Origin of the sequence: Methanofollis sp. UBA420 (assembly GCF_002498315.1) — an archaeon.
Lineage (GTDB): Archaea > Halobacteriota > Methanomicrobia > Methanomicrobiales > Methanofollaceae > Methanofollis.
In genome coordinates, this window is record NZ_DAGX01000002.1 from 285539 (window position 1) to 340480 (window position 54942).

General features: G+C 61.1%; 63 protein-coding genes and 1 tRNA gene (1 of these 64 running past the window's edge). 25 read left to right on the top strand and 39 right to left on the bottom strand.

What is annotated here, in order from left to right:
• From BP869_RS01440 to BP869_RS01480, 9 genes are all read right to left on the bottom strand, one after another.
• Positions 1-273, bottom strand: the 5' portion of a protein-coding gene (locus BP869_RS01440) for a hypothetical protein (protein ID WP_067050487.1). 177 nt of this gene lie to the left of the window's left edge; 273 of the gene's 450 nt are visible here — the first part of the coding sequence; its start codon is at positions 271-273; the stop codon falls past the left edge of the window.
• A gap of 64 nt (positions 274-337) precedes the next feature.
• On the bottom strand, positions 338-616 hold the full coding sequence (albA, locus tag BP869_RS01445; protein WP_067050484.1) for a DNA-binding protein Alba: 279 nt from the start codon (positions 614-616) through the stop codon (positions 338-340).
• A gap of 23 nt (positions 617-639) precedes the next feature.
• Positions 640-1656 (bottom strand): aspartate-semialdehyde dehydrogenase, encoded by a 1017-nt coding sequence (asd, locus tag BP869_RS01450; protein WP_342676218.1) that lies wholly within the window; start codon positions 1654-1656, stop codon positions 640-642.
• A gap of 220 nt (positions 1657-1876) precedes the next feature.
• Entirely contained in the window at positions 1877-2050 is a 174-nt protein-coding gene (locus BP869_RS01455; protein WP_067050478.1) for a 4Fe-4S binding protein, read from the bottom strand.
• Positions 2051-2111: 61 nt separating this feature from the next.
• A complete protein-coding gene (gene dapB, locus BP869_RS01460; protein WP_342676220.1) occupies positions 2112-2876 on the bottom strand; it encodes a 4-hydroxy-tetrahydrodipicolinate reductase in 765 nt (254 codons plus the stop codon).
• Positions 2869-3744 (bottom strand): 4-hydroxy-tetrahydrodipicolinate synthase, encoded by an 876-nt coding sequence (gene dapA, locus BP869_RS01465; protein WP_342676221.1) that lies wholly within the window; start codon positions 3742-3744, stop codon positions 2869-2871. The genes dapB and dapA overlap by 8 nt, the downstream gene beginning before the upstream one ends.
• A gap of 10 nt (positions 3745-3754) precedes the next feature.
• Positions 3755-3949 carry a 30S ribosomal protein S17e gene (locus tag BP869_RS01470; RefSeq protein WP_342676223.1) on the bottom strand — a complete coding sequence of 65 codons (195 nt, stop codon included), beginning with the start codon at positions 3947-3949 and terminating at the stop codon, positions 3755-3757.
• Positions 3940-4512 carry a thiamine-phosphate synthase family protein gene (locus BP869_RS01475; RefSeq protein WP_342676224.1) on the bottom strand — a complete coding sequence of 191 codons (573 nt, stop codon included), beginning with the start codon at positions 4510-4512 and terminating at the stop codon, positions 3940-3942. The genes BP869_RS01470 and BP869_RS01475 overlap by 10 nt, the downstream gene beginning before the upstream one ends.
• A gap of 32 nt (positions 4513-4544) precedes the next feature.
• Positions 4545-5093 (bottom strand): HDIG domain-containing metalloprotein, encoded by a 549-nt coding sequence (locus BP869_RS01480; RefSeq protein WP_342676226.1) that lies wholly within the window; start codon positions 5091-5093, stop codon positions 4545-4547.
• A gap of 79 nt (positions 5094-5172) precedes the next feature.
• On the opposite strand from BP869_RS01480, the gene BP869_RS01485 reads away from it, so the two are divergent.
• The gene (locus BP869_RS01485; protein WP_067050461.1) at positions 5173-5376 is read left to right on the top strand and encodes a hypothetical protein; all 204 of its coding nucleotides are present in this window, start codon (positions 5173-5175) and stop codon (positions 5374-5376) included.
• On the opposite strand, the gene BP869_RS01490 is transcribed toward BP869_RS01485, so the two are convergent.
• Together BP869_RS01490 and BP869_RS01495 are read right to left on the bottom strand one after the other, a co-directional pair.
• Positions 5357-6364 (bottom strand): DNA primase large subunit PriL, encoded by a 1008-nt coding sequence (locus BP869_RS01490; RefSeq protein WP_342676229.1) that lies wholly within the window; start codon positions 6362-6364, stop codon positions 5357-5359. The genes BP869_RS01485 and BP869_RS01490 overlap by 20 nt on opposite strands.
• A gap of 2 nt (positions 6365-6366) precedes the next feature.
• The gene (locus BP869_RS01495) at positions 6367-7110 is read right to left on the bottom strand and encodes a DNA polymerase sliding clamp (RefSeq protein ID WP_342676231.1); all 744 of its coding nucleotides are present in this window, start codon (positions 7108-7110) and stop codon (positions 6367-6369) included.
• A gap of 99 nt (positions 7111-7209) precedes the next feature.
• Between BP869_RS01495 and BP869_RS01500 the strand changes: the two genes are divergently transcribed.
• The 7 genes from BP869_RS01500 to BP869_RS01530 all read left to right on the top strand — a co-directional run bounded on the left by BP869_RS01500 (position 7210) and on the right by BP869_RS01530 (position 13583).
• Entirely contained in the window at positions 7210-7815 is a 606-nt protein-coding gene (locus tag BP869_RS01500) for an RlmE family RNA methyltransferase (protein ID WP_342676233.1), read from the top strand.
• Positions 7799-8677 (top strand): GTP 3',8-cyclase MoaA, encoded by an 879-nt coding sequence (gene moaA, locus BP869_RS01505; protein ID WP_342676235.1) that lies wholly within the window; start codon positions 7799-7801, stop codon positions 8675-8677. The genes BP869_RS01500 and moaA overlap by 17 nt, the downstream gene beginning before the upstream one ends.
• A gap of 232 nt (positions 8678-8909) precedes the next feature.
• Positions 8910-9428 carry a hypothetical protein gene (locus BP869_RS01510; protein ID WP_342676237.1) on the top strand — a complete coding sequence of 173 codons (519 nt, stop codon included), beginning with the start codon at positions 8910-8912 and terminating at the stop codon, positions 9426-9428.
• A gap of 4 nt (positions 9429-9432) precedes the next feature.
• Positions 9433-10599 carry a M20/M25/M40 family metallo-hydrolase gene (locus BP869_RS01515; RefSeq protein ID WP_342676239.1) on the top strand — a complete coding sequence of 389 codons (1167 nt, stop codon included), beginning with the start codon at positions 9433-9435 and terminating at the stop codon, positions 10597-10599.
• A gap of 127 nt (positions 10600-10726) precedes the next feature.
• A complete protein-coding gene (locus BP869_RS01520) occupies positions 10727-11383 on the top strand; it encodes a hypothetical protein (RefSeq protein ID WP_342676241.1) in 657 nt (218 codons plus the stop codon).
• 71 nt (positions 11384-11454) lie between these two features.
• A tRNA-Arg gene (locus BP869_RS01525) sits at positions 11455-11526 on the top strand.
• A 347-nt stretch (positions 11527-11873) separates the two neighbouring features.
• Positions 11874-13583, top strand: a complete 1710-nt coding sequence (locus BP869_RS01530; protein WP_342676243.1) for a CHASE4 domain-containing protein — start codon at positions 11874-11876, stop codon at positions 13581-13583.
• 386 nt (positions 13584-13969) lie between these two features.
• Here the strand turns inward: BP869_RS01530 and BP869_RS01535 are convergent, their stop codons facing one another.
• Positions 13970-15586 (bottom strand): putative manganese-dependent inorganic diphosphatase, encoded by a 1617-nt coding sequence (locus BP869_RS01535; RefSeq protein WP_342676245.1) that lies wholly within the window; start codon positions 15584-15586, stop codon positions 13970-13972.
• Between the two features lie 336 nt (positions 15587-15922).
• Positions 15923-16495, bottom strand: a complete 573-nt coding sequence (locus BP869_RS01540; protein WP_342676247.1) for a flavin reductase family protein — start codon at positions 16493-16495, stop codon at positions 15923-15925.
• 210 nt (positions 16496-16705) lie between these two features.
• Here BP869_RS01540 and BP869_RS01545 point away from each other — a divergent pair, with 210 nt between their 5' ends.
• Positions 16706-17734 (top strand): HEAT repeat domain-containing protein, encoded by a 1029-nt coding sequence (locus BP869_RS01545; RefSeq protein WP_342676248.1) that lies wholly within the window; start codon positions 16706-16708, stop codon positions 17732-17734.
• Here the strand turns inward: BP869_RS01545 and BP869_RS01550 are convergent.
• The 5 genes from BP869_RS01550 to BP869_RS01570 form a co-directional block, all read right to left on the bottom strand.
• Positions 17721-18170 (bottom strand): universal stress protein, encoded by a 450-nt coding sequence (locus BP869_RS01550; protein ID WP_342676250.1) that lies wholly within the window; start codon positions 18168-18170, stop codon positions 17721-17723. The genes BP869_RS01545 and BP869_RS01550 overlap by 14 nt on opposite strands.
• Before the next feature lie 4 nt (positions 18171-18174).
• Positions 18175-19449 carry an ArsB/NhaD family transporter gene (locus BP869_RS01555; protein WP_342676252.1) on the bottom strand — a complete coding sequence of 425 codons (1275 nt, stop codon included), beginning with the start codon at positions 19447-19449 and terminating at the stop codon, positions 18175-18177.
• Between the two features lie 124 nt (positions 19450-19573).
• Positions 19574-20845, bottom strand: a complete 1272-nt coding sequence (locus BP869_RS01560) for an ArsB/NhaD family transporter (protein WP_342676254.1) — start codon at positions 20843-20845, stop codon at positions 19574-19576.
• An 8-nt stretch (positions 20846-20853) separates the two neighbouring features.
• A complete protein-coding gene (locus BP869_RS01565) occupies positions 20854-21399 on the bottom strand; it encodes a universal stress protein (RefSeq protein ID WP_342676256.1) in 546 nt (181 codons plus the stop codon).
• Between the two features lie 61 nt (positions 21400-21460).
• Complete coding sequence (locus BP869_RS01570; RefSeq protein ID WP_342676258.1) at positions 21461-21997, bottom strand: archaemetzincin family Zn-dependent metalloprotease; 537 nt, start codon at positions 21995-21997, stop codon at positions 21461-21463.
• 15 nt (positions 21998-22012) lie between these two features.
• On the opposite strand from BP869_RS01570, the gene BP869_RS01575 reads away from it, so the two are divergent.
• On the top strand, positions 22013-22414 hold the full coding sequence (locus BP869_RS01575; RefSeq protein WP_342676260.1) for a UPF0146 family protein: 402 nt from the start codon (positions 22013-22015) through the stop codon (positions 22412-22414).
• Positions 22415-22778: 364 nt separating this feature from the next.
• On the opposite strand, the gene BP869_RS01580 is transcribed toward BP869_RS01575, so the two are convergent.
• Positions 22779-24137 (bottom strand): replication factor C large subunit, encoded by a 1359-nt coding sequence (locus BP869_RS01580; RefSeq protein ID WP_394339016.1) that lies wholly within the window; start codon positions 24135-24137, stop codon positions 22779-22781.
• A 146-nt stretch (positions 24138-24283) separates the two neighbouring features.
• Between BP869_RS01580 and BP869_RS01585 the strand changes: the two genes are divergently transcribed.
• From BP869_RS01585 to BP869_RS01595, 3 genes are all read left to right on the top strand, one after another.
• The gene (locus BP869_RS01585; RefSeq protein WP_342676263.1) at positions 24284-25291 is read left to right on the top strand and encodes a methanogenesis marker 2 protein; all 1008 of its coding nucleotides are present in this window, start codon (positions 24284-24286) and stop codon (positions 25289-25291) included.
• The gene (gene mtxX / locus BP869_RS01590) at positions 25288-26043 is read left to right on the top strand and encodes a methanogenesis marker protein Mmp4/MtxX (protein WP_342676266.1); all 756 of its coding nucleotides are present in this window, start codon (positions 25288-25290) and stop codon (positions 26041-26043) included. The genes BP869_RS01585 and mtxX overlap by 4 nt, the downstream gene beginning before the upstream one ends.
• A 179-nt stretch (positions 26044-26222) precedes the next feature.
• Positions 26223-26429 (top strand): histone family protein, encoded by a 207-nt coding sequence (locus BP869_RS01595; protein WP_067051357.1) that lies wholly within the window; start codon positions 26223-26225, stop codon positions 26427-26429.
• 769 nt (positions 26430-27198) lie between these two features.
• Here BP869_RS01595 and hisB read toward each other — a convergent pair.
• The 7 genes from hisB to BP869_RS01630 form a co-directional block, all read right to left on the bottom strand.
• Positions 27199-27783 carry an imidazoleglycerol-phosphate dehydratase HisB gene (hisB, locus tag BP869_RS01600; protein WP_342676269.1) on the bottom strand — a complete coding sequence of 195 codons (585 nt, stop codon included), beginning with the start codon at positions 27781-27783 and terminating at the stop codon, positions 27199-27201.
• A complete protein-coding gene (gene hisA / locus BP869_RS01605; protein WP_342676271.1) occupies positions 27780-28490 on the bottom strand; it encodes a 1-(5-phosphoribosyl)-5-[(5-phosphoribosylamino)methylideneamino]imidazole-4-carboxamide isomerase in 711 nt (236 codons plus the stop codon). The genes hisB and hisA overlap by 4 nt, the downstream gene beginning before the upstream one ends.
• A 6-nt stretch (positions 28491-28496) precedes the next feature.
• Positions 28497-29369, bottom strand: a complete 873-nt coding sequence (gene hisG, locus BP869_RS01610; protein ID WP_342676273.1) for an ATP phosphoribosyltransferase — start codon at positions 29367-29369, stop codon at positions 28497-28499.
• A gap of 50 nt (positions 29370-29419) precedes the next feature.
• A complete protein-coding gene (locus tag BP869_RS01615) occupies positions 29420-30625 on the bottom strand; it encodes a methionine adenosyltransferase (protein ID WP_342676275.1) in 1206 nt (401 codons plus the stop codon).
• A gap of 289 nt (positions 30626-30914) precedes the next feature.
• Entirely contained in the window at positions 30915-31457 is a 543-nt protein-coding gene (locus BP869_RS01620) for a DUF6653 family protein (protein ID WP_342676277.1), read from the bottom strand.
• Positions 31458-31493: 36 nt separating this feature from the next.
• Positions 31494-32270 carry a DUF169 domain-containing protein gene (locus BP869_RS01625; RefSeq protein ID WP_342676279.1) on the bottom strand — a complete coding sequence of 259 codons (777 nt, stop codon included), beginning with the start codon at positions 32268-32270 and terminating at the stop codon, positions 31494-31496.
• A gap of 109 nt (positions 32271-32379) precedes the next feature.
• On the bottom strand, positions 32380-32907 hold the full coding sequence (locus tag BP869_RS01630; RefSeq protein WP_342676281.1) for a zinc ribbon domain-containing protein: 528 nt from the start codon (positions 32905-32907) through the stop codon (positions 32380-32382).
• A gap of 151 nt (positions 32908-33058) precedes the next feature.
• Here BP869_RS01630 and BP869_RS01635 point away from each other — a divergent pair, with 151 nt between their 5' ends.
• Positions 33059-33487: a PKD domain-containing protein gene (locus BP869_RS01635; RefSeq protein ID WP_342677385.1), complete on the top strand. Its 429-nt coding sequence runs from the start codon at positions 33059-33061 to the stop codon at positions 33485-33487.
• A gap of 80 nt (positions 33488-33567) precedes the next feature.
• On the opposite strand, the gene BP869_RS01640 is transcribed toward BP869_RS01635, so the two are convergent.
• The 13 genes from BP869_RS01640 to BP869_RS01700 form a co-directional block, all read right to left on the bottom strand.
• Positions 33568-34365 (bottom strand): DNA integrity scanning protein DisA nucleotide-binding domain protein, encoded by a 798-nt coding sequence (locus BP869_RS01640; RefSeq protein ID WP_342676283.1) that lies wholly within the window; start codon positions 34363-34365, stop codon positions 33568-33570.
• Positions 34362-35228 (bottom strand): succinate--CoA ligase subunit alpha, encoded by an 867-nt coding sequence (gene sucD, locus BP869_RS01645; protein ID WP_342676285.1) that lies wholly within the window; start codon positions 35226-35228, stop codon positions 34362-34364. Before sucD ends, BP869_RS01640 begins: the two co-directional genes overlap by 4 nt.
• Entirely contained in the window at positions 35225-36310 is a 1086-nt protein-coding gene (locus BP869_RS01650; RefSeq protein ID WP_342676287.1) for a succinate--CoA ligase subunit beta, read from the bottom strand. The genes sucD and BP869_RS01650 overlap by 4 nt, the downstream gene beginning before the upstream one ends.
• Positions 36297-36845, bottom strand: a complete 549-nt coding sequence (locus BP869_RS01655) for a 2-oxoacid:acceptor oxidoreductase family protein (protein WP_342676289.1) — start codon at positions 36843-36845, stop codon at positions 36297-36299. Before BP869_RS01655 ends, BP869_RS01650 begins: the two co-directional genes overlap by 14 nt.
• Positions 36842-37630 (bottom strand): thiamine pyrophosphate-dependent enzyme, encoded by a 789-nt coding sequence (locus BP869_RS01660; RefSeq protein WP_342676291.1) that lies wholly within the window; start codon positions 37628-37630, stop codon positions 36842-36844. Before BP869_RS01660 ends, BP869_RS01655 begins: the two co-directional genes overlap by 4 nt.
• Complete coding sequence (locus tag BP869_RS01665) at positions 37627-38727, bottom strand: 2-oxoacid:acceptor oxidoreductase subunit alpha (RefSeq protein ID WP_342676292.1); 1101 nt, start codon at positions 38725-38727, stop codon at positions 37627-37629. The genes BP869_RS01660 and BP869_RS01665 overlap by 4 nt, the downstream gene beginning before the upstream one ends.
• Positions 38724-38996, bottom strand: a complete 273-nt coding sequence (locus tag BP869_RS01670; RefSeq protein ID WP_342676294.1) for a ferredoxin family protein — start codon at positions 38994-38996, stop codon at positions 38724-38726. Before BP869_RS01670 ends, BP869_RS01665 begins: the two co-directional genes overlap by 4 nt.
• A 14-nt stretch (positions 38997-39010) precedes the next feature.
• The gene (locus BP869_RS01675; protein ID WP_342676296.1) at positions 39011-39553 is read right to left on the bottom strand and encodes a FumA C-terminus/TtdB family hydratase beta subunit; all 543 of its coding nucleotides are present in this window, start codon (positions 39551-39553) and stop codon (positions 39011-39013) included.
• Positions 39550-40392 carry a fumarate hydratase gene (locus tag BP869_RS01680; protein WP_342676298.1) on the bottom strand — a complete coding sequence of 281 codons (843 nt, stop codon included), beginning with the start codon at positions 40390-40392 and terminating at the stop codon, positions 39550-39552. The genes BP869_RS01675 and BP869_RS01680 overlap by 4 nt, the downstream gene beginning before the upstream one ends.
• Before the next feature lie 92 nt (positions 40393-40484).
• Positions 40485-40985 (bottom strand): 50S ribosomal protein L16, encoded by a 501-nt coding sequence (locus BP869_RS01685; RefSeq protein WP_342676300.1) that lies wholly within the window; start codon positions 40983-40985, stop codon positions 40485-40487.
• Positions 40986-41046: 61 nt separating this feature from the next.
• Positions 41047-41808, bottom strand: coding sequence for an ABC transporter ATP-binding protein (locus BP869_RS01690; protein ID WP_342676302.1), 762 nt, complete (start codon positions 41806-41808; stop codon positions 41047-41049).
• On the bottom strand, positions 41805-42617 hold the full coding sequence (locus BP869_RS01695; protein ID WP_342676304.1) for an ABC transporter permease: 813 nt from the start codon (positions 42615-42617) through the stop codon (positions 41805-41807). The genes BP869_RS01690 and BP869_RS01695 overlap by 4 nt, the downstream gene beginning before the upstream one ends.
• Positions 42617-43831, bottom strand: coding sequence for an ABC transporter substrate-binding protein (locus tag BP869_RS01700; RefSeq protein WP_342676306.1), 1215 nt, complete (start codon positions 43829-43831; stop codon positions 42617-42619). Before BP869_RS01700 ends, BP869_RS01695 begins: the two co-directional genes overlap by 1 nt.
• Positions 43832-44019: 188 nt before the next feature.
• On the opposite strand from BP869_RS01700, the gene BP869_RS01705 reads away from it, so the two are divergent.
• From BP869_RS01705 to BP869_RS01755, 11 genes are all read left to right on the top strand, one after another.
• Complete coding sequence (locus BP869_RS01705) at positions 44020-44553, top strand: helix-turn-helix domain-containing protein (RefSeq protein WP_342676307.1); 534 nt, start codon at positions 44020-44022, stop codon at positions 44551-44553.
• A gap of 517 nt (positions 44554-45070) precedes the next feature.
• Positions 45071-46555, top strand: coding sequence for an argininosuccinate lyase (gene argH / locus BP869_RS01710; RefSeq protein ID WP_342676309.1), 1485 nt, complete (start codon positions 45071-45073; stop codon positions 46553-46555).
• Positions 46548-47789, top strand: coding sequence for a Glu-tRNA(Gln) amidotransferase subunit GatD (gene gatD / locus BP869_RS01715; protein WP_342676311.1), 1242 nt, complete (start codon positions 46548-46550; stop codon positions 47787-47789). Before argH ends, gatD begins: the two co-directional genes overlap by 8 nt.
• Complete coding sequence (gene gatE / locus BP869_RS01720; protein ID WP_342676313.1) at positions 47779-49608, top strand: Glu-tRNA(Gln) amidotransferase subunit GatE; 1830 nt, start codon at positions 47779-47781, stop codon at positions 49606-49608. Before gatD ends, gatE begins: the two co-directional genes overlap by 11 nt.
• Positions 49609-49656: 48 nt before the next feature.
• Complete coding sequence (locus BP869_RS01725) at positions 49657-49959, top strand: DUF5350 family protein (protein ID WP_342676315.1); 303 nt, start codon at positions 49657-49659, stop codon at positions 49957-49959.
• Positions 49960-50142: 183 nt separating this feature from the next.
• Positions 50143-50370 carry a hypothetical protein gene (locus BP869_RS01730; RefSeq protein WP_342676317.1) on the top strand — a complete coding sequence of 76 codons (228 nt, stop codon included), beginning with the start codon at positions 50143-50145 and terminating at the stop codon, positions 50368-50370.
• Positions 50357-50884, top strand: coding sequence for a nitroreductase family protein (locus BP869_RS01735; protein ID WP_342676319.1), 528 nt, complete (start codon positions 50357-50359; stop codon positions 50882-50884). The genes BP869_RS01730 and BP869_RS01735 overlap by 14 nt, the downstream gene beginning before the upstream one ends.
• Before the next feature lie 4 nt (positions 50885-50888).
• Positions 50889-51227 carry a DUF555 domain-containing protein gene (locus BP869_RS01740; protein WP_342676321.1) on the top strand — a complete coding sequence of 113 codons (339 nt, stop codon included), beginning with the start codon at positions 50889-50891 and terminating at the stop codon, positions 51225-51227.
• Positions 51224-52111 (top strand): carbohydrate kinase family protein, encoded by an 888-nt coding sequence (locus BP869_RS01745; RefSeq protein WP_342676322.1) that lies wholly within the window; start codon positions 51224-51226, stop codon positions 52109-52111. The genes BP869_RS01740 and BP869_RS01745 overlap by 4 nt, the downstream gene beginning before the upstream one ends.
• 1 nt (position 52112) lies before the next feature.
• Entirely contained in the window at positions 52113-52769 is a 657-nt protein-coding gene (locus tag BP869_RS01750; RefSeq protein ID WP_342676324.1) for a diphthine--ammonia ligase, read from the top strand.
• Positions 52766-54514 carry a DUF2070 family protein gene (locus tag BP869_RS01755; RefSeq protein ID WP_342676326.1) on the top strand — a complete coding sequence of 583 codons (1749 nt, stop codon included), beginning with the start codon at positions 52766-52768 and terminating at the stop codon, positions 54512-54514. The genes BP869_RS01750 and BP869_RS01755 overlap by 4 nt, the downstream gene beginning before the upstream one ends.
• Positions 54515-54942: the final 428 nt, after the last annotated feature.

Genomic DNA, 54942 nt, shown 5'->3' on the forward strand with positions numbered 1-54942 from the left:
ATCCATCGTAATCTCCTCAATGGTCGCTCCCTCGAAATTCACGACTTCAAGCACCTTCTCGCGAAGGTCGCTCATGCCAAGGAGGTGGACGAGGATCTGGACGCCGTCGTCGACAGTATAGGTGACATTGACCTTCGCATCATGGTTATCAAGCTGGATCTCAACGCTCTGAACCGTGAGATAACTGTACTTGGTATCGTCCGCCGCCGCGACAGGCACGACGATGACGAAGAGCAGGAAAAGCATCGCAAGGCCGTGCGCCAGGAATTTCATACTTAGGATCTTGAAACGGGATCATATATGCTTTCTGGTCGGGGAAAAAAGAGTATAATTTCTTTCATTTTGGATTTTGCGAGAGAATAATCTCGATACTGGACACATTCGTCTTGCCCGTGTCCGTATCGATCATCTCCGTCGAGGTGAGGATCTCCTTTTTGTTTACGCCTTCCAGGAACCGGTTGATCGCGATCTCGGCGGTGTCGACAGCCCGGGAGATCGCCTTCCCCCGCGCCTTGATGGCCACTTCATCCGCGCCATTGTTGAACTGGGTCACAACTGCAAGTACATAGTTCATGACCGGTTTGTTTCCGACGAATACTGTGTTGTCCTTTAACATAGTCCACCTCTGTTCGTGGTCTATCAGAGATACTTCTCCTTATAGATTAACTCAGCGTTTAGTACCGATGCCCCGGCAGCCCCGCGAATGGTGTTGTGGCCCATAGCGGCAAAACGGAGGCCTTCCCGGAGCCTTCCCACCGAAACAGTCATGCCATTGCCACGGTTGCGGTCGAGCCTCACCTGCGGGCGGTCGGGCTGATCGAGGTACTCGATCGACCGTGCCGGTTGAGTCGGGAGACCGGAGAAAGGTGCCCGGTATTCCTGGTATGCCTTCCGGACCTCGTCAAGCGGACGGTCGACATCTACCCAGACCGAGAGGGTGTGGCCGTCGATGACAGGCACACGGTTGCAGCAGGCACTCACCAAGAAGGTGGCCGGCTCCACTTCGGAACCATTGAAGGTGCCCATGATCTTCCTCGGTTCGCTGGCCATCTTCTCCTCCTCCCCCTTGATATAGGGGATGACGTTATCGTAGATCGCCATGCCGGCCACGCCCTCGAAACCGGCGCCCGAGATCGCCTGCATCGTCGCCACGAAGACCTTCGAAAAGTTGAACTGCCGCAGGGGCTCAAGGGCGAGGGTGAGCATGATCGTCGAGCAGTTCGGGTTGGTCACGATAAAACCGTCCCGCCCATGATCGTGCTGGAGATCGATCATGCCCAGATGGTCGGGGTTCACTTCGGCGATGACCAGGGGGACGTCGGGGTCCATCCGGTGCGAACTGGCGTTGGAACAGACGCCGACACCGACCGCCGCAACCTCCTCTTCGATACCCTTCGCAATATCGGCCGGCAGGGCTGAAAAAACGATATCACAGTCGCGAACCGCCTCGACAGTGGTCGGACTGACGATAACATCGGCAGCCGAATCAGGGAAAGGCACATCCAGCCGCCAGTTGACCGCGTCGCCGTACCGCTTTCCGGCACTGCGCTCTGAAGCCGTCAGGGTCTGGAGGTTGAACCAGGGATGATCAGAGAGCAACTGTACAAACCTCTGGCCGACAGCCCCGGTAGCACCGAGAACTCCAACATTTATCATAGGTAACTCTACCTATATGCAACAGTTTATTAAAAGATTCCTTTTCCTCCTCTAGCCGGCTCTATTTCCAGTATCAGGAGAGTAGAGAGCAAAAAATACAGTATAAAGGAGCGGGAGAAAGACTTCCGGACACGAGAGGCATGCACGTAGACTCCGGAAAATACAGCGAGCAGAGACACTATCTCTGAACAGAAAGGAGAAAGAGAATAATGGGGGATATTTATTCCATGTGGATGGCGCCCGCAGGGCAGACGTCAACACATGTGCCGCAATCGGTGCAGGCGTCCTTGTTCACGACGGCGATACCGTCTTCCATCGAGATCGCCTCTGACGGGCATTCATCCACACAGGTCTCACAACCGACGCAGAGATCAGGGTCAACAACTGCAACCATAGTAATTACTCCTCTTTACTATTCTGTAAAAATAGAGAAATATCTTTCGATAGCGCCCCTCTCAGGGCAGCCCGAGGACGTCTGCCATCGAATAGATGCCCGGGGCCTTTCCCTTCACCCATGAGGCCGCCCTGATAGCGCCGCTCGCAAAGACCGCACGGTCGTAGGCGCGATGAGAGAGTTCGATCACCTCATAGTTCCCGGCAAAGAGGACCGCATGGTCGCCGACGATGTCGCCGCCCCGGATCACGTGGACGCCGATCTCGTCTTTCCGTTCGGTCATGCCCTCGCGGCCATACTGGTGGGGGCGGCTGCCGAGTTCCTCGTCGAGGATTCCGAGGATCGTCTTCGCGGTCCCGCTCGGGGCGTCTTTCTTGTAGCGGTGATGGGCCTCTGTCACCTCGACATCATATCCTTCGTTGAGGAGACGGGCAGCCTCCCTGATCAGGCGCCAGAAGATGTTCACCCCGACAGAGAAGTTGCTCGATATCACCGCGGGCACATGCCCCTCGACTGCCATCCTGATCTCCTCCTGCTGTTCTGGCGTGAAACCGGTCGTGCCGACGATGAGCGCAACGCCGTTGTCGGCGGCGGCCGTGATGTTCCCAACAGCCGCGTGCGCCACGGTGAAATCAATAAGGACGTCGGGCTTTGTCGCCTTCAGAAATGAGTCGATATTTTTCGCTTCGACAACAGGCGCACCATAGAAGGTCCCGGCATGGACGTCGATGCCACCGACCAGTTCGAGGTCAGGCGCCTCGGAGACGAGACGGCCGAGGATCGTGCCCATCCGCCCGAGGGCCCCTGATATGACAACTCTAATCATAGTGCCCGAGCACCTCCGCGAGTTTTTCTGTCTTTGCAGGGTCGAGTTCGTCGAGAGGGAGTCTGACCGGCCCGGCGGCCATGCCGCGGAGTTCAGCGGCCTTTTTCACCGGGATCGGATTTGTATCGATGAACATCGCCCTGAAGAGAGGGGACAGGCGGTAATGGATACGCCGCGCTTCTTCCAGGTCGCCCTTTTTCACAGCCTCGTACATCCCGACCATCAGTGCCGGTTCGATATTCGCGGCCACAGAGATCACGCCGCTCCCGCCAAGGGTGAGGATGGGCAGAGTCAGGGCGTCGTCACCGGAGAGCACCTCGAAGTCCCGGTCCTGCGTATCCTCGATGATCCGCGAGACCTGTTCCAGGTTCCCGCTCGCCTCCTTGATCCCGACGATGTTCGGGTTGTCGGCGAGTTCGACGACAAGGTCGGGCAGGATATTCTGTCCGGTCCTGCCGGGAACATTATAGAGAACGACCGGGAGATCGAGATCGGCAAGGGCGGAAAAATGTTTCACAAGACCAGAACGGTTTGGCTTGTTGTAGTACGGGCTGATGACCAGTGCGCCATCGGCACCGATGTCCCGCGCCGCCTTCGTAAACCTGATGGCCTCGGCGGTGTTGTTTGACCCGGTCCCTGCAAGCACCGGCACCCGGCCGTTCACCGTATCGACCGTCGCCCCGATCACCTGCTCGTGCTCTTCAAACGTGAGTGTTGCAGATTCGCCCGTAGATCCACATGGAACAATTCCATGGACACCCCGGGCGATCAAAAACTCAATATTCGATCGGAGCCCCTCAAGATCAAGGCGGTGATCCGGGGTCCGCCTAAAAGGGGTAATGACTGCTGGAAACACTCCCTCAAACATGAGGTAGTGTTTACGCAGATACTCTTTTAGTATTTTGCTTTCTCGTGATGTAACCGCTGACCCTGTTCCGCACGCGCTTCGATTCGATGACCGAAACTTCGGCAACGATCTGCTTGTTTTCCGCGAAGTCGCCGGTAAAGCGGCCGGGGTTTTTGTTTCTGATATCGTTACCAAGGCTCTTAATATACGTCGGCTTTATTCCCATTCGCACCTATCCCTGAGATTTGTATTTTTAATGCGTCTTGACAGTTTAAGAATATTATGTGCGACCTCGTCCGGATCCTCGCCGAGGATCCGGATCATCGGTTCCTTGCCTGAGGCGCCGCGGTCATAGATCACGTCCGGAACGCCGGTCTTGCAGCACGAGGCGACGCCCCAGTCCATCGTCTTGATGCCAGGTGGTTCCTGGTCGCGGTCGAAGTACCTGATGTCGAGCATCATCTCCTCAAGTTCGTGGAGGATGGGCTCGGCAAACCTGATGTTTGCGGCCGCACGCACCCGCGGGTCGTAGCGCATCGCGGTCAGAACGATCCGCGCCACATGGTCGCTTGCGCCGAAGGCGACCTCCCCGACAGGGTGGACTGCCTCGCCGAGGCGGACGATCCGGCCCCTCACTGCTACGACATCCCCGGGTTCGCGCGCCTTCTCCAGGGCATACGTGATATTCGTGCCGACTTCTGGGACGAGGCAGGGGTCCATCCCCTCGCGCAGCAGGTCGACGGCCGCAGAGAGGGCCCTGAGAACCTGGTCCCGTTCTTCATGGCTCATGGCAGATCCTCTCGCATCGCGGGGAGATAATCCTAACGCAGGCCGAGTTCGTCCTTCCGTGCTGCAAGAGAGGCGATGGCGATGCGATAGAACTCCTCAGGCTCGACGAGACCGTTCACCGCGGCGATCCTCTCCCTTTCGCACCCGGCGGCAAAGGCCTTCTCCTTCAGTTTCTTCTTCACGGTCTTCGGGGTGACATCGGTGATCGCCCCCCCTTTGACGCGGGCGCAGGCAATGAGAAAGCCACTGATGCTGTCTGCGGACTGGAGGGCGAGGTCGAGCCTTTCTGTGTACGGGCCGTAGAGGATATGGTTGTGCCGTTCGACTGCCAGACAGATCACCTCGGGTAGGCCCTCCTGCCTGAGGAGAGCGGCACCCTCGATACCGTGCCTGTTCATGTCGCCGCCGATGGTCTCGTAGTCGATGTCATGGAGGATACCGATCACCTCCCAGAGGTCCGCGTCCTCTCCGAAGGTTTCGGCAAGGCCGAGGAGGACTGCCGCCGTGGCGATGCAGTGCATGCGAAGCGAGTCAGATGCCACATGCCGATTGAGGAGGGTCAGTGCTTCGTCCCTGTCCATGCGGAGAGGTAGGGCCCTGGCCGGAAAAAGATGGCGGAGAAGAAGAGATATAGAGGTAGGGAAAGAACAGGTGAGTATTATGGACGCACGTATACTGGATGTGCTGACCGGAGCCGCGAGCCTGCTCGTCTTCATCGTCCTTCTCATCGCCCTGCCAGGAATGTTTCAGGGCATCGATCCGGGGAACAACAACCTGATCGGACTCGCCTATATCGTTGCCCTCGTGCTCTTCCTCATCACGATGAGCGGCGCAGGCTATGTCATCAACGAGAAGATTTCCTGACCTTATACAGATTCTGCTTCTTTTTCCATTTGTAGTATGAGAGGGGGTGGCTCACCTTCTCGCAGGCCTCGTCGCGGCGAACGCAGAGGCCGTGTGTCCGCATCGTCGCACACGACGGGGCGGTGTACTCGGTCCCGGCCCGGCCGGAGATGTGCTCCACCTGGTACATCGTCATCGAGAGGTCGAAGTCTGGCGCCCTCTGGAAGACCGCGACGATCTGTGTCGTCGACAGCCCGATGTTGTGGAGGAAGGCAGTGAGGGCGAACCTGCCGACATGGGGGAGGTTGGTCCCGGCGGTGACCGCCTTGATGAGGGCCGCAATGCAGGGCGGGAAAGATGACTCGTCCACCTCACCGAACTCCTCGAGGGCGCGCTGCTGGAGAGCGGCGGCGATCTCATCGGTATAGGGCCGTAAAATTCTGCAGACTTCCTCGGGGACGGTGAGCGGAAGCCTTTCTCTGATGATCGCCCGGATCCGCTCCTCGACCAGTTCCTGCATCTCCTCGGGCAGGAGAGAAACATGACCGTTTTCGACTCGTCGGTTGACGAGCCGCCAGCGCTCGTCATTGAGCGGGCCGATCAGCCCGACATAGGCAACCACCGGCAGGGTAGGCCGCTCAAGGTCGATCCCGACCCTTTCGGCGATACGGACCATCCGCTCCCTGTCCTCCCGCACGAACCAGGAGTATGCGCGCCGCGCCTCGAACTGCGAGAGCCGCTCTATGAGCATCCGGTCGTTGATGCAGGAGACGAGCATCCGTGCAAGGACATAGGTGAAGATGTCTTCCTTTGCGTCCCTGCCATAGACCCCGCACTCTGCGGGATTTTTCTGGGCAAGCGTGTCCCTGACCCGCCGGGAGGCGTGTTCAAGGAGGGACTTGCCCAGTTCAGACCTGAGGATCAGGTTGAGGGTGCCGGACTCGTTCCTGACGTAGTCCTGTGCCTCCTCTAAAAAGGGATATCTGGCCAGGTCCTGGACATCAACCATGTTCAGTCAGCTTCGATGCGCGGCGCGAGCAGGTACTCGACATGCCCCTTCCCGCCGGCGAGGTCAAAGGCTACCTTCACCGGGTGGTCAATGCCCAGGGCAACGCAGACCTTCTCTGAGCGGCCCATGACCTTGCCCATATCCTTGAGATAGTCGAGGGAGAAGAGCGAGCGCGCCTCGGCAGGCTGGAGAGAGATGAGCTGATCGCGCCCGAGCTCGAGCTTGATATGGTCGGTGTCGCCTTCAGCCATCATGTAAAATATCTCGGCCTTCGGGTCGATGCCAAGGGCGATCTTGTCTGAAATGACGTCCGCGGCCTTGATCGCAGTGGAGAGCGCGCTGCCGGGGAGCTCGACCTTGCCGGGGAGTTCGATGGCAGGGGGGTTCGGGTCTTTCCTGATCGTATTGATGTCAAGGAGCGTGACAGAATACTGGTAACTCCCGAACGCGAGTTCCAGCCGGCGGCTGCCCTCAGGGAGGTTCAGAGATAAAATATCGCCTTTCCCCATCATCCCGAGGATATTTTTCATCTTTGCAATATCGATCCCGAGTTCATCGGGAGTCGCTTCGTAGGTCTCGAAGGCGTCCTTGCCGAGGTCCAGAGAGACCATGGCAACATTCGCGGTGTCGACGGCGCAGGTTTTCACCCCGCTTCCATCGACGTGGAGCCGGCATTCGGTCACCAGCGCGGCCAGGGCGTCGATCGACTCCCGGAAGGTATCTGCATCAATCGTTGCTTTTAACATTACAAACCCCTTATATGACTCTATTATACATTATATCATGATATTTTTTATTCTATCCGGTATCCCAACAGAGCCCTGAGGAGACGAGGCAAAAAAATCATGACATCACAATGGACACGGGACAAATACTATACCCGGGCAATGAGGGAGGGTTTCCGGGCACGGGCCGCCTACAAATTGCTGGAGATCCAGAAGAGGCACACGGTGATCAGGGACGACGACAATGTCGTCGACCTCGGCGCCGCGCCGGGCAGCTGGCTGCAGGTCCTCAAGACCTTCACCAGGGGGACGATCATCGGCGTCGACCTCAACTCGATCGCCCCGGTGGAGGGCGTGAAGACGATTGTCGGGGACTTCACGACGCCTGAGGTGCAGGAAGAGGTGCGCAGACTTGCCGGAGGAGTCGTATCGGTCGTGACCTGCGATGCCTCTCCGAAGCTCTCCGGGGCGACGAGTTACGACCAGGCGCGGGCAATCGCCCTCGGCGAGGATGCCCTCGCCTTTGCGGTCACGATCCTGAAGGACGGGGGAAACTTTGTCTGCAAGTCCTTCCAGGGAGAGGACTTCCCCGAACTCTATGCTGAGGTGAAGAAGCACTTCCTGTCTGTACGCACTTTCAGGCCGCAGGCATCCCGGCGCGGGAGCAAGGAGATCTACATCGTCGCCAAGAACTTCCGGAGGCAGAAGGATGGTGCTGAAGGATAACTCCGGTCGCCCGGTAACAAACCTGCGGATCAGTCTCACGCCGCGCTGCAACCTCGACTGCATTTACTGTCATGCAGAGGGGGAGGTGAAGCCGCGCGAAGAGCTCAGCCTTGAGGAGATCAGGGAGATCCTCCGTGTCGGTGCAAAGATCGGGATCAAAAGCGTGAAGTTCACGGGGGGCGAGCCACTCCTCAGGAAGGATATTCTCGATATCGTCAGGGCTGTGCCGCGCGGGATCGAGTCGTCGATGACCACGAACGGCACCCTCCTCCCGGGCCTTGCCCATGACCTGAAGGAGGCGGGGCTCGCACGGGTGAACGTGAGTCTCGACACCCTCAGGCACGACAGGTACCGCCAGATCACGAAAAAAGACCTCCTCGACCATGTGCTCGACGGGATCCGCGAGGCCGTCGACGCCGGCCTGACGCCGGTGAAGTTGAACACCGTCATCCTGAAGGGGTTGAACGAGGACGAGATCCCGGACTTCCTCGCCTTCGTCAGGGACAGCGACGCCCTCATCCTCCAGATCATCGAGTTGATGGAGTTCAACAACTGCACGATGCACGGCGACGTGGATCGCCTGGAGAAAGAGATCGCCGACAATTCGACAGAGGTCCTCACCCGGCGCATGCACCACCGGAAGAAGTACTGCGTGGACGGCGCTGAGGTCGAGGTGGTGCGGCCTCTCCACAACACCGAGTTCTGTGCCTTCTGCAACCGCCTGCGCGTGACGTCTGACGGCTACCTCAAGCCCTGCCTCCTGCGGACCGACAACCACGTCGATATCAGGGGGAAGAAGGGAGAGGAACTGGAGGCCCTCTTCGAGAAGGCCGTCCAGAACAGAGAGCCCTTCTTTAAATAACTGTTTTCCACTCTCATTTTTGATCTGCCCAAGTTGATCCCGGGGACGCCTTGATGGGCAGTGTGGGGAAGGCAGGGATTGGCGCCGGTGCCGGGGGGCTGCCTCGAAAAACAGACGGACAACCTTTCTGGAGCCCGGATGCCATTTTAGGGCGTGCCCAGATAAACCCGGGCACAGAGAGACAGATGCCAGAATACAATGATTTTTAGTGTGGACGGGCAAACTGCTCTGTATGATGAACGAACTTATGCAGGACGAGCATTTCAGGGCCCTGCTGAAGTACTATGAGAAGTCCCTCATCCTGGAGGAACCGAGCGACTTCCACCCGACCCTGTCCTTCTATCTCATGGACGCCCTCGCGCACATCGAGTACACGCTGAGCACCTATGTCTTCAACTACCAGTCACCGAAGAACATGATGCACCGCGAGTACCTCCGCTGGCGGCTTGACGAGGAGAAGAAGGACGAGCGCGCCCTCTTCCCGGGATTTATCATGTGGCTGAAGGAAAACCAGCCCGAGAAGTTCGCAAAGCTCCCGATGGTCTGGAAGGGCGTGTACGACAGGGGAAACCCGGCCGCCTACCAGAGTTTCAGGATCGTCCTTGACCCGGAGAGCAAAAAGCCGGTGCCCGCGGCGTTCTTCTCCGACGCCATCGATGAGTTCTTCTCCAGACCGTTCTTCAACAGCATCTACAACGGCGGTTCACTGGCGACCCTCTTTGAGGAGTACAAAAAAAGCGTGAGCGCCTGAGACCATGGACGTTTCCGCTCTCTGCAGGGACCTTGTCAGGATCAGGAGCGAGAACCCTCCCGGCGATACCCGCGACGTCGCCGACTACATCCATACCTTTCTGCTGGAGAGCGGGATCGAGAGTGTCGTCGTCTCCCGGGACGGGCAGCGCTGCAATCTGATCGCACCCGGCCGGAACCCGGGCCTCCTCCTTGTCGGCCACCTCGACGTTGTCCCGGCCATCCCGACAGGGTGGAGCCACCCCCCCTTCGAGGGCGTCGAGGAGGAGGGGTATATCTGGGGGAGGGGATCGAGCGACATGAAAGGGGGGTGCGCGGCCCTCCTCACCGCCCTACGGCGTGTCGCCGGCGAAGGGGACGCACCCTCCTGTCAGGTGGTCTTTGTCTGCGACGAGGAAACCGGGGGGTGCCATGGCATGGAATATCTCCTTGCAAAGGACGTGCTTCGGCCCTGCGACACACTCATCGCCGAACCGACGCCCCGCCTCTCCCCCTGCATCGGGCAGAAGGGACTGGCGCGGCTCTCCCTCTCTTTTTCCGGCGAACCCGGACACAGTTCCCTGTACCCGGAGATCGGGCGGAGCGCGATCATGGAGGCGCACGCGCTCATCTCTTTTCTCCAGAAGATCCATGAACAGGAGTACCCGGTGAGCGGCGAGATGGAGGAGATCATCGCCCGGTCGTCAGGGGTGCTCGAAGGGATCTTCGGGACACAGGGACTCGACCGTGTCCTGCGCCGCGTGATGTTCAACCCGGGTGTCATCTCCGGCGGGGAGAAGGCAAACATCGTTGCCGAACGCTGCGACCTCGACCTCGACCTGCGCATCCCGTGGGGGTGCACGACCGGGGAGATCGTCTCAGAGATCGCTTCGCATGCGCCCTCAGCGAGGATGAAGGTGACCTCGACCTCCGAACCCTCCTTTACGCCGCCGTCGGCCATGATTGCCACGCGCATCTCTTCGGAGATCGGGCGCGTGTATGGGAAAGAGGCGGTTCCCATCTTCCAGTGGGCGGCGAGCGATGCCAGGCACCTGAGAAAGGCCGGGTTCCCGACAGTGGAATACGGCCCGGGAGAGATAAAAACGATACATGGCATCGACGAGCGGGTTTCTATTCCTTCACTCAGGTGCGCAGAAGAGATCTACAGAGGCCTCATTCTCTCGTATTGTTGATTTCATCCAGGTTGAGAAGAGGAGAACATCTATATAGCACAAATTTTGATGCCCGTTCTCGTAGATATAGGGTCGTCCCGGGCAACCTTATAAACCCATATATACCGGGAGCAAGTACTCGTATTTGATGAAGTCCCTCCACATGCTGCTCGCCTTTCTTGTCTGTGCCGCCCTTCTGGTGGCGGGATGTACCACCGCGGCCGAAGGTGGGTCACAGGAAAAACCATTCTGGGCCAAGGATACGCCCGCCCCCACGCCGACCACACCAACCCCGACTGTGGACAGCGAATATGTCAGTCCTGCGACGCCATATCCCGCGACGACCAACCGCCCGAGTCCGCCGGCACAGCAGAACCCCACTGTCACGCCAGCAGCGCCCTCATATCTGGAAGTGATCCACGAGAAGGTTGTGCTGGACTATGGTCATCCTGCGGCTGCATGGGTAATCAATGTGACACAGGCACCCCTTATTGTGGACTTCTCCGTTCAGCCGAAGATGACCACCCGGACGGTCGTCTATGAGAGCAGTTATGGAAGCCATAAGGAAGAGAAAAAGACGGTGACCACCATCAGCGACAGAAGTCGGCTTGAGGTGACCGTGCGCGACGGGGACGGGAATATTGTGGCACAGGACGGTTTTGCCGGCCTGTACTCCGTGGACGAATCAAAGAAAATCCTTGTCATGAGCCCGGGAAAATACCATCTGGACATCCGGGGCACAGATGTCACCGTCGATCTCTCCGCGATGATCGGGCAGACTGGGCAGACAACAGGGGAGGTCTGACCTCTCCCCGGTCTGCTGAAGGGGAATGAATATATGGGAGAACCACCAATTTTATAGAGCACATCTGCAGTGTCCCGGTAGGGTAGTGGACATCCTAGAAGCCTGCGGAGCTTTTGACCCGGGTTCAAATCCCGGCCGGGGCGTTTTTCCCTTTTTCTGGTTCTTTTGTTGCTGCTCTCCACGGTTTTCCAGAGACAGCACCATAACGAAAAACCTGGCTTGTTGCCATCGGTTTGGGTCTTATAACTTTCATGTTCATCCAACAGCAGGAGCGCAGATCTTTTCCATGATCTCTGGACAGGTTAGAGGGATCGATTCTCCAGAATCGCACAATCCCCCTGCAATATAAAATAAGATCTCCAAATATCTGCCAGGATAATACAGCTGGTATATATTGTACTCCCTCAAAATAAGAGGAGCGGCGCGGGCAGATTTTCAGGCCTAGAATATGCTGAAATCCGCCAGAGACGCCCTTGAATGCCGTGAGACTATGAAGCTCCTCACATATACCATCCTTGTTATCGTGTGCGTGACCCTTGCCCTGATCACCGGCATCTTCGTAACCGCTCATCTGGTGCTCGACCCGCACATCGAAAAAATCGAGATCTCGGCGATGACCGATGACTGTGACCTCGTCACGGACATTCTCCAGACCGAACTGGACGGCATCGCCATGCTCTGCCGGGACTATGCAACATGGGACGATGCCTGCTCTTTTGTGCAGGACGGGCACCCTGCGGGCCATGCCTCCGACGTTGCCCTCGAAATCTTCGGGACGGCACGTCTGGATACGATCCTGCTCTATGACGCCGGGGGGACTCTCGTCTATGGGACAGACATTGAACGTTCAAACATGAACCTCACGTCCCCCTCTTCTGCTCTCCTTACCTACCTCGACGACCATGACATCTATGCACAGATCTGTTCTTCCCGACGCGAGGTCACGGGTATCATCCCCCTTCCCGAAGGACCGATGATGGTTTCCGCTGCTCCGGTGCTCAGGAGTACGGGACAGGGCCCCTCACAGGGGATGCTCCTCTTTGGGCGGTATCTCCGGGGAGACGAAGTTGTACGAGTCCAGGACATCACCAGCCTCCCAGTCTCGTTCTACTCCCCGGATGACCCTGCGGCATATGCCGGCATCGTTGGAAGCGGCCGTACGGACGGGGTAGAGTCCCCGGTCATCGCACCCTCTCCTGACAGGAAGACAGTCTCCGGGGTCACTGCCCTCGACGACATCGAAGGCAGGCCCGCAGTCCTCGCCCGTATCGATCAGCCACGAAGCCTGTATTTCCAGAGCATTGAACCATTTTTCCAGTTCATCCTTGTCATCGTTGCGACCTGTGTATCTGCCGGCATCCTTATCCTCATCCTCCTCCACCGGACCCTTTTTCGCCATTTCGAAGAGGTGAGCCGTACAGTCGCGGCGATCCGGCATGACCGGGACTATTCCCGCCGCCTCCCCCGGGGCCTGACAGACGAGATGAACATGCTCTGTGGAGCGATCAACGACCTCCTCTCTTTTCTGGAGGGGCACATTGCCGAAAGGAACCGGTACGAAGAGTGCCTCAGGGACTCCCGGGAGAAGTACCGCCAGTTGTTCCATTCGGCCAACGACGTCATCTTCGTCATGCAGGACGGACACATATCTGACTGCAACAAAAAAGCCCGGGAAATGCTGGGTTACAACCCTGAAGACGTGAAAGAACTTTCTATCCTTGATGTCTCACCGGATTGCCAGCCCGACGGCAGGTGGTCGGCCGAAGCCCTGAAGGAGTATTATGCCATGGCCGAAAGAGGTGCAGTCCTCTGCTTCGAGTGGCGGCACCTGAGAAAGGACGGGACATTTCTGGACACGGAGGTCGCTCTCAACCGCTTTGACCTGAAATCAGGGCCCTATCTCCTTGCCATTGCAAGGGATATCACCGAGAAAAAACAGACAGATCGGCTCAAATCAGAGGCATTCGTCCGGATAGAGCAGAACCTCCAGCAGTTCGCCACTCTCAACGACGAGATCAGAAACCCCCTCCAGGTCATCCAGGCTGTTGCCGAGATGCACTCTTCCGACGACACGGCGATTGTACTGGAGCAGGTCGGGCGCATCGACAGGCTTGTGGACGACCTGGACCGGGGCTATATCGCGTCGGAGAAAGTGCGTGAATTCCTCAGAAAACACTACCAGTTCGGAAAAAAGGAATGAGGGACTCTGAAGATATCCTGTTCTTGCATGCTGGTTCCGGGGGGCTGCCGTTCGAAAACCTACGGTCACCGGCAAATCAAAGATCTGTCAGAACAGGAAAATCTTCGATTTTCCCGTATCTCTCAAGATCGCTTTGCTCACACTCCCCACCCCCTACCATCAGGATAGAGACGGGATGGCAATCCCTCTCAAATTTTCTGCCCTGTCTTCCCGGGATCAATCCTGAGTTGTGGGGTCCGGGGGCAACGAGAAGACAAAGTCTTCGAGGTCAGTCCCCCGGTGGAGAGTGAGGGGAAGGCGGTGGATCCGCGCTTACCCTCCGAGATCGGGGGGATAGGGGTACATGATCCGAGCAGGGGGGTTCTACAAAGCCGACTGAGGCCCCGTCAGAGGTCCCGGAGCATATTCCCGAACTGCGGGAGGAAGTCCTTCTTCCGTGACATCACGCCCGGAAGCCGCCTGGGCTGCTCCGTAATTCCCAGTTTTGCCAGGTGGCCCTCCTCTGCCGCGGCAAAGAGGTCGCTGCCGTTTTCGAAGACATTGGTGAAGAGGGCGAGGAAAAAGTCGCTCCCTGTTTCTTGGCGGAGGGCGTTGACCTTCTCCTTGATCTCGTCAGCATGCACGGTGCTGAACTCGAAGGAGGGGACGGTCACCTGCGCGATGACCACCTTCTTCTCAAAGAGGTTGTAGTGCTTGGTATCCCTGAGGAGGAGGTCGTGGAGGGGGACGTTTTCCAGTTCTATCCCCCGCTGGACAAGTTCCATGCCATAGGCCGCCGGGTCCACGCCCGCGATGCCGGCCAGGTAGTCCACGACTTTTTCGTCCTCAGGGGTCGTCGTCGACATCTTCAGGGCGAGGGTGTCGGAGAGGACGCCCGAGAGCAGCAGGCCTGCCGTCTGCTCTGTCGGTTCGACCCCCTTTTCGATGAACATCCTGGTGATAATCGTCGAGGTCGACCCCACGGGATCATTCAGGAATTTGATGGGTTTCAGGGTGGTGATTGCCCCGAGGCGATGGTGGTCGATGATCTCCAGCACGTCGGCCTTCTCGATGCCGTCCACCGCCTGCGAGAACTCGTTATGGTCGACAAGGATCACCGACTTGCGGATGTCGTCGACGAAGGTGTTGCGCGAGATCATGCCAAGCAGGCGGTTGTCGTTTTCGACCACGCAGGCCGTCCTGTACTTGGAGTTCGAGACGACGTCCTTCACATATTCGAGGGGGTCGGCCATGCTCACCCGCGGCACGTCGGTCGCCATCACCATACCTGCCGGCAGGGAGAGATTAATCATCTTGCCGACACCGAAGGCATCGAGGGCGGTCGAGAGGACGGCGACGTTCCGCGTCTTTGCGGCATTGATGACGCGCTCGCCGACCGGCGAATTGTCGGCGAGGATGAGAGCGGCGATCCCGGCCGAGATCAGGGCGAGCTGGGCCGGTTCGTTGTCCCCGACTATGGCGACGTCACAGGGCGAGAGCCGCGAGAGGGAGACATGGAGGGCGTCTATCGCCATGTACACCCTCCCTTCCAGGAGGTCCGGGCCGGGCACGAGGATCTGGGCGCTCAGGATCTTTGCTAGGGTCTGGAGTTTGATCGGCGTGATGGCAAGTTGTTCGATCTTCGTCCGGGTCACATAGGCGCGGGCCAGGCCGTGCTCGCTCATAAGGCCGAGGAGGATGCCGTTGTCGTCGACGATCGGCATGTTGCGCACGCCGTGTTCGTCCATCATGGCGACGACCTCGATCGTCGGAATGTCGGCATGGGCGCTGATCGGATAGGTGAAGGGCAGGTCGGAGACATTGGGCTCGACGCTCTCGATCAGGGCCGGCGCTTCGGTGCCGAACTTTTCAAGGACAAAACCCGTCTCGGGATTGACTTCGCCGCACCGCGCAGGGACATACTTCCCTGCCTCCTCACGGTTCAGGAGTTCGGCATAACCTATGGCGCTGCAGATACTGTCGGTATCAGGGTGCCTGTGCCCGATCACATAGACCTTGTTCATGATCATCCCCCGCAAAGAGTGCGGATAGTGTCTTTATCTGTACGTCCCGCCTCTTTATCTCCTTGCCCCCGACACCCCCGGAGCACAACGCACGCCCGGGCAGAAAAACACAAAAGATAAAGGTGGCTCTGCGGAGTGAACGGTCCTGTGGTGCCGCGTCGGAAGAGGGGAGTGATGGCAACCCCCTCAAGATCTCCCTCTCTCTTTTCCCCGGACCAATCCTGAGCGGGGACGACCGAAGAGAGTCGAGAAAATCTGTGACGCTGTCTGGGGGCTTGCCTCCGGGGGAGAGTTTGGGATAGGCGGTGGATTGGTGTTCTCCACCAGAGGCCTACCTCACTTCTTCAGGGCAAGGCCTGCCGAGAAGGCCTTTGCGATCTCCGGGCCGACGGCATGGTACGCACGGCCCGCGGAGTCGTAGACAAAAGGCATGACCTTTGTGAGGTCAGGCACGCCGTCGGGCCCGAGCACCGACTCGTCCACCTTGACATCCAGGATCTCGCCGATGAACTGGGTATGGACGCCGACTTCCATGCTCCCGGTGAGCCTGCACTCAAGGACGACCGGGAACTCAGCGACATAGGGCGCATCGACGAGGTCGCTCCTGACCGCGGTCAGTCCGGCCGTTGCGATCTTGTCGGCGTGCCTCCCCGACTCGATCCCGAAGTAGTCTGCCGCGGCGACATGGCCGGCAGACGGGATGCAGACGGTAAACGCCTTCTGCTGCTGGATGTTCTCGTAGGTCTTCCGCACTTTCTGGATCGAGACAGCCACTGACGGGGGGTTGGACGAGCAGATCCCTCCCCATGCCGCGGTCATGGCGTCGGGGTTGCCGTCGGCATCATAGGTGCAGACGATCATTACAGGATGAGGATAAAGAAGCGGCCGCGCGCCGCAGGATCTCTTCATGCCCACAGAATAGACGCCGTACCTGAAGTCTGTTGCGCCTGGACCCTGCAACCCCCGGCATCGTCAGGGCGGCCTGTTCCCCGAGCAAGACTGGATACTCTCGATTTGGGCGTGAACTGCCCGAGAAACGACTTTTTGCCCCGGGAACCCGACGGCGGGAAGATTCTTATTATCTCGCACCCTATTATTCAGGTCATCTCAGGACCCGGCATGGCAGCAGATAAACAGGAATACACCCCTTCTGACGAGGAAAACCAGGAATCGATCGAACAGGAGATCGCGGACCTGATTCTCTCCCTCAAAGACCCGAACATTACGGTCAGGTGGGAGGCGATCGGGACTCTGGTCGATATCGGAGCCCGGGCTGTCCCGCAGATCTGTGAGGCCATGAAAGACGAGAATAAATTCGTGCGCTGGGGTGCTGCCGAGGCTCTGGGACGTATTGGTGACGACCGAGGAGTCAGGCCCCTGATCACCGCGTTAAAGGACAGGGACAAGGATGTCAGGTGGAAGGCGGCGATCAGTCTCGGCGGCATGCAGGCACAGGAGGCCGTCTGCCCCCTGATCCAGACCCTACACGACGATGACCCCGACGTCAGGTGGGGCGCCGCCACCGCCCTCGGCGAGATCGGCGATCACCGTGCCGTTGAATATCTCCTCGACGCCCTGAAGGACAGGCGGGACAGGGACGGGCGGGACGGCGCCATCTTCGCGCTCGGTGAACTCCATGACCCGCGAGCCGTGGCCCCCCTCATCGATGCCCTTGAAGACCGCAACTACGAGATCAGATTCGAGGCCGCGAAGGCCCTCGGCAAGATCGGAGACCAGAGAGCAGAAAGGCCGCTGATCAACCGTATCAAAGATGAAAACTGGGAGGTGCGCCTTGTCGCCGCCGAAGCGCTGGTCAGGGTCGGCGGGCAGGACACGACCGACGTCCTCCTGCCCCTCCTCACCGACGACGCCCCCGACGTCCGCCGGACCGCCATCGAGATCCTCGGCGAGATCGGGGGCTCCGCGGCCGTCGGTCCTCTTGTCGCCGTCCTCAGGCATGACGAAAATTGCCGCTACGAAGCCGCGGAGGCCCTCGGAAAGATCGGAGACCCCGGTGCCTTCGAGCCACTTCAGAAGATCTATGAGTTCTGCGACCCCTATGTCAGGGTCGCCGTCCTCAACGCGATGTCCGTGATCCTCTTAAAAATGAAAAGTAAAACGAACGCCGGCCAGGTCAACGGACAATAAGGACCGGAGTCTCGATCTCTCCTGCAATATCGCTGAGGGTACCGCCAAGAGAGGGTTTCGCACTCCTGCCATGGGCTCCCATGACCACAAGCGAGTACCCGCCGTCCCTGACCTCTCTGACGATCTCCTCTCTTCTGTCGCCGTCCCGGATCTTTGTCGTGCACCGGCACCCTTCGCCATTACAGAAGTCCCAGACCGCGGCCAGTTCGGTCTCGATGTTCCGGCGCATATCCTGCCAGATATTCTGTTCATAGGTCCCGATGATATCGCACTTGTCACTCTGGGTGCAATAGTTGAAGGCCATCGTCCGCGCCTCGCGCCTGTCGAGGACCGAGAGGAGGAGGACGTCAGCGTCCTTCTTTTTGGCGATGGAAACCGCATGGAGTGCCCCTTTGTGACTCCACTTCGATCCGTCGATTAATACCAGAATTTTCATATCATCACCAGAAATATCGCAACCATAGGATTCCAAGGCCGACCGCCACGCTGACGATAAGAACGACCATCCCTACCTTTAGGAACTCGACAAAGCTGATATTTATGCCTTGCCGCTCGGCGATCCCGATGACGACGACGTTCGCCGAGGCACCGATCGCGGTTCCGTTGCCGCCGAGGCATGCCCCGAGAGAGAGGGCCCACCAGAGGGGGTACACGTCCATCGTCTGTCCCATGTCGGTAATCAGGGGGATGAGGGTCGCGGTCAGGGGGATGTTGTCCACGATCGCCGAGGCGAAGGCCGCAAACCAGGCGATGATAAACATCGCCTCTTCCGTCGAGTCGACGTGGCCGACGACGAATGAGGCGAGCTGCGAGATGAGACCGGTCTCCACCAGGGCACCGACCACGATGAAGAGGCCGCCGAAGAAGAAGAGGGCGGGCCACTCGATCTTCTCGAAGATCTCCTCGGGAGGCACGCGACTCCAGAAGAGGATAAACGCAGCGCCGGTCAGCGCGACGATCGCCGGTTCGAGCCCGAGTTTATCGTGGATGAAGAAGAGGAAGACCACGAGTAGGATCGTGACCACAGATTTCATGAAGAGAGATCTGTCCTTGATCGCCGCACGCTCGTCAAGGGCGTCGATGGTCCGGCTGATCCCGACCCTCTCCTCCTCGCCGATCCGCATCGACCTCCCGAAGATCAGGACGAGAAGGAGGAGGATGACGACGAAGTCGACGACCGCGATCGGTCCCATGTTGATGAGGAAGTCGTTGAAGGTGAGGCCTGCGGCAGACCCGATCATGATATTCGGCGGGTCGCCGATGAGGGTCGCGGTCCCCCCGATATTCGAGGCAAAGATCTCGGAGAGGAGGAAGGGTACAGGGTTCAGTTTCATCAGCGTCGTGATGTAGAGGAGCATGGGGGTGAGGAGGAGGACGGTCGTCACGTTGTCAAGGAACGCCGAGACGACCGCGGTCACCAGGGAGAAGAGGATCAGGACCCTGATGGGGCTGCCTTTCGCAAGTTTCGCAGTCCGTATTGCGATGTACTCGAAGAGACCGCTCTTGCGCGTGGTGTTCACGATGATCATCATGCCCATCAGGAGGAAGATCGTCCCGAGATCGAGATACTCCGGGATCTTCTCCCACGGAACAATATGGGCAAAGACGATGACCGCGGCCCCGGCCATCGCTGCAACCGCGCGGTGGATACGTTCGTCGATGATCAGGGCATACGTGAAGAGGAAGACGGCAATCGCAATCAGTTCGGCATACATCGCCCTTCACCTCCGGCAGGGGACCATCGGAGTCCCCTCAGAATGGACGTCATGATTATTTCCAGAATAATGTCTCCCACTGACCTCTTGAATATGAGGGAGAGAGGGGGAGAAAAACCCCTCATCAGGCGTACATCAGCAGGAGGACGCCGAGGCCCGCGGCCACGGTGACGACGAGGACGAGCATCCCCATCTTCAGGAAGTCCATGAAGGTGATGGAGACGCCCTCGCGCTCGGCGATCCCGATAACGACGACGTTCGCCGAGGCGGCGATGGCGGTTCCGTTGCCTCCCAGGCATGCGCCAAGGGAGAGGGCCCACCAGAGGGGGTACACGTCCATCGTCTGCCCCATCTCGCTGATCAGGGGGATGAGAGTCGCGGTCAGGGGGATGTTGTCCACGATCGCCGAGGCGAAGGCCGCAAACCAGGCGATGATGATCATCGCCTCGGCCGTCGAGTCGACATGGCCGATGACGAAGGAGGCGAGCTGCGAGATGAGCCCGGTCTCCACCAGGGCGCCGACCACGATGAAGAGCCCGCCGAAGAAGAAGAGGGCAGGCCACTCGATCTTCTCGAAGATCTCCTCCGGGGGCACACGGCTCCAGATGAGGATGATCGCGGCGCCGGTCAGAGCGATGATAGCCGGTTCGAGTTCGAGCTGCGCATGAATAAAGAAGAGGAAGACCACGAGCAGGATCGTGACGACAGACTTCATGAAGAGCGACCGATCCAGGATCGCCGCACGCTCGTCAAGGGCGTCGATGGTACTGGCGATCGTCTCCTGCTCCTCCGGCTTCACCCTGAGGGTGCGGCCGTAGATGAGGTAGAGCATGACGAGCATGATCGCCATGTCGACCACGACGACCGGCCCCATGTTCATGAGAAACTCGTTGAAGGTGAGGCCTGCCGCGGAGGCGATCATGATGTTCGGGGGGTCGCCGATGAGGGTCGCCGCACCGCCGACATTGGAGGCAAAGATCTCGGAGACCAGGAAGGGCACCGGGTTGAGTTTCATCAGTTTGGCGATATAGAGGAGCATGGGGGTGAGGAGGAGGACGGTCGTCACGTTGTCAAGGAACGCCGAGACGACCGCGGTCACGAGAGAGAAGAGGATCAGGACTCTCATCGGGCTGCCCTTCGCGAGTTTTGCGGTGCGTATTGCGATGTATTCAAAGAGACCGCTCTTTCGTGCGGTGTTCACGATGATCATCATGCCCATCAGGAGGAAGATCGTCCCGAGGTCGAGATAGTGGGGGATCTTGTCCCAGGGGACAATATGGGCAAAGACGATGACGGCGGCGCCGGCCATCGCCGCAACCGCGCGGTGGATGCGCTCGTCGATGATCAGTGCGTATGTAATGATGAATACTGCTATTGCGATGATTTCTGCGTTCATCAGGGTCCTCAGTAGACGATGATCGGGATGTTCGCCATCTGGGCGAGTCTGAGAGTGACCGAACTGAGCGGTGCGATCTCGGTGGTCTGGGATCCGTACTTCTTCGAAACAGCGATGAGGTCGGATTCCTGCATCAGTTCAAGGATATTGTCGAACTTCTTCCCGGCAAACATCCTGCTCGTCACCGTGAGGCCGGCGCCTTCGAGAGACGCGATCGCACGCGTGAGAAGGGATTCCCCGAAAGACTCCCTCTTCCGCCTGAAGTCGGCGATCGCCTTCTCGTCAAGGCTGTCCTCGACGATCCTGATCACCTCCATGTCGATGATATAGACAAGGGTGACCTTTGCGCCTTCATAACTCGAAAGAGTCTCGTACAGGGCGGGTGGGATCTCCTTCACGAAATAATCCAGAGGCATGAGGATGGACGAGACCTCGGGAACGACCATCTCCTCCTCGGTGAGGAGGAACTCCCTGTACTCCCTAGCGACCGCTTCATATCGTGTCCCGGCCACGTCCTTGAACTTGCGCTGCAATAATGAAGTGAAATACCCCATCGTGATCTCATCAATGGTGCGGTCGGGATTTATTAACACTTTCCCGGAGGCAGGAGCGGCCCTACCAGACTACGGGCCGGTCCAGTTTCTCCCGGCAGGAAGAACAGAGCGTCATTTTCTTCCTGTCGAGTTCGGAGAGGGTGGCCGGTTTGAACATGACGCACTCGGGGTCGCGGCAGTGGTCGAGCCCGAAGAGGTGGCCGATCTCGTGGGCGCCTTCCTTTGCCGCCCTGTCGGCGAGGTCGTCGAAGTCATCTGTCCTCCCGTAGAAGCCGTTGCCCAGCCTGGCAATAGAAAGGACGGCGCACCCGGTCTGCGGGCGGGCAAGGCCGAAGACAAAATCGCAGTCGCCGACAAAGAGGTCATGGGTGACGACAAGGAGTGCGGGGCCGGCATATTCTCCCATCTTTTTCATGAACAGGAGACGGCCGAGGACGGCGCCAGCGTCGTACTGGTTTCTTTCAGGGTGGTAACCGTTGATCAGGGCCTCGGCAGCGGCGTTATCGACCGGCATGCCGAGGATCATCTCGATGCGCCTGGCCGTCGGCATCTGGAGGCCTGAGGGCACCTGATGATCCCATATAATCGTGACACCCATGGTACCTAGATCATCGTGGCATGTGAGTATAAACGTATTGAATCCTTAATCGGGGCTTATCTCTCGAAAAATTACCGGGACGTCATCGAGATCGGGATCGGCAGGAACACCGATGTCGCCGCGGCCTGCGCACGGGCGGGCCTCCGGGTCAGGGCCACGGACATCAGACCGGTCCCGCCTGTCGAGGGAGTGGAGGGCCGGGTGGATGACGTCTTCGCACCCGACCTCCCCTGGTACAGGGGTGCCGACCTCGTCTATGCGGTGCGGCCGGGCGTGGAGATGGTGCCCTCGATGATCGATCTTGCCCGGGCAATCGGCTGCGACCTCATCGTCTACCACCTGGGCAACGAGATCTACCTGGACGGCGGGGAGTCCATCGACTGCGGCGTGGTCCTCCACAGGTACGTGCGGGCCTGAGGGGGGGTCAGGGTCACAAAGTCACCAGGAGAATATACGTGAGCGATGGAGGCCTCTGAGTGTGGAAAATATTCGGCTCTGGAGAAACCCTCAGGATCGGATCGATGTCTTCCCCATGATTTCACAGAATAGATGTGGATCCGCCGCCTTCCCCACGCTCTCCGCCGGGGGACTTACGCCCCCAGACCCCCGATCTTAGGATAGGACGGGGAAGGATAAACCCTGCACGCAGGGGTCTGCCATCCACTCTCCTATCATAACAGTGGGGGGGGTGAAAATCCCTGAACCTTCCCAAGGTCATGATAGACGGAGAAACGGCGAGGGCGCGTGTTCCCCCCCGCTGCCCGATCGTGACGACGTCCTGTCAGAAGGAGTCGAAGAGAGTGGCCTGGGTGACGACAGGTTTCCGCTCTTCCTCCTCCGCGGGCGGGTCCTCCTTGACGGGTGCCGCGGGGGTCTCCTCTTTTTTCGCTTCTTTCTTCTTTTTTGGTTTTTCGGCCGCCTTTAGATCCTTGATGACCGTCTTCGCCCGTTCTTTATCGTGGATGAAGAAGTTCAGTTCGTCGGCGTCAAGGGCGAGTTCCCGCACGACCGGTTCGGGGTTCTCCTCCACGAGGAGGGTGATCAGGGTGAGGTACTCCTCCCTGATGGTGTGCTGGGGGAGGGCAAGGGAGCGGGAGAGTTTCTGCATCACCGACTCGCGCACCGCCTTCCCCTTCTTCGCGCCCCCCATCTTCCGCCAGCGGGCCGGAGGCATGATCCTGTCATGGACGCCGGCGCCGTCCGCCGCCACCTTGACGCCGAGGGTCATCATGGCACTGGCATATCTCCAGAGCATGTAGTACTGGCGGCGGTTGGTGAGGCCGAGCCACTCGTCGGCACGCGAGAGGGGGGCATATGCCCGTGCCACGGCCTTCCCGTCCTTCATCGCCGGCAGGTTCCCCTCGATCCACTGGACCACGGTGTCGGGGGTGTCCTCCACCTGCCTGGCCTTCGCCATGAGGTCATAGTCTGGTTTTCCCGAAAAGATGGCGGCGACCAGGTCGAAGATCGTCGAACGCTCGTCCTTCTGCGAGGTGGAGACGTCGCCTGCCTCGATCCTCTCCCTGCCCGCGCCCGCGGCGCAGAGCATGTTGACGGCCGCACGCAGGTCCCCGCCTGCGCTCCCGGCGATCTCCAGCAGGGCGTCCTCGCTGCAGGAAAGGCCCTCTGACTGGCAGATCTCCCGCAGCCGCGGGACGATGGACCTGGCCTGGACGGCCCTGAACTGGACGGGTTCGCCGAGGGCCTTGACCTCCCTAGCGATGCCGTAGAGGTCGTTGGCGATGAGGACGATCGGCTGGCGGGAGTTTTTGATGATATCGATGATCGCCCGCGCCCCGCCGCGGTCGGCCGTGCCATGGAGGTTGTCGGCCTCGTCGAGGAGGATAAGTTTCCTTTCTGCGCCAAGGAGGCTTGCGGTCGCGCTCGACGTGCCGGCGATACGGTCGAGTGCGGCCTTCGTCCGTTGGTCGCTGGCATTGAGTTCGACAATCTCCCAGCCCATGTCGTGGGCGAGGGCGTGGGCGCTGGACGTCTTTCCCACACCGGGCTTCCCGTAGAGGATGAGGGGGGGGCTCCCCCTCGTCCACGACCTCGCCCATTCGTAGATCTGCCGCACGGCAGGGGCGTTTCCGACAAGGTCCTGCAGGGTCCGCGGTCGGTATTTCTCGGTCCAGTCCATATGCAGGATCATAGGGGGGATGATCTCAAATATGCACTGGTGGGACGGCGACACCCCGCTAGCCGGTGCTTTCTGAAAACAATCAAATACATTATCTTTGATGAAACAGAGTACCTACTAGCAGCTGAAAGGATGTTGATGTTATCGTGGTAGACAACTGTTCCCCTGATGCGGTCGCCAGATCGATCCGGGAATATGAGGGGGTGACGAGAAAGCGCGGCATCGGCGAGCTTATCGAATGCCTCAGGATCAACGAACAGCCTAATGTTGTCGCATCCTTCGGGGAAGACGCAGCGGTGATCCGTCAGGACGACCTGGCCCTCCTCCTTGCGGCAGACGGCATCTGGAGCAAACTCATGGAGGCCGACCCCTTCTGGGCCGGGTACTGCGCGGTGCTCGTGAACGTCCATGACATCGCCGCCATGGGCGGCACACCCCTCGCCATGGTCGACGTCCTCTCTTTCAAGAACGGCGAACTCAGGAACGAGGTGACGAAGGGTATGCAGGCGGCGTCCCGCCAGTTCGGCGTGCCGATCGTGGGCGGGCACCTCCACCCTGACACGCCCTATTCTGTCATCGATGTCGCCATTCTCGGGTCGATGCAGATCGACGACGTGATCTATTCGAGCAATGCCCGGACCGGCGACCGTGTCGTCGCTGCGATCGACCTGGACGGCCGGGTCCACCCCTCCTGCATGGCGAACTGGGACTCGGTGACGATGAAGTCGGACGAGACGGTGCGCAGGCAGATCCATGTGATGCAGGAACTCGCCCAGAGGCATCTCGTGACCGCAGGAAAGGATATTTCGAACCCCGGCCTCATCGGCACGCTGGGCATGCTCCTCGAAGTCTCGCGGAAGGGTGCGGAGCTCGAACTTGAGGCGATCCCGCGGCCAGACCTGAAGGCCCATGATCTCAGCTTCGAGCAGTGGGTCAGGATGTATCCCGGAATGGGTTTCATCCTCACCTGCCCTGACGAGAACACGGAGGAGGTCTGCCGTCTCTTCGAAGAGACGGGGATGACGGCCCGGCCGATCGGGTGGGTGAATGACTCCAGTTCCCTGTCGGTGTCGTACGAGGGGGCCACCACCTCTGTCTTCGACCTGAAGCAGGATGGGATCATGCGGATCATCGACACGGCAAAACTGGTATGATCATCGGTATCGGTGTCGAGGGGAACCCGGAAAAGGTGGCGCGGACAACGGCGCGCGTGGGAGACCGGGTGCGGCTCGTCTGTTACTGCCGGCCGGGCGTGATGGCCGGACATGAGGCCGAATGCCGGGAGAGCGACTGTCCTGAAGAGGCGCTCGTCGCCGACCTGATGGCAGGGAGGGTCGACGGTGCGGTGCGGGGAACTCTCCCGGCCAACGAAACCCTCAGGTGCCTGAAAAGGGCCTGCCATACCGACCACCTGGAGAGGGTGGCACTCCTGGAGACGGCTGACGGGGTGCAGTTCCTCCTCGCCCCGGTGGGCGTGGACGAGGGCTGGACGGTCGCAGAAAAACTCGCCTTCGTGACGAAGGCACGGGAGATTGCCAGATCATTCGGCCTCTCCGAGCGCGTTGCGGTCCTCTCGGGCGGGAGGTTCGGCGATGTCGGCCGCCACCCCGCGGTCGACAGGTCCCTTGCCGATGCCGAACTCGTGGCCCGCCTCGGCAACGCGGAGCACTGCGAGATCCTGATCGAGGAGGCGGTCAGGCGGTGCGGGGTGATCATCGCCCCAGACGGGATATCGGGGAACCTGATCTTCCGCACGCTGACGTTCCTCGGGAAGGGGTCCGGGCATGGGGCGCCGGTGGTCAATATCGACAGAATTTTCGTGGATACCTCGCGCGCCTCTCCCGACTACACGAGTGCTGTTCTCCTCGCCGCGTCGATGGGCGATGGGAATAAAAGAGATATTTGACCTTTTTTTTCAATAATAATCGATTAAATTGATTATTTATTTTGGAGCACGATCTGCGATGCAAAATCCACCTCCCCAATAAATCCCCCCCCAAACACCCATCGAAAGCCTTTCCTGCGGCATCGTTACGAAATGTTTAAATAGTCTTCGAGAAACTGATAATTTAGAGGTAATTAGACATGGCAGACTTACCTATTGCAGCGGTTGTCAGAATCGCCAAGAAGAACGGTGCTGAGAGAGTTGGAAGCGATGCAGCTGCGGCCCTTGTCGCAAAGGCTGAGGCCTACATCGCCAACCTGACCAAGGAAGCAAACCGCCTTGCCCAGCACGCTGGCCGCAAGACGATCAAGGAAGAGGATGTTGAACTCGCGGCAAAGTCCGCCTGAGTTCTCCCTCTTTTCTCGTAGTCTCTATTCCTCGAAACCCCGGATGCGGGGTCTTTTGTATCGGTCTTCGGTCTTCCTCGAATGCTGTCGGGAGAGCGTGCGCTCCGACACACACTGCGAGTGCGGATGAACCGGACGACGATCTGGCGCGACGGGATCCAGGACAGAGACTGAAGACTCTTGATCAAAGAAAAAAAGATCTGGAAAATTCCTGTGCCGGGGGGCTGCCGTTCGAAAACCTACGGTTACCGGCAAATCAAAGATCTGTCAGAACAGGAAAATGCTCTGCATTTTCCGCTTTCTCAAGCTCGCTTTGCTCGCACTCCCCACCCCCTGTCATTAGGATAGGGACAAGTTGGTTATTTCCCTCCTCTGAATATCCTGTTCTGTCTTCCCGGGTTCTATCCTAAGTAGGGGGTCCGGGGGTGAAACCCCCGGTGGACTGTATGGGGAAGGCAGCGGATCCGCACGTTCCCTCATGGGATCAGGGAGTTACATTGACCCGAGCACGGGGTTTGCCATGAAACACTCGTCATGCAGTATGCCTGAGACATTCTCTCGACTCATGCCCGATTCTCCAGAGTCGAAAAAGGGATCTCCGACACACCACCGACAGTCAGGGCCCATAGCAGTCAGACCGGCGCCACTGACGCACACAGAGCCTCGCAAATCGTCTTCGCTGCAGGTTCTGGTGGAAACCACGGGGCAGATGGCAAAACGGCAGGAAACGCCATCTGCATGCGGCAAAAAAGAAAGTGGTGTCGGAGACTTACAGCGTGCCCTTGGTGCTCGGCACGTCGCCGCTCCGTCGCAGGTCGACTGCCACGGCCTTTGCGAGGGCGATGCCGAATGCTTTGAAGATCGCCTCGGCCATGTGGTGATCGTTCCGGCCATAGAAGTTGATATGGGCCGTGACCCCGGCGCGGGTGCAGAGGCTATAGAAGAAGTGCTCGAAGAGGGTCGTGTCGATCCCGCCGACCGCGGGGCTGTTGAAGTCGCCGGTGAAGACCAGATAGCCCCTACCGCCGACGTCGATCGCGACACTGGCAAGGGCCTCGTCCATCGGGATGGCGGCGTCGGCAAAACGGGTGATCCCGGCGCCTTCCCCCACCGCCTCCTTGAGGGCCGCGCCGAGGACGATGCCGAGGTCCTCCACCAGGTGGTGGGCGTCCACCTCCAGGTCTCCTTTCGCACGGACAGAGAGGCCGAAGCCCCCGTGCCGTGCGAAAGAATTGAGCATGTGGTCCATGAAGGGGAGGCCGGTCGCGATATCGGCGCCACTCTCCCCGTCCAGCTCGATGCTCAGGTCTATCTTCGTCTCCTTCGTCTCCCGTCTGACTTCTCCCGTTCTCATTGTGCCGCCTCCAGAGCCTCTATGATCGTGATCTTCCCGCTGTACAGGGCCGAACCGAGCACCGCCCCCGAGACGCCGAGATCCCTGAGGGCCCTGACATCGGCCGGCGTGGTCACCCCGCCCGCCACCACGACCGGGAGATCGGTGCGCTCCAGAAGGTGCCTGACCGGTTCAGGGTCGATACCCTTACAGAGCCCCTCCACGCTCACGTTCGTGAAGAGCAGAGACCCCGCGCCGAGCATCTCAAATTTTTCGGCCCAGGAAAGGTAGTCGCCCGCCTCCTCCTCCCAGCCCTCGATGACGACACGGCCGCCGCGGGCGTCCACGCCGGCCATCACCTGCTCGGGCCCGAACTCCAGGGAGAGGTCGCGGACGATCTCTGGTTCCCTGACCGCAACGGTCCCCAGGATCACGCGGCCGACACCGATCTCCAGCCAGGCCCGTGCGTCCTCGCGGCTCCTGATACCACCGCCGAGTTCGACGAAGACACCTGTCTCCTGGATCAGTTCCCGGATCTCGCGGACATTCGCCTGTGCGCTGCCGAAGGCCCCGTCCAGGTTGATCACATGGAGAGCGTCGGCCCCGGCGTCAAGCCAGCGCCGGGCGTTCTCGAGAGGCGTGCCGTAGGCGACCGCACTCTCTCTTTTGCCCTGCACCAGCTGGACGCACTGGCCGTTGAGGATATCGACTGCGGGAAAGACCATCATAGGCACTCAGGGGATCATCCTTTCAATCGACATCACCAGGATGTCGCGGGCGCCTGCCCTCTTGAGCTGGGTGATCAGCTGATAGACGCACTCCTCCTTCACGACGGCATGGACGGCCACCAGGCCCTCCCTCGACGCCACGTCCATCACGGTCGGGCCGCCGAGGCCGGGAAGGACGCTCTCGATCTCGGGCAGGGCGTCCCTGTGGGCGTTCATCATGATATAGCACTGCCCCTTCGCCCGCACCACACTCTCCAGTGCAAGGAGCACCTCCTGGATCTTCTCCTGCTTCTCAGTGCGGGAGACAGGGTTTGCAATCACCAGGGTGCTCGACCTCAGCACCTCGCCGAGGATGCGCAGCCTGTTCGTCTGGAGGGTGGTGCCGGTGCTCGTCAGGTCGACGATGGCGTCGGCGATCCCGAGATAGGGCGTCGCCTCGCAGGCACCACCGACCGGGACGACAGATATCGAGATGCCCTGCCTCTCGAAGAAGGTCTTCGTGATGGTCGGGAACTCGGTTGCGATCTTCGCCCCGGCGAGGTCTGAATACTCCTTCACCTTCGCGTCCTCGGGCACGGCCACCACCAGGGTCGCCCCGCCCATCTTCAGGTCGAGGAGTTCGTCGACGACAGAGCTGCGCTCCATCACCATATCGCGACCGGTGATGCCGATATCAGCAGCGCCGTTCGCCACATACTCGGGGATATCGATCGGGCGGGCAAAGAGCACCTCGATTCCGGGGTCCACCGTCTTTGCGATGAGCTTGCGCTCGCCGCCGTCGATGAGGTGGATCCCGCTCTTCTCAACGAGGTCCCTGATCGGTTGTGCAATCCGTCCTTTATTCGGGATTGCAAGACGTATACGGGTAGGATCAGTCATCTATTCTCTCCCTGAAGGGATGGGAAATGTGTACGCAAAAAATGATCGGTTTAGAAGGTGTTCAGTTCGCCCCTGACGACCTTCTCGGTGATGTCGCAGATGTTCTCCAGGCCGGTGTCGATGATCGCCTCGACGGCGGGCTGGATCGTCTTCATGTCATAGCCCGGCTTCGGGATGACCTTCGCGCTCGCCACGAGCGGCTGGTCGACCGGGTGACCGATCTGGGAGAGGAGGCGGACATAGATCTCCTCGATGCCGTCCACTTCAGCGACGCAGGTGTTGCCGAGCTGGGTCGCAAGGAGGTTGTAGATCTTGCCGATGTGGTTGATCGGGTTCTTGCCGCTCGTTGCTTCCATGCTCATCGGCCTGTTCGGCGTGATCAGCCCGTTGCAGCGGTTGCCGCGGCCGACCGAACCGTCATCGCCCATCTCTGCCGACGTGCCGTTGACGGTCAGGAAGACGCTGCCTGCCGTGAGGTCGTCGGCGGTGTTCACGTCCACATGGACCTTCCGGGTCGTGAAACGCGGGGCGATCTCGGTGATCGTCTCCTTGAGCTTCTCGACGGTCTCGACATATTCGCCGATGTCCGCTAGGTAGCGGTCGACCATCGCCACGGCGAGGGTGAGGGTGATCGCATCGCCGTCACGCAGGCCCATGACCTTGACGTCGGTGCCGATCGCCGGGTTTTTCGGCCGATAGACGGTGTCGAGGTAGTCGGAGACGCCCTTGACCAGGCTCTCGGTCTCGCTGAAGGGAGCGTGGCCGACGCCGAAGGAGGTGTCGTTGGCACGCATGATCGCCGAGCCGCCGCAGACCTTGAAGACGTCACGCAGGTCGGTCGAACCGGTCCCCATCCGGCAGTCAACGATGACGTCGCGCTCGAGGTTCATGATGGGGATGATGCTCTTGATGTACGAGCGTGCCGCCTCGACAGCGATCGAGTCAGCCGGAATGTTGATCCCGTCGAAGGTCTTCGTCGCCCTGCCGGTGAGGAGGACGTAGATCGGCTTGACGATCTTCCCGCCGCCGAAGTGGGGGATGGACTCGCCGGCCACGATCTCGCCCTGGTCAGTGTTGTGGTGGAGATAGACACCGCACTCTTCGAGGTACGCCTTACAGAGCGCCCGTGAAACAGCTTCCGCAACGCCGTCGGCGATGCTATCCGGGTGGCCGATGCACTTGCGTTCAATCAGTTCGATCCGCTGGTTCTCTATGGGGGTCTGCTCCAGCCGCTCAACCTTGATGTTTCTGATCATCCGATCCCTCATCTCTATGAATAATTACAAGGATCGAGTCTCATTTAACGGTTTCTATAATTCCGCCTGCGTATGGTTGTTGCCCCCAAAGCGGCCCGATCGCCCTGTTACAGAAAAATGGGTATTTCTGCCAGGAAAAGAAGGAGGGGCGACATATTCCTCGGAGTAATGTCTGCGCCTTTCCGTACCGGGACAACTGTCGCGCCGGGGGATCGAGAGGGTGAAGAGAAGGGCGCCCTGTCGGGAGAGGGATTGGAACGAGAATGAGGGGCGGAGGGCCACAACGGACCTACGTACCCAGGTCGACATCAGGGCCGTGGAGCCAGTTCTGATACTCAGGCGTTGTGTCCTTCATGTCCTCGTACAGCCAGACCATCCGGTCCAGGAACCAGAGTTTGCTCAGGTAGACGACGGCAGTGCCGAAAATAGTGGGCCAGACATTGAGTGCATACACGCCCCATACCACGAAGACCATCCCGACGCCCGAACACGCCGAGAGTATGTTCGGGGCTTTCCGGTGACGCTCCGGCACCGGTATCGCCTTCCTGTTCAACCAGACACGTTCGCCGAACACCGCCTTCGATACCCAGTTGTCCGTCGATTTCGGTCGGGCAAAAAGGCGTGGATTGATCCATGCCCAGATCATCGTACCGGCGATGGGGATAAGCGACCACCAACCCAGCCACGCCCTGCTCCAGAAGGCGAGGATGAGGAGGGGGAGAACGGTGTTTCTGGTCCATACACTCCACGGGTTTGCGTGCCTGGCCCAGGCATCCTCGTCCATCTGAAAGATAGATACGATGGTTTGCTCTATCGTCACGTAAACGAGCATTTGACGATGGCGAGATTTACACGTTGCGGCCGCTGCTCACCCCTCACGCCCATGGTCGGGGAACGCCACCCGTGGCCGCCTGACCGCAAAGGAGGCGTCGAGGTTCCCGGCCATGCGCCGGGCCACCGCTGCCGGGATACCGACGCCCATGATGTCGGGCGGCAGGGCATGGTTCACCGTCGGGTCGGTGGGCCCGATGAAGGCGGAGTCGTGAGGGGCTCCGGCCGCCATGCCGGCAGGGTAGGAGACGAAGGTCGCACACGCCGGCCCCCAGGGAGCAATGACCGGTGAAAATGGGTCGGCGCGGTCGAAGTGGACGAGAGCGGCGATATTCCTGACCTCCTCGGCAGTGCCGAAGAGGCAGAGCGAGCTGACCGCGGCATCGTCCGGCACTGTCCGGCAGGGCCTGATCACGAGATAGCGCCCCGGTGGGGAGACCGGGCCGGCACGTGCAAAACAGGCGTCGACGAGTTCGGGGTCGGCCTTGAGGTACTCGGCCGCCCCGCCCCGCACGTCCGGATGCCCGGTGGAGACGAACCAGCTGATGTCGTCGGAGCGCCCCGAGAATCCCATGTGAGCGAGACCACCCGGACAGCACCCCGTCTTCACGTCCTCGCTCAGGTACAGTGCAGGGGCATCTATCTTCCCGAAGGCCATGCGTATCGCGGCGACGGCGATGCAGCGGTGGACCGAAGGGAGAGGGACAGCATCAACCGGAACCCCCTCCGCCCCGCAGACGACGAGGGGCTCTGCCGAGAGCCGAAAAGCATCCGAAAACCGCTCCCCGATGAGGGAAAATTCAGAACTGTTCACGCCAGGATCACCATCGGAGGGATAGACGAGAGGAGAGAGAAAGGTATTGATCGGGGGGAGGCACCGGGTCGTGCCGGCATGGCCGTGACCCGTTCATCCTCAGGAGGACTTACTCCCGCCACCGGGGAAGTGTCGAGAGGTACTGCCGCACCATCTCCCTCGCTTTTTCGACAGGCATGCCAAGGTGCTCGGCCATCATCGGCGCATATTTCTCGACCGCTGTCTCTTCTGTCAGTTCGGGTTCGACGAACGCACCGCCCCGATAACAGTAGATGCAGTACCTCGCGCTCTGCGACCCGTCCGCCTCTGTTCCAGCGTCTTCGTCCCGTGCAAGGGGCATCCCGCAACTCTCACAGAAGGCAATCTCCCGTCCGGCCCACCTCTTCAAGCATGAGAGTTGTTCTTTGCAGAACGCTTTCGCATTCTCACGAGGAATGTCGAACATCCGCGAGAAGATCGCCCCGCCTTTCTCCGCCATCATATCGATGGTGATGCCGGGTTCGGTGAAGGCACCGTTCTGGTAGCAGTAGGTGCAGTAGTCCTTCGACTTTTCGCCGTCCGCTTCGGTACCGAAGTCGGCCTCTGTTCGCATCGGCATTCCACAGCTCTGGCATGATTTTGCAACTATCTCTTTCATAGGATCTCCTTCGATGGGATCGAGCACCTATCGGTGCTCAATGAGTGAATGGGATGGGGAGACATAAAGATTTCCGGAGGACAGAGGGATGCCCTCCGCCTCGGAACCCGGATGACGCATATGATGGAAGGGCCCTGAAAACGTCCTGAAGATTCCCACTTCACATACGGCCGATCCCGGCACGAACCGCACGGCGACAGGCGTGCCGACGTCATGGCTCTGGACGTTCGGTGACGGGTCGACCTCCACCGACCAGAACCCGCAGCACACCTATACGGAGCCCGACAACTACACCGTCACGCTCGCGATCGAGGGCGGCGCGGAGGTCTGCACGAAAACCGCCTGCATCAAGGTCACGCCGATCCGCTTCGGCGACGCCAACGGCGACGACACCGTGGACCAGGCCGACACCCTGCGGGTGCTCAAGAAGGTCGTCGGGCTGAGAAGTGTGCCGCTGAACGGGACAGACCTCTTCAGGAAGACCGATGTCGATCAGAACGGCGTCATCGGCGTCGGCGACGCCCTCGTCATCGCCCAGTACAATGTCGGGCTGCGTGACGTCTGGTTTGCGACGGTCTGAAGATACCTCGGCATTCTTCGCCGAACCCGGAGAATACCTCCCCCTTTTTTCGGCTCTGGTGAGCGATGAAAAAAAGAAATTCACCCGGTGATCCTGATCTCGGACCGGATCGTGATCGTGCACGCCCCGTCCCTGAAGACCCTGACCAGGCCACCGCTCTCCGAGACCGTGATGCCGACCGCGGGGATCAGGCGGGTGATCGCCGCCGTCGCCCGGTGCCGCCCCCCAAGGCCGCCGGGGAGGTTGACGTCCTTCGCATTCGCGTCAATGTATCGGCCCGCCGCACAGATCAGGCCGTTCCTGTTCACGACAAAGACGCCGTCGAGCTGGGCAAACTCCTTGACGCTCTCCCAGTTCTCGCGGTTCTTGATGTCCCTGAAGGCGGCGTCATGCCCCTTGTACGGGTTCAGGATGGCCTGGTGGGAGTGGCGGCCGATCTCCTCGTCGTCGCCGATGACGAACGCCGTGCCGATCCTCCGGCCTTCCCGCCCCTCGATCGCGATCTCCATCGCCAGGTTGAGGACGGCGTACATCACCTCCCTAGGGACGATGTCTTCGTAGTTCTTGAGGTCGACAAAGTTTTTGGCGCGTTCAAGGTCGTAGACCAGGATCGCGTACGGGAAGACCGCGACGACGTTGCCGTCCTCGAAACGGCGGGTGAGATATATCTGCACGGCCGCGTCGAGCATGTGCTGCTCGCAGACCGAGACGATCTCGTTCATCGAGAGGTCTTTCAGGATGTCGAGCTGGAGGTCCTGCACCCAGATCAGGGGCACCCTGGAGAGACAGGTGCAGGGGCGGGTGAAGGAGACGATCGCCTTCGCCCCGATATCCTCCGCGATCTCGGCGGCCACCCGCATCAGCAGTTCGTCATTCATAGTAAGCCACGGATCATGCCAGGTATCTCTGACGGCCGCGAGGCAACCGCCACACCCATCTTTTTCAGCCTCTCGATCTTGGAGCGTGCGTCTCCTTCGCCGCCCTCGATGATCGCACCGGCATGGCCCATCCGCTTGTTCGGCGGAGCCGTGACGCCGGCGATATAGGAGACGATGGGCAGGTCGGTCGACCTGACCCCTTCCTCCTCCAGATTGCCGCCGACCTCGCCGATGAGGACGACGGCCTTCGTCTGCGGGTCATCCTCGAAGCGGGCCAGGACATCGGCAAAGGTCTGGCCGATGACAGGGTCGCCGCCGATGCCGACGACAGTCGACTGCCCGATGCCCGCCTTCGTCAGTTCGTCGACGACCTCGTAGGTGAGGGTGCCGCTCCGGGAGATGACGCCGACGTGCCCCCGCGTGTACAGGTGGGAGGGCATGATCCCGAGTTTCAGTTCGCCGGGCGAGAGGAGGCCGGGGCAGTTCGGGCCGATGACGCTGCAGCCCGAGAGGTCTGCATAGGCGACCGCCTTCATGGCGTCGTGGACAGGGATGTGCTCGGTGATCGCGACGACCAGGTCGAGGCCCGCATGGGCGGCCTCCATGATCGAGTCGCCGGCCGCCGAGGCCGGGACGAAGAGGACGCTCGCCGTTGCGTCGTGCTCGGCAAGGGCCTCCTTCACGGTATTGTAGACCGGGACGCCGCAGACCTCCTGGCCGCCCTTTCCGGGCGTGACGCCGGCGACGACGCCCTTTCCGCCGACCTCCCGCGCGTATTCGTTCATGAGTTTGATGTGGAAGGAGCCCTGCTTGCCTGTGGCGCCCTGCACGATGACGGCGGTGTTTTTGTCTCCGTAGATCATGCCGTCACCTCCACCGCGGCCCTGACAGCCTCGTCCATGCTCCCGAGCATCCGATATCCCTTCTCCGCGAGGAGTTTTCTCCCCTCGTCCTCGTTCGTGCCGGCGAGCCTGACGATGACTTCCTGCTCGACGCCGGCCTCGATGATGCCGCGGGCGACCTCGTCGCACCGGGTGATGCCGCCGAGGAGGTTGACGATGATCACCTTCACCGCAGGCATGCCCGCGACGAGTCTGACCGCATACTTCACCCTCTCCTGGTCGGCGCCGCCGCCGACGTCCAGGAAGTTCGCGGCCTTTCCGCCGAAGTGCTCGATGAGGTCGAGCGTCGACATGGTAAGGCCGGCACCGTTCCCGATGACCCCGATCGCGCCGTCGAGTTCGACATAGGAGAAGCCGTGCTTCTCGGCCTCCTTCTCACGCTCTGTGAGGTCGCGGTTGACCGCGATGCCCTGGCGGGCAAGGGCGTTGTCGTCGACGATCAGTTTTGCGTCGGCCGCGTAGACGCCCTGCGGCGTGGTGACCAGCGGGTTGATCTCGGCGAGAAGGGCGTCCTTCTTGCAGAAGACATGATAGAGTTTGTTGATCATCTCCCGCACGCCCGCAGGGGCGTTCCCGGTGAGTTCCCTGAGAAGGAAACCCGGGACGTCGGGGAGGAGGGGGGAGAAGGTGACCTTCCGGATCGCGTCAGGGCTCTCTTTCGCGGTCTGCTCGATCTCGACGCCGCCGGCGTCGGCAAAGAGGATGACGGGCTGCTTGTTCGAGCGGTCGATGGCGATGGAGACATAATACTCGTGCTCGATCGGGAGGCGCTCCTCGATGAGGACGCGGGAGACAGGGACGCCCTTTATCGGGGTGTGGAAGAGGTGCCGCGCCGTTTCGACGACATTGGCGGCATCGGCCATCAGGACCCCGCCTACCTTGCCGCGGCCGCCGACGTCCACCTGCGCCTTGACGACGACTTTGTCACCGATTTCATCCATGTGGAGGAGGATCTCCTCGTGCTTGCTGACAAGGAGGCCCTTCGGCACCCTGATGCCTTCCTCTCTGAAGAGTTCTTTTGCTTCAAACTCAAGCAGTTTCATCTTTCATGCTCCTTCTGCCGAGGTCGAACCCGAGCTTCAAAGCCCGGATATTGAGGTCCTCGGTGCCCTTCGGGACTGAATCGAGGACGGCCTTTTCGATCGCCGCCTCGGAGACGACGCCGGTGGTCGCCACCAGTGCCCCGAGCATCACAATATTTGCGACGATCACCTTTTTAAGAGTGCTTTTTGCCTCGTAGGTCGAGGGGATCTCGTGGTACCGGCACCCTGGCCTGTCCTGCACGAGTTCCGCGTCGACGAGCATCAGGGCACCTGCCGGGGCACCCTTCCCGTACTTCAGGAAGCCCTCCTGCGACATGATCACGTAGATGTCGGGCTCTGTCACCTCTGGGTACAGGATGGGGTCGTCGTCGATGACCACGGCGCTCATCGAGGCCCCGCCGCGGGCCTCGGGTCCGTAGACCTGTGTCTGGACGGCATACTTGCCGTCGTGGATGGCCGCGGCCCGGCCGAGAATCACGGCCGCAAGGATGATCCCCTGGCCGCCGAAACCGGAGAAACGGACTTCGTGCCTCATTTCGGCACCCCCGTGACAGGAAGGTTCCGCCGCACGAACTCGCCGACAGGGAAGGTCGTCGGGTCGTGGGGGGTGCCCTCCTCCTCCATCCTCTTCCATCTCTTCAGGAGCACCGCATGGTCGCGCATCCAGGCAATCATGTCCTGCGCCTCGCGGAGTTTGTTCCGCCGCCCGTACCCGGTCGGGCACTGGACGACCGCCTCGATGAGGGAGAAGCCCGGCGTCTCCAGGCCGGCCTTCACCGCGCGCGTCAGTTCCTGCACGTGGTACGAGGTCCAGCGGGAGACATAGTTCGCGCCTGCCGCCACCGCAAGGGAGGCGAGGTCGAAGGGGGGTTCGTGGCAGCCGTACGGCGTCGTCGTCGTGACGGCCCCGAGGGGCGTGCACGGGCTCCCCTGCCCGCCTGTCATGCCGTAGATGTAGTTGTTCATGCAGACGACCGTCAGGTCGATGTTCCGCCGGCACCCGTGGATGAAATGGTTGCCGCCGATGGAGGCGAGATCGCCGTCGCCGGTGAAGACCACCACATGGAGGTCGGGGCGGCTGAGTTTCACGCCTGTCGCAAAGGGGATCGCCCGCCCATGGGTGGTGTGGAGGGAGTCGGTGATGATGTAGCCGGGAGCACGGGAGGAGCACCCGATGCCGGAGACGAAGACCGTGTCCTCGGGGGCCCAGCCCATCTGGTTCACGGCATTGAGGGTGCAGTTGATCACCGTGCCGTTACCGCAGCCTGCGCAGTAGATATGGGGCAGGCGGTCGGCCCGCAGCCAGTCCTGATAGTTCACAGATATCCCTCCGCCGTGGCGATGAGGCGTTTTGGCGTGTGCAGTTCGCCGCCGATCTCGGATACCGGGACGACCGGGACCGCGGTGTGGCGGGCGATCTCCCTCTCTATCTGGCCGAGGTTCAGTTCGGGCACCAGAAAGACGCGGGCATTTTTGAATGCCGCAAGCGCGAAGTCGGGGAAGGGCCAGACCACCTTCAGCCTGAGGTGGCCGACCCTCTCGTCGTCCAGGTCCCTGACGGCCTGCGCCACAGACCGGGCCGGGGCGCCGTACGAGACAAAGACGACCTCGGCGTCGGGGTTTGTCACCTCGTAGTCGGCGATCTCGCGGCTCGCACCCTCTACCTTCCCGACAAGACGGCGCACCAGGCGCTCGTGCACATGGGGGTCGGTCGAGGAGGGGTAGCCGCGGTCGTCGTGGGTGAGGCCGGTGACGTGGACGCCATAGCCGTGGCCGAATGCCGGGAAACCCGGCACGTCGTCCTCGCCAGGCGCAAAGGGAAGGGCGCCCTTCTCCAGGGGGCGCCGCGGCACGATCTCGACACAGTCCGGGACCTCGATCCTCTCACGCATATGGCCGATGATCTCGTCGGCCATCACGAAGGCCGGGACGCGGTACCGGTCGGCGAGGTTGAAGGCCTTTGCCGTGAGCTCGTACATCTCCTGCACAGAGGCAGGGCTGACCGCGATGATGCTCATGTCGCCGTGCGAGCCGAAGCGACACTGCATCATATCGCCCTGCGAGGCGCGGGTCGGCTGGCCTGTGCTCGGCCCGCCCCTCTGGACGTCGACGACGACGCACGGCGTCTCTGTCATGACCGCATAGCCGATGTTCTCCATCATCAGGGAGAAACCCGGCCCCGAGGTGGCTGTCATCGCCCTCGCCCCGGTCCAGGAGGCGCCGATCACCGAGGCGATGCTGGCGAGTTCGTCCTCCATCTGGGCAAAGACCCCGCCGATCTTCGGCATCTTCCGCGCCATGTGCTCGGCGATCTCGGTCGAGGGCGTGATCGGGTAGCCCCCGTAGAACCGGCAGCCGGCGGCAAGGGCCCCCTCGGCACAGGCCGTGTTCCCCTGCATGAATTCAAGCCGCGTCAATCTTCAATCACCACCTTTTCGGGCTCAAAGGGTTTTTCTTCGACCCACCGGATCGCCTGGTCCGGGCAGATCATCTGGCAGACGCCGCAGAGCACCCGCCCGTAGAGCTTCTGGAGGCGACAGTTGGTACAGCGCTCAGGACGGTCGAGGGTCGGGACCACGATGCCCCGCCTGTTCGGCGCCGTGCCCTCCTGAAATATCCTGTATGGGCAGACCAGGGTGCAGAGGTTGCAGCCCTTGCACCTGGTCTCGTCGATGATGAGCTTCATATATCCGGTCCGATTTATGTATTGAACCGCCGTTCAAATTGTATTTTTGCCTTCCGGTCAACGTCGCCAAAGAGGTCGCCGCCGTGGGCGTCGATCCCGACGATCAGGGGGAGGTGGTCGAGTTCGATCTCCCATACGGCCTCGGCCATGCCGAGGTCCTCGAAATAGACGCCCTTCAGGGTCATCCTGGCGGCGGCGAGGGCGGCGCACCCGCCGGTGAAGGCGAGGTACACGCCGCGGCCACGCAACTGTTCCCGCACCTCCGGGCCCATGCCCCCTTTGCCGATGAGGGCGCGCACGCCCGCGTCGAGAATGAAGCCTGAGAGGCGGTTCATCCGTGCCGAGGTGGTCGGGCCTGCGGCGATGACCCGGCCCTCCCCGATCACCGGGCCGCAGTGATAGACCGCGGCGCCCTGCGGGTCGAAGGGGATGCCCTCCTCCATCATTCTCTGGTGCGCCTCGTCCCGCGCCGTGTACACGGTCCCGGAGAGGGTGACGGCGTCCCCCGCACGGAGTTCGAGCACCTCGTCGCCGAGAGGCGTGGCGAGGTGGATCATTCCTCCACCTCCACGCGGCGGGTCGCTCGCCGGCATGCCCAGCACTGCACATTGACCGCCACGGGCAGGGACGCGGTGTGGCAGGCCCCTGTCTTCACCTTCACCGCGAGGGCCGTCGTGTCCCCGCCAAGGCCCATCGGACCGATGCCGAGGGCGTTGACGGCGTCGCAGATCTCCTGCTCAAACGAGGTCATCTCGTCGATGGGCAGGAGGAGCGCCTCTTTTGCAAGGGCTGCCGCACCGTCGAAGGTCGACCCGATACCGACACCGAGGACGACGGGCGGGCAGGGGCGGCCGCCGGCAAGGAGCGCGGTCTCGGCAACGAACCGCGCGATCTCCCCGGCCTCGGAGGGGAGGAGCATCCTGATCCGGGAACAGTTCTCCGCGCCGGCCCCCTTCGGGAGGACGGTGACGGTCAGGTCGTCGCCGGGCATCACATGAACCGCGGGCATGCCGTCGCCTGTGTTGTCGCCGCTGTTCTCCCGGGTGAGGGGGTCGACGACATTGGGGCGGAGTGGGACCTCGCGTGTCGCCCGCCTCACTCCATCGGCGACCGCGTCGAAGAGGTCGCGGCTGAAGGGCACGGTCGGGGGAATGGTGAGATAGACGACCGGGACGCCGGTGTCCTGGCATATCGGCAGCCCGTGCTCCTCCGCATACCTGATGTTCTCCTCGATGTTCTCAAACTGGGTGCGGGCGGTTGCACTCTGTTCCCGGTCGCGGGCCCGTGCGAGGGCGCGCCGTACGTCTGCTGGAATCGACGTTTCGGCTTCTAGGAACGCAGAATAGGTAGCAGATGCGACTGCCCCGGAAAGGCCGGATGCCGCTCTCTCTATCATTGAGTAGTATGGGGGAGGGGCCGCTAAAAAAATATCTCATTCCCGCCGCCCCTCCGGCAAAGAAAAGAAGAGGAAGAAAATTTCGTCCTGCTTCACTCGAAGACAACCACGCGGGTCGGCGCAGGGAGCTTGTACCCGCCGTGCTTGAGGGCGTCCTTTGCCTTGTCCGTGTACTGCGGGTTGGTCCAGACGGTGAAGACCTTCTGGCCCGGGATGACACGGGCGGCAGTGCCGACGGCCTTGCCGAATGCAAGACGCATACCTTCCGACACACGGTCTGCACCGGCGCCGGTTGCCTGCTTGTTCTCACGAAGCACATGGTGGGGGTAGGTGCGGAGCTTGAGATAGTAGTTCGAACGTCCCACCTCCTTCATCAGGCGCCTGTTAATGTTAATACGTGCCGCTTCAAGAGCGGAGTGACGGATCTGGCAGGATTCGAGCACTTCAAGGGTGATCTCAAGAGGGAAAGAACCACTCGGGTCGCCCATGTCGTACTGAACAACCTTGCTGCCGGGGACACCGCCCATATATTCTCGCCGGGTGTAGGCCTTCTTGGCGAGATTTCTATACATTACTCCTGGTTTTCGTACCATACCTCACAACGCCTCGCCGTAAGTTAGTGCTTTATAACATGGTTATTTTGCTTAATAAAGGTTACTGGGAGGCTTCTTCGCCTCCCTGGATCAGGGAGAGGACGTACCTCCTCACCTGCGCGAACTCGACACTGGTGCGGTCACGCGGCCGCGGCACCTTGATGGGGATGACCTCCTGCACGCGGGAGGGCCTCGGGGAGAGGACGACAACCCTGTCGGAGAGATATACGGCCTCGTCGACGCTGTGCGTCACGAAGATCACCGTCTTTCCGGTCTTTTCCCAGATCTCAAGCAGTTCTCTCTGCATCGTGTTTCTGGTCTGGGCATCGAGGGCCCCGAAGGGCTCGTCCATGAGGAGCACCTGGGGCTCGACGCAGAGCGCCCGTGCGACGGCCACGCGCTGGCGCATGCCGCCGGAGAGTTCGTACGGGTGGCTGTGCTCGAAATCATCGAGGCCCACCAGGGCAAGGTATTTTTTTGCCCGCGCATACCTCTCCTCTTTCCCGACGCCCTGCACCTCAAGCCCGAAGGCGATGTTGTCGAGGACCGTGCGCCAGGGATAAAGCGAGTACTCCTGAAAGATCATCGCCATCTCGGGTGTCGGCCCGGCGATCTCCTTCTCGTTGATCGAAGCCCGGCCGCCGGTCGGGTTGTCGAGCCCCGCGATGATCCGCAGGAGTGTCGTCTTGCCGCAGCCAGAGGGGCCGAGGATGCAGATGAACTCGCCGTCCTTCACGTCGAGGGAGATGTCGCCGAGTGCGATGACCTCCTCCCCCATCTCGTTGGTGAAGACCTTTGAGACATGCTCGATGGAGAGGCTCATCTGACCATCCCCCTCCACCTGAACTCCCTGTTTTCAATGGCCCTGAAGAGGCCGTCGATGCCAAGGCCGATCAGACCGATAACGATCATGCCCGCGATGATCACCTGGGACTGGCCCCAGTTGTAGGCGTACATGATGAGGTACCCGAGACCTGAGGTCGTTCCGGGGAGCATCTCGGCCGCAACGACACACATCCACGCGATCCCGAAGCCGACCCGGAGGCCGGTCCAGATCGTGGGCAGGGACGCCGGAAAGATGACCTTCCTGAGGATCTGGGCCTGGCTCGCACCGAAGGTGTACGCCGACTCGACCCAGGTCCTGTTCACCGACTTGACCCCGTCGACTGTGTTGAGCAGAACAGGGAAGACCGCACCGATGAAGATGATGAAGGTCATCGAGACGAGCCCGGTCTTGAACCATGCAAGTGCGAGCGGGATCCAGGCCAGCGGCGGGATCGGGCGGAAGATCTGGATCGTCGGGTCGAGGAAGTTCTCGGCCCCTCTCCAGTAGCCCATCACGATGCCGATCGGGATGCCGACGGCCGCCGCAAGGCCGAAGCCCAGGAGGACGCGCTCAATGGAGAGGAGCGCGTTGTCGATGAGGCTCCCGCTGCCCAGGATGTCAACGGTGGGGGCGGCGAGGATGGCGAGCACCGACTCCACCCGCGGCAGGATGAACTCGCTGTCGATAAGTATCGCTGCAATCTCCCAGCCAATGATGAGTAAAATGGGAAGGGCGGCACCTATGGCCCTCCTCCCAAGAAACGCTGTTCCTGTACGTTTTCTCTTCGCCGATTCCGTTGTCTTCATCAGACTTCTTTCACCACCAGTCCGCTGTCTTTCAGGGCGAACTTGAGCATGACATCCTGGATGGAGCCCTTCAGCGGGGCCGCAATCTTCAGCGGCTTGCCTTCGGCAGCTCTCGTCTTCGCCCATTCAGCGAAGGTCGGCCAGTCGTTAACCGGTGCGGATGCAGCGACGACAAGTCCGGATCCCTCAGTATTAACGGGTTGGAGGATCTTAATAGGTGTTCCTTTGTCGATGGCGCTGATCGCCGGCGGAGCGCCGACCCATGCCATCTGGATGTTGTCTGTCGCGGCAAGCTGCATCAGGGCCGGACCGGCGGCGGCGGAGACGAGAGAGACGTCGGCAATCTTCTCACCATTGATGATCAGTTCGAGGTTCTCGGGCCTGGTCTGGGTGGGGTCCTTCGGCTTCAGGGCGATGCCGTAGGTCTGGTCGAAGTACTCCCACTTCTTGATCGCAACGAAGAGCGAGGCATGGTGGTCCGACATCAGGTAGCCGATGCCGAGGGGCTTGTCGAGCTTCGCCGGGGTGGCGATCTTTCCTGCATCGAGCATCGCCTTTGCGTCGGTGTACGGCTGGGTGTTGAAGAGCAGGGCCTTCTGTTCCTCAGGGGTGGCGTTCTTCAACGAGCCGGTGAGGTAGCCGAGGTCGGACTGGGCGTCGACGAAGAGCATGACGCCGTCCTGCCACTGTGCGGAGGGTTCGCTCGTGAACTTGATGGTCGGGATCGCCTGTTCGAGGACGTCGACAGAGTTCACCGAGACGTCGCCGTAGGTGAAGTTGCCCTTGCCGACGAGCCAGTCGGCGACGATCTCGGCGGACTCGTTCTGGTGCTCATTCACGTACTGGTTGCCCAGGATGCCGAGGGCGCTGATGGCGTTGACGACGTCGCGGTGGTCCGCGGTGAAGTCGTCACGGGCGGCGATCACGCAGCAGGAGTGGTCCTTCCACATCCCCGCGGGGGGGAGGTCCTGCGAGTACGAGGCGACCTTTCCGATGCCGCTTAACGGGGCGACTTCCACGATGGGCTGCCAGGCGATGTATCCGTCGATCTCGCCTGTGGAGAGGAGCATCGGCATCGGGCCGACGCCCTGGGTGTAGGTAATGCCGACCTCCGCTGCTTCGGTCTTCGGCGTCTCCTCGGAGACGCATCCGGTTGCCAGAAGAATAACCGCAAGCCCGAAGAGGAGGGCTGCGGCAAGCATCTTTTTTGCCATGAGCGTACTGGTGGCCCCGAGGATATTTATAGGTCATTATCCTGCCCTTTTCACCTGTACGATGGGGAAAAATTTGGACTCCGATTACCCGGTTGTCATGTGAAACTCCATCCCTGTCCCCTCCTAGGGGGCAGGATCTGTGGACAAGAAGAAACATTCATCGTCTTCGTTTGCACAAACAGAAGTACATGATCCAGGCAGACCCCATCGACCGCCTCCTCAAGGCGGCCCTCATATCTGACGACGATTTCACCGAGACCCTCAACCATATCCTGAAGACAGATCTGCGGATCAGCGTGCGCGAACTCTCGGAGAGGAGCGGGATCGCCCAGAGCACCCTGTACAAGATCCTCACCGGCAAGAGGTCGCCGACCCTCCCGACCCTCCGGGCAATTGCAAATGCCGTCAGGTCTTTCTCCCAGCCGTCGGGCGAGGCTTTCATCGGTCTCATCGCAGCCCGCTATGTCCTTGAGTCCATACAGGAGAGGACCGTCACGATCGACGGTCAGCCGATCCGCGTCCGCGAGTACCCGGTCCACACATTCGAGGACACCCTCATCGCCGCGGTGCGTGCCGAGCGCGAGGGCGCGCTCGCCGTCGTCTGCGCCCCTATCGCATCGTCCACTATCGAGCACCTGGTCCGTATCCCGGTGACGACGATCATCCCGAAAGACAGCGTCCAGCGCGCCATCGAAACGGCGGCGCGGAAGGCGTGGATGTGAGAGGGTTCGCGCAGGACACGTGAGAGTCCCTACACCGGGAGGCGTCGGTCCCTTCTTCGGAATACCAAATACTATGTTCGCTCTTCCCGGGACTAATCCAGAGTAGATATCTGGTGGTGTAACCTCCTGCCCGCGAGTGTTTACTGGGAGGACGCCGATCAACTGCCTTCCCCAAAACACAGGCCGGGGGACTGACGCCCCCGGACCCCCGATCCAGGATAGGGCCGGGGAAGACAGAGCAGAGATCCTGAGAGAAGATTGCCCGCCACCTCCCATCCTAATGGAGGGGGGCTGGAAGGATGAACGGAGTGAATCAAGAAAATCTTTGATTTTCGAGCGGCAGCTCCCCGGAAGAGACACCGGTACACTCCCCTCCCCATACACTCAGACGCCTCATCACATCTCCCTCCCCCCGGCATCAGGACGCCCTTCGGTCTTCACGAAAATCATAGATTTTCTCGACGCCCTTCGGTCGTCCCCACAGATTCATTTCATCTAAAACCCCACCCTCCCTACAATGCAACGCGATCTGGTGCGGCGGGGCCGACTCAGTGACGACCGCCCGGAAGAGGTGATGCACTTCCTCTCCTCCATGACGGCCGATCACTGGATCGCCGATATGGACGTGCTGGTGGACATGGCCCACCTCCTGATGCTCAGGAAACAGGGTATCATCGACAGCGAGGCGGCACATGCGCTGATGGGTGCTCTCCTCGGCTTTTACCGGGACGGCATCCCGGCTGAGGCCTATGACGAACGGTTCGAGGACATCCACGCGGGCAAGGAGGCGATGCTCATCGCCCGCGTCGGCGAGGAGTTCGGCGGCCGCCTGCACATGGCCAGGTCCCGGAACGACGAGGTGGCGACCTGCATCAGGATGCGCCTGCGCCGGGAACTCGTCGCCCTGATGGAGGAGACCTGCACCCTGCGGGGCGTCCTGCTGGAGACGGCGGGAGCGCACCTCTCCACCATCATGCCAGGCTTCACCCACCTCCAGCACGCGCAGCCGACGACCCTTGCCCACCACCTCCTCGCCTACGAGCAGGCGCTCTCCCGCGACTTCGCCCGTCTCGCCGACGCGTATGGCAGGCTGAACGAGTGCCCCCTCGGTGCGGCCGCCTTCGCCTCGACGGGTTTCCCTGTCGACAGGGAGTACACGGCAAGCCTCCTCGGCTTCGACCGCCCCATGGGCAACTCCATGGACGCCGTATCGGCGCGGGACTTCGCCCTCGAGGCCCTCTCGGCCTGTGCGACCATGACCGCAACGACAAGCCGCCTCTGCGAAGAGATGGTCATCTGGAGCACCGCCTTCGTCAGGTTCGTCACCCTCGCCGACGGCTACTCCTCGACGAGTTCGATCATGCCCCAGAAGAAGAACCCGGACACCGCCGAGATCATGCGTGCCAGGACCGGGACCGTAGCTGGGGCGCTCGTCTCGGCCCTCACCATCACGAAAGGCCTGCCGATGAGTTACAACCGCGACCTCCAGGAACTCACCCCCCACCTCTGGCGGGGCGTCGAGGCGGCGGAGGAGTGTCTTGTCGTGCTCGCCGGGCTGATCAGGACCGCCACCTTCAACACCGAGAGGATGGCCGAGGAGGCCGGGAAGGGCTTCTCGACCGCGACCGAACTCGCCGACGTCATGGTGCGGGAGTTTGGCCTCCCCTTCAGGACGGCGCACTCCATCGTTGGCAGGGCCGTGAAGATGGGTGCCCTCGACCTTGCTACCCTCGAAGCGGCGGCACAGGAGGTGGCAGGCCTCTCCCTCAGGGAGCGCGGCCTCACCACAGATCGGATCGCGTCGGCCCTCGACCCGGCGGTCTCCGTCGCCGAGCGCGGGGCCATCGGCGGCCCGGCGCCGGCAGAGACAGGACGGGCCTGCACCGAGAGGAAGGAAAAACTTGCGGCCGACATGGCCCTCGTCTCTTCCCGCAGGGAGGCCGAGAATACGGCAGTCACCCGGCTGATTGCAGAAGCAGAGAGGCTGGCAGAGCATGAGTGAAACATTCGCGACCGGCGACCTCGTCGCCGCGTCCTGCCGGGGCCACCCGGTGGAAGGGACCTATATCACGGACCGCGACGGCATGGCGGTCCTCAAACTGAAGAGCGGATACAACATCGGCGTGGAGATGGCGACCTGCAGCCGCGTGAAGGCGGCCGGGGCACCGGCAGTACCGGCGGCGCCCGTCGTCACGCAGGACGACACCCTCCCCGAACTTGCGATCATCTCCACGGGCGGGACGATTGCCTCCAAGATCGACTACCGGACGGGAGCGGTGACCAGCCAGTTCACCGCGGACGACATCCTCCGCGCGATCCCCGGCCTCTCCTCCCTGGCCAGGTACCGCTCGGAGGTGCTCGCCACCATCCTCTCCGAGAACATGACCCCCAGGATCTGGCAGAACCTGGCGCGGGCCATCCACGCCGCGATCAAGGACGGCGCCGAGGGCGTCATCGTCACCCACGGCACGGACACGATGGCCTACTCGGCCTCCGCCGTCTCGTACATGCTCGACACCCCGGTGCCCGTCGTCTTCGTCGGTTCCCAGCGCTCGGCCGACCGCCCGAGCAGCGACAACATCATAAACGGCCTCTGCGCCGCGGCTGTCGCGAGGAGCGACCTCGGCGAGGTGGCGGTGGCGATGCACGCCACCACCAACGACGACGCCTGCGCCGTCCACAGGGCGACGCGGGTGCGGAAGATGCACACTTCCCGGCGTGACGCCTTCCAGAGCCACGACATGGCGCCGATCGGGAGCGTGGCCTACCCGTCCCTCGCCATCACCCTCTCCGACGAGGCGGTGCGGCGGCGGGAGACCGAACCCGTGCTGAAGGACAGCCTCGAAGAGCACTGCGGCCTCCTCTACTTCTATCCGGGCATGGCCCCCGAGATGATCGGGGCGTACGAGAGCTACAAGGGCCTCGTCATCGCCGGCACCGGCCTCGGCCACGTCTCCACCGCCTGCATCGGGGCGCTGAAAGACCTCGTCGACGCCGGCACGACCGTCGTCATGACCTCCCAGTGCCTCAACGGCCGGGTCTGCGACCGGGTCTATGACACGGGCCGCGACCTCCTCGCCGCGGGCGTGATCGAGGGAGAGGACATGCTCCCCGAGGCCGCCCTCACCAAGATGATGTGGGTGCTCGGGAACGAAAAAGACCAGGAGAAGGCAGGGAAGATGATGGCAACCGACCTGAAAGGCGAGATCAGGAGGAGGTCAGACTATGGATTTTAAGGCCCTCGGCCTCAAGGCCGGTATCGAGATCCACCAGCAACTCGACACCGCGGAGAAACTCTTCTGCCACTGCCCGACGACCCTCCAGAAGACGGAGGAGCACACAGGCGAACTCTTCCGGTACCTCCACGCGACCGTCTCCGAGATGGGCGAGATCGACCGTGCGGCGGCCGAGGAGATGATGGACAGGCGGCAGTTCCACTACCTCACCTACCCGACCACCTGTCTCGTGGAGAACGATGAGGAACCGCCGGCGCCGATGAACAGGGAGGCCCTCGGCATCGCCCTCCAGGTGGCGAAGACCTTCGCGATGCACCCTGTCGAGCAGGTGCACACGATGCGCAAGCTCGTCATCGACGGCTCGAACACAAGCGGCTTCCAGAGGACGGCCCTCGTCGCCATGGGCGGCGTCCTGCCGAACGGCGGCGAAGTCGAGACGATCTGCCTGGAGGAGGAGGCGGCCCAGCGCGTCGAAGGGGACACCTTCTCCCTCGACCGCCTCGGCATCCCCCTCGTCGAGATCACGACCTCCCCCTGCATGTACACCCCGGAGGACGTGCAGACGACGGCCGAGTACATCGGCATGGTCCTCCGCTCCACCGGCGCGGTGAAGAGGGGCCTTGGCACCATCAGGCAGGACATCAATGTCTCGATCAGGGACGGGGCGCGGGTCGAGATCAAGGGCGTGCAGGAACTCGACCTCATCGCCGAGGTCGTCCGCCGCGAGGTGCAGAGACAGGTGAACCTGCTCGCGATCCGCGACGAACTCCGCGCCCGCCAGGCCTCGGTCGGCGAGGAGACCTATGACGTCACCGCCCTCTTTGCCGGGACACAGTCCTCGATCCTGAAGAAGGCGAAGATGATCAGGGCCTTCGTCCTCCCCGGCTTCGCAGGCCTGGTGGGCCGGGAGATCCAGCCCGGCCGCCGCCTCGGCTCCGAGATCTCCGACTACGTGAAGAAATGCGGCCTCGGCGGCATCTTCCACACCGACGAACTCCCGGCCTACGGCGTGACCGCGGAGGAGGTGGCCCGCCTGCGCGAGCACCTCGGCGTCGCCGACGAGGACGCGATCATCCTGGTCTCCGGCTCGAAGGAGAAGACCGCGTGCGGCGTCAAGCAGGCGCGGCACCGCGCCCGCCTCGCCTTCGAGGGTATCCCCGAGGAGACGAGGAAGATGCTCGAAGAAGGGAGCACGGCGTACATGCGGCCCCTGCCCGGCGCCGCACGGATGTACCCGGAGACCGATGTCTTTCCGGTGGCGATCACCGACGCCCTCTGGGAGAAGGTCAGGGTGCCCGAACTCCTCTCCGACCTGGCACGGCGCTTCGAGAGCGACCTCGGCCTCGACCCGGCCGTCGCCCGGCAGGTCGCCTACTCTGAAAGCCTGCCCCTCTTCAGGGCGGCGATCGACGCCGGCATCAGGCCGAACCTGGCCGCGCGGACGATCCTGGCCACCCTCAAGGAACTGGGACGCGACGGCGTCGCCGTCGAAAAGGTATCAAACGACGACGTGCTTGCCGTCCTACTTGCCGTGGAAAAAGAGACCGTCGCCAAGGAGGCGATCCCGGAGATCCTCACAGAGATCGCAGCCGGGACGGCCGCGGCACAGGTGATCGAGAGCCACGCCGGCGGCATATCAGACGAAGAACTCGCCGCGATCGCCAGGAAGATCGTCGCGGAGAGGATGGAATTCGTCACCGAGAAGGGCATGCGTGCCCTCGGCCCGTTGATGGGACTTGTCATGGACGAGGCCCGCGGCAAAGTCGACGGAAAGAAAGTGAGCGAGGTGCTCAGGTCCGAAATTTCGCGGGTGATCTGAGCAACATCTTTAAACCACCGGCTGAGTAAATATATAGGGAGTTCGATTATGGGAAAAACAGGAACCACCACCTGGGCACAGGTGAAGAATGTCTCAGGCAAGATCCGCCTGGTCAGAGCACAAGAGGCGACTTTCAAGAAGCCGGGACCGAACCAGCGCTTTAAGGCGGCAGCAGCACTCAGGAAGATCGTCGCTCAGGCAGAACGCCAGCAGGGACGCGGCCGGGGCGGCCCGCGTCGCGGCGGCAGGGGCGGTGCCCGTGGACAGCCGAAAGTTGCCGACCCCAAGATCCGCAGGCGCATGGCGCGTGCAAAGGTCTCGGCACTGGGCGTGAAGCAGAAGTCGAGATAATCAGCGGGATCACCTCCCGAATCATCTTTTATATCTCCGGCATCCATTCAATGTATGGATCCAAAGACTGCTGTTTTGAACTATCAATACGGCGAAAGAGCGAAATCAGAACTGATTCTCGCTTCAAAACTTATCGCCGGCCTGACCGGATTTTCCGAGATCGAGAAGGCAGGTGGAAAAAAGATGGTGCTCCTCATGCTCGATGGGATCAGATCGGAGATCGAGTTCGCCCGCGAGAGCACGCACCACGCATCTTTCCCGAAGGCCATTGAGGCCCTGAATGCAACAATATCAATGGTTGAAGGAGGGAACCTCGACGAGGCGATCCCGAAGGTCGCAGAGGCAGTCTCTGCCGCCACAACCGTTGCTCAGGAGTCCTGGGAGGCGCTCGCCGCACATGGACTCCTCTGAATTCCTCGCGTTCCTCGAGTCCCGCCAGTCTGTCAGGGAGTACGGGGACGAACCCGTCACCGAAGAGGAGATATCCTCCATCCTGAAGGCCGCATCGGCGGCGCCGAGTGCCGGGAACATGGAGGCATGGGACGTCATCGTCGTCAGGTCCGAGGACCAGCGCGAAGCCCTTGCCGAAGCGGCATTCGGCCAGGAGCATATCGAAAAAGCGCCGGTCATCCTTGTGATCTGCGCCAACTATGTCAGATCGATGTCCCGCTATGGGGAGCGGGGCATTCTTTATGCTCTTGAGGACGCAACCATTGCCTGTACATTCATGATGCTCGCGGCGCATGCCCTCCGCCTCCAGTCCTGCTGGACCGGGGCGTTTGAAGACGATGCGGTGCGGGAAGTGCTGAACATGCCGGCCCATATCCGCCCCATCTCACTCCTTGCAGTCGGGAAGGGAGCAGTCCCTGCCGCACGGACAGAAAGGATGCCGGTCGGCGAGCACGTGCACACAGAGACCTGGTAATATCATGACCGATTATTGCGTTACACTTGAATCTGCATGGGTCATCAAGGACGTCAAGTCCCTTGACGACGCCATCGGCATAGCGATCAGCGAGGCAGGAAAGCATCTCAACCCCTCGGCAAAGTTTGTCGAGGTCGAAGCCGGATCGATCCAGTGCCCGTTCTGCGAAGAAGACCTGAACTGCGCGCTTGTCGTGGCCAACACGGCCCTTGTGGGCCTTACCCTTGAAATGAAGGTCTTCAATGCCGAGTCCACCGAACACGCAACACGGATTGCGAAGTCGGTCATCGGCAGGGCACTGGGTACGGTGCCGCTCAAAGTGACGGATGTGCAGGAGTCATGATCAGCGTCGTCGGCCATACAGCAATCGACCACATCTGCCGGGTACCCCGTTTTCCCGAGAAACATACCTCCACCTACACCCTTGACCACCGGATCTTCTTTGGCGGCGGGGCGGCAAACATCGCGGCAGGCATCGCCACTCTCGGCGAACGGTGCACCCTGGTGAGCGCGGTCGGATCTGATTTTCCGGGAAGCGCGTACGAGAGGCGGATGGAGGAACTCGGCATTGAACGCCAGTTCTTCTTTGTCCCTGACAGGCCGACGGCGACAGCCTTCATGTTCAACGACCTTGCCGGCGACCAGATCACCTACTTCGACTGGGGGGCTTCGGCGGTCTTTGCCGAGGCCGATGCCCCGGCGCTTGAGTTCGTGCATATGGCGACGGCCGACCCATCTTTCAATGTCAGGGTCGCGGAAAAGAGCGAGTTTGCGTCCTTCGACCCGGGTCAGGACATCCTGAAGTACTCCCGGGAGCAGTTCGAGACGATCCTGGACAATATCAACATCCTCTTTGCGAACAGGCACGAGGCGGCGACGATGGCCGAGGTGCTCGGGACAAACGTCTCCGACCTGGCAAAGAGGGTGGAGATCGCGGTCATCACGATGGACGCCGAGGGGTGCATGCTCTGCGTCCGCGGCGAGAAGCAGATGGTCCCGGCGATCCGGGTGGAGATGGCCGACCCCACAGGGGCCGGCGACGCCTTCAGGGCGGGTTTCCTCTCCGCGTACCAGCGGGGGTACGCACCCCTCCGCTGCTGCACGATCGGGACGACGGCAGCGTCGTTCGTCGTCGAGCAGGTCGGGTGCCAGACCAATCTCCCGACCTGGGAGAGGATGGCAGGGCGGCACGCGCAGTACTTCGGACCCATCGAAAAGGAGGCATAACATGGCATGGGCAGCGCTGACATCAGGGGGAAAGGATTCGGTCCTTGCGGTCCAGAAGGCGATCGACGCCGGCCTTGAGGTGACGACCCTGGTGACTGTCAGGCCGGCGAACCCGCACTCGTACATGTTCCACTCGGCAAACCTCGACGCCGTCCGCGTGATGGCCGAGGTGGCGGGCATGGAGTATTACGAGATCGCATCGGCCGGGAAGAAAGAGGAAGAGACTCTTGAAATGGAAGAGGGTCTTGCAAACCTCGATATCGAGGGCCTGATCACCGGCGCGGTCGCCTCGACGTATCAGCGGTCCCGCCTGGAGGCGATCGCGGGGCGCCTTGGTGTCCGTCTCTATGCCCCTCTCTGGCACATGGACTATGCGGCACTCCTCCGCGAGGTGGCGGCACGTCTCGATGCCATCATCGTGGTCTGCGCCGCCGAAGGTCTCACCGAGGAGTTCCTCGGCATGCACATCGACGGAGCGACGGTGGACCGTCTCCTCGCCCTTGAAGAACGGTACCGTATCAATCCTGCGGGGGAGGGAGGTGAATACGAGACCCTCACCCTCAATGCACCGTTCTTCTCCCGCCCGCTCACCTACGCCTCCGGCGAACGGAGGTCGGAGGCAGGGCGGCACGAACTGATCCTCAAGGGATTCGTATGAATGACACAAATACGGGCAGCGACGTGAGGATGGCCGGGCTCTCCCGGTACATCTTCACCGCCCCGGCATGGCCGCGGTCTCTCGGGATCATTATCCTCCTTGGTCTCCTCATCGATGCGGCCAGTCTCCGGGCCGGATGGGTCTATCCCTTCTTCGGAACTCTTACATTCACCCTCCCGGCGGTCCTGGCGACTCTCCTCACCAGGCCCCTGATCCGGAGCAGGGGAAAGATGATCACCTGGAACCGTTCCGCCCTGCTTGCTGCGGCAGGGACGGTTTTTGCGATCATCATCACCGTTCTGCCGGTCGTCGTGGGGTACGCCGACCTGCTCCCCCTCTCCTTCGCGATAGCGATGGGCTTTGTCTTCGCGATCAGGCTGCTTGTCATGGCGGCGATTGCCGACTACCGCCTCTCCCGCGTCTTCCTCCCGGCGCTGCCGCAGAGCGCTCTCGGCATCATCTTTGCGAGCATTCCCTTCGGGCCGGGCTACCTGGTCCTCGGTGTGGTCCTCCACCTGGTCTTCGGGTTCGGGTGCCTGCTCTTCGTCTGGTTTGTCGAGAGGCCGCTGAACAAGGCCTTCCATATCAGCGCGTTCAACTTCATCAACACCTTCATCGAGCACATGACCGATGGTTCGAAGAGCATGGAGGACTTTTTCAAGGAGATCGGGGAGGAGGTCTCGGTCCCGCAGGTGACTCTCGCCTTCAGACGGGAGGGGAAGAAGGACATCCTCTTCACGGTTCCGAATGTCCATCCCGGCCCGATGGGCGAGATCGGCGGCAGCATGCTGACCCGGTCGATCCACGACGCCTTCGAGGAGGAGGTGCTCACGGCCCACGGGTGTTCGACCCATGACTTCAACCTGGTCTCCGAGTCCGAGGCGGAGAAGATCATCGCGGCGATGCGACAGTCCCTCGACGGGGCCAGGTATGCGCCCTTCGCCGGGCGGTCGTATCGTACGGGCAGCGGTTCCGTGGAGGTTCTCTGCCAGCCTCTCGGCGACGCTCTCCTGATGGTCTCGACGCGCTGGCCGCAGAAGACCGAGGACCTGGACTTTGCGATCGGGATGACGGTGATGGCCGAGGCCCACTGCCACTTTGCGCACTGCGCCTTTGTGGACGCCCACAACTGCATGGCAGAGGTGGCGTCCCCTGTCCATCTCGGGTCGGCTGTCGGCAACGAGTACCTCGCCGCGGCCGGGAAGGGGATCACAGGGGCGGCGGGCGGCGCCGTCCACCCCTTCAGGGCAGGTGTGGGGCGGGTCGTCCTCCCGTTCACGCGCGAACAGGGGATCGGCGACATCGGCGTCCAGGCCCTGGTCGTCGAGTGCACCGGGCAGAAGACGGCATATATCCTCTTCGACGGGAACAACACGGTCGAGGCCCTCCGCCCGGCGGTCTTCGAGGCGGTGCGGGGTCTTGTGGACGAGTGCGAGGTGATGACCTCGGACTCCCATAGCGTCAACACGATCAGCGGCAAGAACCCGGTCGGCCTCCGTGTCCCGCCGGAGACGCTCGCGCCCTATGCGGCCGAGGCGGTGAAGGCGGCGGTCGACGACCTGGCGGAGGCGAAGGTGGCGGCGGCCACCGGGTGGTGCCAGGACGTGCTGGTCTTCGGGTCGAACCGTATCTCGGAACTTGCGAGCACGGTGAACGCGATGCTCATCTTCATACCGCCCCTCTCCCTTGCGGTGCTCCTGGTGGCGTTTCTGCTGTCGGTGCTCGCGTATGTGGTGATCGGGTGAGATGGCTTTTCCCCGTCCTATACCTCTTTTTGCGTGAGGGCTGACTTGCCGGTCACAGTCGCCCGCTTTGCGGTGCATTTCCTGTCAGAATGAGTTGTTTTGCACAGTATTTTTTGCAGTCCATCAGTGGTGGTCGGTGTGCCGATCATGATCCGGTCATAGGTGGACGGCGATGATTCCGGGATTGTCCACATGATGAACCCATGGTCTTAGCACTTACTCAGAGAGATTAATGTCAGCAAAAAAACAGCAATCTGTATTTTCCTGCGGATTTACACGATTTTTTTGTACTTGATGGATACTTGATGACCTCACTTCCTGAGGCACGACCACGACGCTGACACCACTGAAAAATGACCACCTATGCCGGGGCGAAACACTGAGATGACCAGACGATCAGATGAATAAATCAAAAAAATGAGGGGAGT

Bases quoted from the DNA above. Each gene is read 5' to 3' on its own strand.
- albA (WP_067050484.1), bottom strand. From the start codon at position 616: ATGTTAAAGGACAACACAGTATTCGTCGGAAACAAACCGGTCATGAAC.
- asd (WP_342676218.1), bottom strand. From the start codon at position 1,656: ATGATAAATGTTGGAGTTCTCGGTGCTACCGGGGCTGTCGGCCAGAGG.
- BP869_RS01455 (WP_067050478.1), bottom strand. From the start codon at position 2,050: ATGGTTGCAGTTGTTGACCCTGATCTCTGCGTCGGTTGTGAGACCTGT.
- dapB (WP_342676220.1), bottom strand. From the start codon at position 2,876: ATGATTAGAGTTGTCATATCAGGGGCCCTCGGGCGGATGGGCACGATC.
- dapA (WP_342676221.1), bottom strand. From the start codon at position 3,744: ATGTTTGAGGGAGTGTTTCCAGCAGTCATTACCCCTTTTAGGCGGACC.
- BP869_RS01470 (WP_342676223.1), bottom strand. From the start codon at position 3,949: ATGGGAATAAAGCCGACGTATATTAAGAGCCTTGGTAACGATATCAGA.
- BP869_RS01475 (WP_342676224.1), bottom strand. From the start codon at position 4,512: ATGAGCCATGAAGAACGGGACCAGGTTCTCAGGGCCCTCTCTGCGGCC.
- BP869_RS01480 (WP_342676226.1), bottom strand. From the start codon at position 5,093: ATGGACAGGGACGAAGCACTGACCCTCCTCAATCGGCATGTGGCATCT.
- BP869_RS01485 (WP_067050461.1), top strand. From the start codon at position 5,173: ATGGACGCACGTATACTGGATGTGCTGACCGGAGCCGCGAGCCTGCTC.
- BP869_RS01490 (WP_342676229.1), bottom strand. From the start codon at position 6,364: ATGGTTGATGTCCAGGACCTGGCCAGATATCCCTTTTTAGAGGAGGCA.
- BP869_RS01495 (WP_342676231.1), bottom strand. From the start codon at position 7,110: ATGTTAAAAGCAACGATTGATGCAGATACCTTCCGGGAGTCGATCGAC.
- BP869_RS01500 (WP_342676233.1), top strand. From the start codon at position 7,210: ATGACATCACAATGGACACGGGACAAATACTATACCCGGGCAATGAGG.
- moaA (WP_342676235.1), top strand. From the start codon at position 7,799: ATGGTGCTGAAGGATAACTCCGGTCGCCCGGTAACAAACCTGCGGATC.
- BP869_RS01510 (WP_342676237.1), top strand. From the start codon at position 8,910: ATGATGAACGAACTTATGCAGGACGAGCATTTCAGGGCCCTGCTGAAG.
- BP869_RS01515 (WP_342676239.1), top strand. From the start codon at position 9,433: ATGGACGTTTCCGCTCTCTGCAGGGACCTTGTCAGGATCAGGAGCGAG.
- BP869_RS01520 (WP_342676241.1), top strand. From the start codon at position 10,727: ATGAAGTCCCTCCACATGCTGCTCGCCTTTCTTGTCTGTGCCGCCCTT.
- BP869_RS01530 (WP_342676243.1), top strand. From the start codon at position 11,874: ATGAAGCTCCTCACATATACCATCCTTGTTATCGTGTGCGTGACCCTT.
- BP869_RS01535 (WP_342676245.1), bottom strand. From the start codon at position 15,586: ATGAACAAGGTCTATGTGATCGGGCACAGGCACCCTGATACCGACAGT.
- BP869_RS01540 (WP_342676247.1), bottom strand. From the start codon at position 16,495: ATGAAGAGATCCTGCGGCGCGCGGCCGCTTCTTTATCCTCATCCTGTA.
- BP869_RS01545 (WP_342676248.1), top strand. From the start codon at position 16,706: ATGGCAGCAGATAAACAGGAATACACCCCTTCTGACGAGGAAAACCAG.
- BP869_RS01550 (WP_342676250.1), bottom strand. From the start codon at position 18,170: ATGAAAATTCTGGTATTAATCGACGGATCGAAGTGGAGTCACAAAGGG.
- BP869_RS01555 (WP_342676252.1), bottom strand. From the start codon at position 19,449: ATGTATGCCGAACTGATTGCGATTGCCGTCTTCCTCTTCACGTATGCC.
- BP869_RS01560 (WP_342676254.1), bottom strand. From the start codon at position 20,845: ATGAACGCAGAAATCATCGCAATAGCAGTATTCATCATTACATACGCA.
- BP869_RS01565 (WP_342676256.1), bottom strand. From the start codon at position 21,399: ATGGGGTATTTCACTTCATTATTGCAGCGCAAGTTCAAGGACGTGGCC.
- BP869_RS01570 (WP_342676258.1), bottom strand. From the start codon at position 21,997: ATGGGTGTCACGATTATATGGGATCATCAGGTGCCCTCAGGCCTCCAG.
- BP869_RS01580 (WP_394339016.1), bottom strand. From the start codon at position 24,137: ATGGACTGGACCGAGAAATACCGACCGCGGACCCTGCAGGACCTTGTC.
- mtxX (WP_342676266.1), top strand. From the start codon at position 25,288: ATGATCATCGGTATCGGTGTCGAGGGGAACCCGGAAAAGGTGGCGCGG.
- BP869_RS01595 (WP_067051357.1), top strand. From the start codon at position 26,223: ATGGCAGACTTACCTATTGCAGCGGTTGTCAGAATCGCCAAGAAGAAC.
- hisB (WP_342676269.1), bottom strand. From the start codon at position 27,783: ATGAGAACGGGAGAAGTCAGACGGGAGACGAAGGAGACGAAGATAGAC.
- hisA (WP_342676271.1), bottom strand. From the start codon at position 28,490: ATGATGGTCTTTCCCGCAGTCGATATCCTCAACGGCCAGTGCGTCCAG.
- hisG (WP_342676273.1), bottom strand. From the start codon at position 29,369: ATGACTGATCCTACCCGTATACGTCTTGCAATCCCGAATAAAGGACGG.
- BP869_RS01615 (WP_342676275.1), bottom strand. From the start codon at position 30,625: ATGATCAGAAACATCAAGGTTGAGCGGCTGGAGCAGACCCCCATAGAG.
- BP869_RS01620 (WP_342676277.1), bottom strand. From the start codon at position 31,457: ATGCTCGTTTACGTGACGATAGAGCAAACCATCGTATCTATCTTTCAG.
- BP869_RS01630 (WP_342676281.1), bottom strand. From the start codon at position 32,907: ATGAAAGAGATAGTTGCAAAATCATGCCAGAGCTGTGGAATGCCGATG.
- BP869_RS01640 (WP_342676283.1), bottom strand. From the start codon at position 34,365: ATGAATGACGAACTGCTGATGCGGGTGGCCGCCGAGATCGCGGAGGAT.
- sucD (WP_342676285.1), bottom strand. From the start codon at position 35,228: ATGATCTACGGAGACAAAAACACCGCCGTCATCGTGCAGGGCGCCACA.
- BP869_RS01650 (WP_342676287.1), bottom strand. From the start codon at position 36,310: ATGAAACTGCTTGAGTTTGAAGCAAAAGAACTCTTCAGAGAGGAAGGC.
- BP869_RS01655 (WP_342676289.1), bottom strand. From the start codon at position 36,845: ATGAGGCACGAAGTCCGTTTCTCCGGTTTCGGCGGCCAGGGGATCATC.
- BP869_RS01670 (WP_342676294.1), bottom strand. From the start codon at position 38,996: ATGAAGCTCATCATCGACGAGACCAGGTGCAAGGGCTGCAACCTCTGC.
- BP869_RS01675 (WP_342676296.1), bottom strand. From the start codon at position 39,553: ATGATCCACCTCGCCACGCCTCTCGGCGACGAGGTGCTCGAACTCCGT.
- BP869_RS01680 (WP_342676298.1), bottom strand. From the start codon at position 40,392: ATGATAGAGAGAGCGGCATCCGGCCTTTCCGGGGCAGTCGCATCTGCT.
- BP869_RS01685 (WP_342676300.1), bottom strand. From the start codon at position 40,985: ATGGTACGAAAACCAGGAGTAATGTATAGAAATCTCGCCAAGAAGGCC.
- BP869_RS01690 (WP_342676302.1), bottom strand. From the start codon at position 41,808: ATGAGCCTCTCCATCGAGCATGTCTCAAAGGTCTTCACCAACGAGATG.
- BP869_RS01695 (WP_342676304.1), bottom strand. From the start codon at position 42,617: ATGAAGACAACGGAATCGGCGAAGAGAAAACGTACAGGAACAGCGTTT.
- BP869_RS01700 (WP_342676306.1), bottom strand. From the start codon at position 43,831: ATGGCAAAAAAGATGCTTGCCGCAGCCCTCCTCTTCGGGCTTGCGGTT.
- BP869_RS01705 (WP_342676307.1), top strand. From the start codon at position 44,020: ATGATCCAGGCAGACCCCATCGACCGCCTCCTCAAGGCGGCCCTCATA.
- argH (WP_342676309.1), top strand. From the start codon at position 45,071: ATGCAACGCGATCTGGTGCGGCGGGGCCGACTCAGTGACGACCGCCCG.
- gatD (WP_342676311.1), top strand. From the start codon at position 46,548: ATGAGTGAAACATTCGCGACCGGCGACCTCGTCGCCGCGTCCTGCCGG.
- gatE (WP_342676313.1), top strand. From the start codon at position 47,779: ATGGATTTTAAGGCCCTCGGCCTCAAGGCCGGTATCGAGATCCACCAG.
- BP869_RS01725 (WP_342676315.1), top strand. From the start codon at position 49,657: ATGGGAAAAACAGGAACCACCACCTGGGCACAGGTGAAGAATGTCTCA.
- BP869_RS01730 (WP_342676317.1), top strand. From the start codon at position 50,143: ATGGTGCTCCTCATGCTCGATGGGATCAGATCGGAGATCGAGTTCGCC.
- BP869_RS01735 (WP_342676319.1), top strand. From the start codon at position 50,357: ATGGACTCCTCTGAATTCCTCGCGTTCCTCGAGTCCCGCCAGTCTGTC.
- BP869_RS01740 (WP_342676321.1), top strand. From the start codon at position 50,889: ATGACCGATTATTGCGTTACACTTGAATCTGCATGGGTCATCAAGGAC.
- BP869_RS01745 (WP_342676322.1), top strand. From the start codon at position 51,224: ATGATCAGCGTCGTCGGCCATACAGCAATCGACCACATCTGCCGGGTA.
- BP869_RS01750 (WP_342676324.1), top strand. From the start codon at position 52,113: ATGGCATGGGCAGCGCTGACATCAGGGGGAAAGGATTCGGTCCTTGCG.
- BP869_RS01755 (WP_342676326.1), top strand. From the start codon at position 52,766: ATGAATGACACAAATACGGGCAGCGACGTGAGGATGGCCGGGCTCTCC.